This window comes from Bradyrhizobium sp. Ec3.3, from assembly GCF_000472925.1.
In the GTDB taxonomy this organism is placed as follows: domain Bacteria; phylum Pseudomonadota; class Alphaproteobacteria; order Rhizobiales; family Xanthobacteraceae; genus Bradyrhizobium.
Window position 1 is genome coordinate 1 of sequence record NZ_AXAS01000045.1, and the last position, 57,671, is coordinate 57,671.

At 58.7% G+C, this 57,671-nt stretch carries 42 protein-coding genes, 1 tRNA gene and 8 pseudogenes (1 of these 51 running past the window's edge); 25 read left to right on the plus strand and 26 right to left on the minus strand.

From position 1 onward, the window contains the following. The coding region (locus tag YUU_RS59070; protein ID WP_156944617.1) for an excisionase family DNA-binding protein at positions 1 to 249 on the plus strand (249 nt) is incomplete at its 5' end. A 6-nt stretch (positions 250 to 255) separates the two neighbouring features. On the opposite strand, the gene YUU_RS52465 is transcribed toward YUU_RS59070, so the two are convergent. Both YUU_RS52465 and YUU_RS61520 read right to left on the minus strand, forming a co-directional pair. Further along, positions 256 to 687, minus strand: coding sequence for a transposase (locus YUU_RS52465; protein WP_371260529.1), 432 nt, complete (start codon positions 685 to 687; stop codon positions 256 to 258). Positions 688 to 852: 165 nt separating this feature from the next. Beyond that, entirely contained in the window at positions 853 to 996 is a 144-nt protein-coding gene (locus YUU_RS61520; RefSeq protein ID WP_245288159.1) for a hypothetical protein, read from the minus strand. 46 nt (positions 997 to 1,042) lie between these two features. On the opposite strand from YUU_RS61520, the gene YUU_RS61525 reads away from it, so the two are divergent. Continuing rightward, positions 1,043 to 1,591 (plus strand): hypothetical protein, encoded by a 549-nt coding sequence (locus tag YUU_RS61525; RefSeq protein WP_027526074.1) that lies wholly within the window; start codon positions 1,043 to 1,045, stop codon positions 1,589 to 1,591. Between the two features lie 302 nt (positions 1,592 to 1,893). On the opposite strand, the pseudogene YUU_RS52475 reads toward YUU_RS61525, so the two are convergent. From YUU_RS52475 to YUU_RS62825, 6 genes and pseudogenes are all read right to left on the minus strand, one after another. Then, positions 1,894 to 2,675: pseudogene (locus YUU_RS52475) on the minus strand (hypothetical protein). A 1-nt stretch (position 2,676) separates the two neighbouring features. Beyond that, positions 2,677 to 2,958, minus strand: coding sequence for a hypothetical protein (locus tag YUU_RS0132345; protein WP_156944618.1), 282 nt, complete (start codon positions 2,956 to 2,958; stop codon positions 2,677 to 2,679). A gap of 116 nt (positions 2,959 to 3,074) precedes the next feature. Beyond that, positions 3,075 to 4,934 (minus strand): FAD/NAD(P)-binding protein, encoded by a 1,860-nt coding sequence (locus YUU_RS0132355; RefSeq protein ID WP_035663987.1) that lies wholly within the window; start codon positions 4,932 to 4,934, stop codon positions 3,075 to 3,077. 968 nt (positions 4,935 to 5,902) lie between these two features. Beyond that, complete coding sequence (locus YUU_RS52480; RefSeq protein ID WP_245288160.1) at positions 5,903 to 7,546, minus strand: outer membrane beta-barrel protein; 1,644 nt, start codon at positions 7,544 to 7,546, stop codon at positions 5,903 to 5,905. A gap of 671 nt (positions 7,547 to 8,217) precedes the next feature. After that, positions 8,218 to 9,984: an HrpF/NolX family T3SS translocon protein gene (locus tag YUU_RS0132370; protein WP_035663990.1), complete on the minus strand. Its 1,767-nt coding sequence runs from the start codon at positions 9,982 to 9,984 to the stop codon at positions 8,218 to 8,220. Between the two features lie 885 nt (positions 9,985 to 10,869). Beyond that, on the minus strand, positions 10,870 to 11,016 hold the full coding sequence (locus YUU_RS62825) for a TIGR02391 family protein (RefSeq protein ID WP_156944633.1): 147 nt from the start codon (positions 11,014 to 11,016) through the stop codon (positions 10,870 to 10,872). Positions 11,017 to 11,692: 676 nt separating this feature from the next. Here YUU_RS62825 and YUU_RS0132385 point away from each other — a divergent pair. Together YUU_RS0132385 and YUU_RS61535 are read left to right on the plus strand one after the other, a co-directional pair. After that, positions 11,693 to 13,033 carry a hypothetical protein gene (locus tag YUU_RS0132385; RefSeq protein WP_027526083.1) on the plus strand — a complete coding sequence of 447 codons (1,341 nt, stop codon included), beginning with the start codon at positions 11,693 to 11,695 and terminating at the stop codon, positions 13,031 to 13,033. Between the two features lie 308 nt (positions 13,034 to 13,341). Then, positions 13,342 to 13,470: pseudogene (locus tag YUU_RS61535) on the plus strand (hypothetical protein); the annotation flags it as partial. 25 nt (positions 13,471 to 13,495) lie between these two features. Here YUU_RS61535 and YUU_RS61540 read toward each other — a convergent pair. The 6 genes and pseudogenes from YUU_RS61540 to YUU_RS0132415 all read right to left on the minus strand — a co-directional run. Beyond that, a pseudogene (locus YUU_RS61540) lies at positions 13,496 to 13,622 on the minus strand (ferredoxin--NADP reductase); the annotation flags it as partial. A gap of 32 nt (positions 13,623 to 13,654) precedes the next feature. Continuing rightward, on the minus strand, positions 13,655 to 14,821 hold the full coding sequence (locus YUU_RS0132395; protein ID WP_027526084.1) for a Wadjet anti-phage system protein JetD domain-containing protein: 1,167 nt from the start codon (positions 14,819 to 14,821) through the stop codon (positions 13,655 to 13,657). Between the two features lies 1 nt (position 14,822). Continuing rightward, positions 14,823 to 18,260, minus strand: coding sequence for an SbcC/MukB-like Walker B domain-containing protein (locus YUU_RS0132400; RefSeq protein ID WP_245288165.1), 3,438 nt, complete (start codon positions 18,258 to 18,260; stop codon positions 14,823 to 14,825). After that, positions 18,260 to 18,901 carry a DUF4194 domain-containing protein gene (locus tag YUU_RS0132405; protein WP_027526086.1) on the minus strand — a complete coding sequence of 214 codons (642 nt, stop codon included), beginning with the start codon at positions 18,899 to 18,901 and terminating at the stop codon, positions 18,260 to 18,262. Before YUU_RS0132405 ends, YUU_RS0132400 begins: the two co-directional genes overlap by 1 nt. Beyond that, positions 18,891 to 20,333, minus strand: a complete 1,443-nt coding sequence (locus YUU_RS0132410; protein WP_245288162.1) for a Wadjet anti-phage system protein JetA family protein — start codon at positions 20,331 to 20,333, stop codon at positions 18,891 to 18,893. Before YUU_RS0132410 ends, YUU_RS0132405 begins: the two co-directional genes overlap by 11 nt. Before the next feature lie 631 nt (positions 20,334 to 20,964). Continuing rightward, positions 20,965 to 21,159 (minus strand): hypothetical protein, encoded by a 195-nt coding sequence (locus tag YUU_RS0132415; protein WP_027526088.1) that lies wholly within the window; start codon positions 21,157 to 21,159, stop codon positions 20,965 to 20,967. Between the two features lie 706 nt (positions 21,160 to 21,865). Here YUU_RS0132415 and YUU_RS61545 point away from each other — a divergent pair. After that, positions 21,866 to 22,143, plus strand: a pseudogene (locus YUU_RS61545) (coproporphyrinogen III oxidase); the annotation flags it as partial. Positions 22,144 to 22,496: 353 nt separating this feature from the next. After that, positions 22,497 to 23,840 (plus strand): IS1380 family transposase, encoded by a 1,344-nt coding sequence (locus tag YUU_RS0132430; protein WP_027526090.1) that lies wholly within the window; start codon positions 22,497 to 22,499, stop codon positions 23,838 to 23,840. Between the two features lie 102 nt (positions 23,841 to 23,942). Here YUU_RS0132430 and YUU_RS60445 read toward each other — a convergent pair whose 3' ends face one another. Next, a complete protein-coding gene (locus YUU_RS60445; RefSeq protein WP_198031865.1) occupies positions 23,943 to 24,332 on the minus strand; it encodes a hypothetical protein in 390 nt (129 codons plus the stop codon). Between the two features lie 535 nt (positions 24,333 to 24,867). Between YUU_RS60445 and YUU_RS52485 the strand changes: the two genes are divergently transcribed. Continuing rightward, positions 24,868 to 25,590, plus strand: a complete 723-nt coding sequence (locus YUU_RS52485; RefSeq protein WP_084801655.1) for a response regulator transcription factor — start codon at positions 24,868 to 24,870, stop codon at positions 25,588 to 25,590. Between the two features lie 101 nt (positions 25,591 to 25,691). On the opposite strand, the pseudogene YUU_RS61550 reads toward YUU_RS52485, so the two are convergent. Both YUU_RS61550 and YUU_RS52490 read right to left on the minus strand, forming a co-directional pair. Then, positions 25,692 to 25,872: pseudogene (locus tag YUU_RS61550) on the minus strand (NYN domain-containing protein); the annotation flags it as partial. A gap of 232 nt (positions 25,873 to 26,104) precedes the next feature. After that, entirely contained in the window at positions 26,105 to 26,368 is a 264-nt protein-coding gene (locus YUU_RS52490) for a DUF3551 domain-containing protein (RefSeq protein ID WP_035663993.1), read from the minus strand. A 499-nt stretch (positions 26,369 to 26,867) separates the two neighbouring features. On the opposite strand from YUU_RS52490, the gene YUU_RS56935 reads away from it, so the two are divergent. Further along, positions 26,868 to 27,074 carry a cold-shock protein gene (locus tag YUU_RS56935; RefSeq protein WP_084801647.1) on the plus strand — a complete coding sequence of 69 codons (207 nt, stop codon included), beginning with the start codon at positions 26,868 to 26,870 and terminating at the stop codon, positions 27,072 to 27,074. 224 nt (positions 27,075 to 27,298) lie between these two features. Here YUU_RS56935 and YUU_RS62830 read toward each other — a convergent pair whose 3' ends face one another. Further along, positions 27,299 to 27,682 (minus strand): NlpC/P60 family protein, encoded by a 384-nt coding sequence (locus YUU_RS62830; protein ID WP_371260530.1) that lies wholly within the window; start codon positions 27,680 to 27,682, stop codon positions 27,299 to 27,301. Here YUU_RS62830 and YUU_RS61555 point away from each other — a divergent pair. Together YUU_RS61555 and YUU_RS0132460 are read left to right on the plus strand one after the other, a co-directional pair. Further along, entirely contained in the window at positions 27,572 to 27,955 is a 384-nt protein-coding gene (locus tag YUU_RS61555) for a hypothetical protein (RefSeq protein ID WP_245288163.1), read from the plus strand. The two genes, YUU_RS62830 and YUU_RS61555, sit on opposite strands and share 111 nt — an antisense overlap. Before the next feature lie 51 nt (positions 27,956 to 28,006). After that, positions 28,007 to 28,273 (plus strand): hypothetical protein, encoded by a 267-nt coding sequence (locus tag YUU_RS0132460; protein WP_156944621.1) that lies wholly within the window; start codon positions 28,007 to 28,009, stop codon positions 28,271 to 28,273. A gap of 537 nt (positions 28,274 to 28,810) precedes the next feature. Here the strand turns inward: YUU_RS0132460 and YUU_RS0132465 are convergent. Next, positions 28,811 to 29,131, minus strand: a pseudogene (locus YUU_RS0132465) (Ku protein); the annotation flags it as partial. A 175-nt stretch (positions 29,132 to 29,306) separates the two neighbouring features. Between YUU_RS0132465 and YUU_RS0132470 the strand changes: the two are divergent. Continuing rightward, positions 29,307 to 29,396 (plus strand) — tRNA-Ser (locus YUU_RS0132470). Positions 29,397 to 29,802: 406 nt separating this feature from the next. Here YUU_RS0132470 and YUU_RS0132475 read toward each other — a convergent pair. After that, the gene (locus YUU_RS0132475; protein ID WP_156944622.1) at positions 29,803 to 30,762 is read right to left on the minus strand and encodes a hypothetical protein; all 960 of its coding nucleotides are present in this window, start codon (positions 30,760 to 30,762) and stop codon (positions 29,803 to 29,805) included. A 278-nt stretch (positions 30,763 to 31,040) separates the two neighbouring features. Between YUU_RS0132475 and YUU_RS56945 the strand changes: the two genes are divergently transcribed. The 12 genes and pseudogenes from YUU_RS56945 (at position 31,041) to YUU_RS56955 (ending at position 51,534) form a co-directional block, all read left to right on the plus strand. Next, complete coding sequence (locus YUU_RS56945) at positions 31,041 to 31,298, plus strand: DUF2786 domain-containing protein (RefSeq protein ID WP_084801649.1); 258 nt, start codon at positions 31,041 to 31,043, stop codon at positions 31,296 to 31,298. Positions 31,299 to 31,565: 267 nt separating this feature from the next. Continuing rightward, positions 31,566 to 31,745 (plus strand): annotated as a pseudogene (locus YUU_RS62440) (SPOR domain-containing protein); the annotation flags it as partial. Between the two features lie 81 nt (positions 31,746 to 31,826). Continuing rightward, a pseudogene (locus YUU_RS52495) lies at positions 31,827 to 32,376 on the plus strand (hypothetical protein); the annotation flags it as partial. Positions 32,377 to 33,901: 1,525 nt separating this feature from the next. Then, complete coding sequence (locus YUU_RS52500) at positions 33,902 to 34,951, plus strand: DNA cytosine methyltransferase (RefSeq protein WP_035664017.1); 1,050 nt, start codon at positions 33,902 to 33,904, stop codon at positions 34,949 to 34,951. Then, the gene (drmD, locus tag YUU_RS0132495) at positions 34,951 to 38,112 is read left to right on the plus strand and encodes a DISARM system SNF2-like helicase DrmD (protein ID WP_027526098.1); all 3,162 of its coding nucleotides are present in this window, start codon (positions 34,951 to 34,953) and stop codon (positions 38,110 to 38,112) included. Before YUU_RS52500 ends, drmD begins: the two co-directional genes overlap by 1 nt. Then, positions 38,109 to 42,227, plus strand: coding sequence for an Eco57I restriction-modification methylase domain-containing protein (locus YUU_RS52505; RefSeq protein WP_198031866.1), 4,119 nt, complete (start codon positions 38,109 to 38,111; stop codon positions 42,225 to 42,227). The genes drmD and YUU_RS52505 overlap by 4 nt, the downstream gene beginning before the upstream one ends. After that, on the plus strand, positions 42,220 to 42,903 hold the full coding sequence (locus YUU_RS59090; RefSeq protein WP_156944623.1) for a hypothetical protein: 684 nt from the start codon (positions 42,220 to 42,222) through the stop codon (positions 42,901 to 42,903). Before YUU_RS52505 ends, YUU_RS59090 begins: the two co-directional genes overlap by 8 nt. Further along, complete coding sequence (gene drmA / locus YUU_RS0132510; protein ID WP_027526100.1) at positions 42,870 to 46,934, plus strand: DISARM system helicase DrmA; 4,065 nt, start codon at positions 42,870 to 42,872, stop codon at positions 46,932 to 46,934. The genes YUU_RS59090 and drmA overlap by 34 nt, the downstream gene beginning before the upstream one ends. Next, positions 46,931 to 48,781: a DUF1998 domain-containing protein gene (gene drmB, locus YUU_RS0132515; RefSeq protein WP_027526101.1), complete on the plus strand. Its 1,851-nt coding sequence runs from the start codon at positions 46,931 to 46,933 to the stop codon at positions 48,779 to 48,781. Before drmA ends, drmB begins: the two co-directional genes overlap by 4 nt. Positions 48,782 to 48,788: 7 nt before the next feature. Beyond that, positions 48,789 to 49,550: a DISARM system phospholipase D-like protein DrmC gene (gene drmC / locus YUU_RS0132520; RefSeq protein ID WP_027526102.1), complete on the plus strand. Its 762-nt coding sequence runs from the start codon at positions 48,789 to 48,791 to the stop codon at positions 49,548 to 49,550. Further along, positions 49,550 to 50,038, plus strand: coding sequence for a very short patch repair endonuclease (locus YUU_RS52510; protein WP_084801650.1), 489 nt, complete (start codon positions 49,550 to 49,552; stop codon positions 50,036 to 50,038). The genes drmC and YUU_RS52510 overlap by 1 nt, the downstream gene beginning before the upstream one ends. Positions 50,039 to 50,406: 368 nt before the next feature. Further along, a complete protein-coding gene (locus tag YUU_RS56955; RefSeq protein WP_027526103.1) occupies positions 50,407 to 51,534 on the plus strand; it encodes a DNA cytosine methyltransferase in 1,128 nt (375 codons plus the stop codon). On the opposite strand, the gene YUU_RS0132535 is transcribed toward YUU_RS56955, so the two are convergent. Then, a complete protein-coding gene (locus YUU_RS0132535; protein WP_027526104.1) occupies positions 51,527 to 52,192 on the minus strand; it encodes a hypothetical protein in 666 nt (221 codons plus the stop codon). The genes YUU_RS56955 and YUU_RS0132535 overlap by 8 nt on opposite strands. Beyond that, the gene (locus YUU_RS0132540) at positions 52,185 to 53,270 is read right to left on the minus strand and encodes a DUF262 domain-containing protein (protein ID WP_035663994.1); all 1,086 of its coding nucleotides are present in this window, start codon (positions 53,268 to 53,270) and stop codon (positions 52,185 to 52,187) included. The genes YUU_RS0132535 and YUU_RS0132540 overlap by 8 nt, the downstream gene beginning before the upstream one ends. Positions 53,271 to 53,717: 447 nt before the next feature. On the opposite strand from YUU_RS0132540, the gene YUU_RS0132545 reads away from it, so the two are divergent. Next, entirely contained in the window at positions 53,718 to 54,218 is a 501-nt protein-coding gene (locus YUU_RS0132545; RefSeq protein WP_027526106.1) for a hypothetical protein, read from the plus strand. A 262-nt stretch (positions 54,219 to 54,480) separates the two neighbouring features. Further along, a complete protein-coding gene (locus tag YUU_RS52515; RefSeq protein ID WP_198031868.1) occupies positions 54,481 to 55,686 on the plus strand; it encodes a restriction endonuclease in 1,206 nt (401 codons plus the stop codon). Here the strand turns inward: YUU_RS52515 and YUU_RS0132555 are convergent. The 4 genes from YUU_RS0132555 to YUU_RS0132565 form a co-directional block, all read right to left on the minus strand. Beyond that, entirely contained in the window at positions 55,673 to 56,434 is a 762-nt protein-coding gene (locus tag YUU_RS0132555) for a hypothetical protein (RefSeq protein WP_156944624.1), read from the minus strand. The genes YUU_RS52515 and YUU_RS0132555 overlap by 14 nt on opposite strands. 67 nt (positions 56,435 to 56,501) lie before the next feature. Next, entirely contained in the window at positions 56,502 to 57,167 is a 666-nt protein-coding gene (locus tag YUU_RS62835) for a VRR-NUC domain-containing protein (protein WP_084801651.1), read from the minus strand. Between the two features lie 8 nt (positions 57,168 to 57,175). Beyond that, entirely contained in the window at positions 57,176 to 57,481 is a 306-nt protein-coding gene (locus YUU_RS0132560) for a hypothetical protein (RefSeq protein ID WP_027526108.1), read from the minus strand. Positions 57,482 to 57,596: 115 nt separating this feature from the next. Then, positions 57,597 to 57,671 carry the end of a hypothetical protein gene (locus tag YUU_RS0132565; RefSeq protein WP_027526109.1) on the minus strand. Its footprint extends 312 nt past the window's final position, so the window shows 75 of its 387 coding nt (coding positions 313-387); the start codon falls outside the window, past its right edge; the stop codon is at positions 57,597 to 57,599.

Sequence of the window (57,671 nt, forward strand, 5' to 3'; positions counted from 1 at the left end):
CAACCCGATGAATGGACGACCCGCGAATTAGCCGAGCAGATCGGCGTGCCTGAGCCCACCTTGTACACCTGGATCCAGAAAGGCCGACTACGTAGTCGTTTTGTCCGAGCTGGATCCGGCCGTGCTAAACTGGTGTATGCTGACGCCGAAACCATCGCTGCCTTGAAGGCGATCCGAGCCAGGCCGGCTCCGTGGCGTCGCCTGCCACCACCATTCACCGAACCCATCAACCCAACCACTGAATCTTGAGAGTCATCATGACTGGTCGATCTCGATAAGATTGCGTAGCTTGTAAATCGTCTCGTCATGCGGAATGGGGACCTTGCGAGAGCGGGTTGAGGGGATCACCGCTTCGGCGTTCATATCTGCGATGGTCTTGCGCAGGTCGTTGTTGTCATAGGCCCTGTCGGCCAGCACGGCCTCGGCCTTGAAGCCTTCGAGCAGGGCTTTTGCAGTCAGGTTGTCATGTCGCTGGCCGGCGATGAGCTTGAAGCGTAGCGGTCGGCCGAGACCATCGCAGAGCATGTGGATCTTGGTGGTCAACCCACCTCGGGAGCGCCCCAATTCCTGAGTTTTGGCCCCCCTTTTCCGCTCGCGGCCTGCTGGTGGACACGAACCAGAGTGGTATCGAGCATCAGATATTTGTTGTCGCGATCTTTGATCAGTTCGGCGAACACTTTCTCCCACACACCGGCCTTGGCTGGTGCACCGCGACCTCGCCGGCCACCTAGAGACCGCGTCGAAGCATCTGAGCTACGGCGAAAAAAACGCCTTCGCACTGGTTCTTTTCATGTACCAGGTGCTGAGTGAAAACCAAACCCGGATTTGGTTGTGCTGGACGACCCTATATCGTCATTCGACAAGAACAAGAAGTTCGCCATCCTGCACGAACGATTCCAGGGCAAGGCCAGCCTGAGGGGGCGGACCACCCTCATGCTGACTCATGACATCGAGCCCGCCATCGATGTGATAAAAAGTACCAAGGACGTTTTCCAAGGGGCTCAACCATTGGCATCGTTCCTCTCTTCGCGTGGGGGGCGTAGTGAAGGAAGTGCCCATCGCAAGGGAAGATATACAGACCTTCGCGAAGGTCTGTAGGGCGAACATCGCCACGCTGCAGGACCAAATCCTGAAGGCCATCTACTTGCGGTGCGACTACGAGCTGCGTGATGAAGTCGGTCTGGAATCCAATCTACTGGCCAGCCTGTTCAAAGGCCGCGCCGTGCCCACGCTGCAGACGGCGACCGAAAACCGGAACATGCCCCCTGAGGAGAAGCAGGCGGCAGAGGCCAGCATCCAGGCCGAACACATGCCAGGATTCAACTACGACGCGCTTGTCTCGGAAGTGAACGACGTCAACGCGATCCGTGCAAAATTCCTGGCCACGGACGTCGGGTATGAGAAAATCCAGCTGTTCCGGATTTTTAACATCGACCACGACGATGTCGTCATCCGCAAGTTTATCAACGAATCCTATCACATCGAAAATGAGTACGTGATGCAGCTGAACCTCCATAAGTTCGAGAGCATCCCCGAGTACGTCATTGAAGAATGCCCGCGCATGCTGCCTCCAGCCGAAACAGCGGCATAGGAGGCAGAAGAGATGTCAGGTGTCGACATCCCGGAGCAGGTCGGCCAAGCGCGAAGACAAGTATCGGTGTCCTTGTTTGGAGAGACGGAGGCAGTAGCCGGGATGTAATCCGCTTGCATCTCCTCGATTGCGGAGGAAATTCTTGCCTCGGCTTATGCAATGAGCGCCCGAGCCGCTTCAGCTGCTAGCTACTTTCCGGCGCAAAATTGATGTTTTGGACAGAGTGGCCGAGGGCGTCCGGCAACGCAAAAGTCGCCGGATGTGACCCGGCGGGGAGTTGCAGAGTCAGATGGCGAGGCTGTCTATGGGGCGGTCCGCTTTTCCATTGCACGGCCGATACTGACGATGTTGTCGGCGATGACACCGAGGCCGACCCAACGCTTCATGCCGGCCTCGCCTTTGTAGCGGCAACAGTTAAGCCCACGTCGCCGCTTGGCCACGCTGATGCGGCCTTCGCATCCGGTCCACCATTTTTGGCCGTTACGGAACCAGCGCATTTTCTGCTCGCACCTGCGTTCAATGCTCTTGGTCGAGCGGTTGGGGATGCAGACGCGTTTGACGCCTTTCGCTTTCGCGGCGACCTCACTCTTTGCGGAGTAAAAGGCGGCGTCTGTCGCCACGAGGCGCGGCGCACGCCCGAGCATCGATTGATGCGTTTCGATGGCTGCAATCAACAGCTCCGAATCGTGCGGTCGCTGAGCATAAACTTCATAGTCGATCACGATCTGGTTTTCGGCCTCCTGTAGTTTCACCATCTTGCCGAACTCGTTGGGCTTGCCCGCTTTGCCCTTGCAAATGATTTCTGTCGATGGCTCGAACAGGCTGAGGATCTTGCCTTCAGAGCGCGTATCACCACGGAAGATGCGCGCTCTGGTCTGCTTCATCACATGAACCACTTCGGCTGGGGCGCCCGGCCGGCCGCGGCCGCGACTCTTGGGAGCCGCTTCGCCAACGCTTCGTACACGGCAGATACGATTTGTTCGTCCGCCAGCACTTGGTCGGCCTGTATCATCCAGTCTTCACGAAGATCGCTCACTTCCTCAGTGATCAATCCGTCGCCGAAGCTCAGCTGCGCCCGCCGCATCTTAATCACAGCTCTTGCCCCCGCGTGCTCGGCGCTTTGTCGCGGCTCTCTCCGGACGCAGCAAATCGTGATTGAGCTCGAAGATCGTCTCGATCGCCTCCTTCAGCTTCTGATAATGGTCGAGCCAGCGGCGAACCTCGGGAACCCGTTCGCGGCGCGCACTGATTTGCCGGGTTCGTCCACCGGCGTAGCTCACCGTCAGCACGACGACCTGGCGCCCTTCGCCGCGCGCATTTCGGGCAATCTTTGGTATGTCGGACAGTACGCTCCAGCAGCGAGCCACGCAGAATCTCGCCGGTGACCGGCAATTTGCTGGCCAGCTTCTGGCGGGCCCGGAGAGCTTGCTCGCGATTCATCCGCAAGAACGAATCAGCGGCAGCAACCAAGCCCTCATATAATCTAGTCGATCTCGCCGACGGCACGCCAAGCTTGATAGATGGCCGCTTGGGTAAGGGGTTCCCAGCCGGAATCGGAATTGGCAATCGCAACATTGCCGAAGGGGCGCCGCGCCACCTTCATCGTGTGCGCCATCTCATTCGGGTCGTCGAATAGGCTGTTCGGAGAATAGGCATAGCCATGGGGCCAGCGATTGACGGTAATGCCCTCGATATCCCGTCCTTCATCGAAGCTGCTGCCAGCGAGCTGGCGACTGAGCTGGTCGCGGATATCGTGCTCCAACTTCTCGAAGGGCGTCTCCAGCAATCTCTGGCGCCCAAGCCTCGACTGGTCGCGTGCATCTAGGCCCTGATTCGGCGTGGTTGGAGCACAGTACATGTGAACGCACATTGTCTCTGACGGATCCTTCGGATGTTGGTATCCACCGAGCTTGACTGGAAAATCCATCTTGACGCGGGCCCATGTTCCGGTCGGCGCATAGAGGTCGTGAATGCCGAGCTCAAGGAACGCCTTCCAACTCCGCACCACCACGTTTGTAGAGATCAGTGGCATCTTGACGTTCTTTCGGAGCGCTAGCTTCTGTTCCTCCGGCAGTTCAGGACAAAGGAATGGGATCATCATGTTGTATCCGGCGAGGATGCATTTGCGTCCGCGAACCTTGCGTAGCGTACCTCCTTTCACGTAGCTGACATCTGCATGATCATCGAAGTTCCTAACATTCACCGCGATGCTATTGAGGCGTATCCGCACCGGCGAAGTGGCTTCATCGAGCCTGCTATAGTCGAACCGTGCAAGGACAATGTCATCCATTGTCGTGCCCGGCGCCGCACCAGGAATGAGGCTGCGGACCAGCAGGCGGGCGATGGAGGCATTGCCGTCCGGGAAATGGCAGATATAGGGATCATCCGCATCCTTGTCGGTGGCCCGTTCGGTATTCATGCCTAGGCCATCGAAGCCCGGAAAGCCGGTGTTCATTGCAGCCAGCGCCGACACTGCGTCGGAACTTGACGCGAAGAGGTCGTTAAAACGTCCTTGGAAGTACTGCGCAGCCCTCTCGCTCAGCCCGGCATGCTTGATGAGATAGTCCCGGTAGCTGGTTCTGGCGAGAATCTTCTCCTTGGCATCCAAAGCCATTCCCTTGAGATAATCGATAGGCGCTTCATGGAAGGCAACAAGGGCCGCCTTGTCAGCTTCCGCGAGTGGAAAATCAGCGATGAAGTCTTTTAGCGGGCGGGCGTTGAGCCGATTGGGAAGTTGGTCGTCATCTGCCATCCAGAACGAATCGCCGGTTACGAGCTTGTCCTCGCCCCAGTTTTCCTTGTTGAAGAAGACACCGCGGCTCAGATTCCTGGATGCGTAGAAAGTACGGTCGAATGCCGCGGTGAATCGATCGAGATCGATGCCCAGCGATTTCAGCAGGCCGGCTGCGACTTCGCCATAGCCGGTGCGCGGGGAATCGATGGTTTCCGTGCCACCATAGCCGATGATTAACCGGCCACTGAGTGTGAATTCGTTGCGCTTGGCGTGTCCGCCGAAATCATCATGGTTCTCAAGGATGAGAATTGACTTGTCCGCACCGTGTTTCCGTCGATAGAACCATGCGGCAGACAAGCCGCTGATGCCGCCGCCGACAACGACCAGATCGTAAGTTTCCTCCACAGGCGTTTGTGCAGCTTGGAAACCCTTACCCTCGCGTCCAAGTGCGTGTGCCGCCTCGAATGAACCAGGATGGCTGCCGCGCAGACCTGTCAGAGATGGTGGATAGTAGGATGAGAACTGTTGAGCCCGAAGGAAGTCGATAGGGGCCATACCGGCGACGATGGCAAGGCCAGTACCTGCCAGAAAATCGCGGCGCGTAATCATTTGAATACTGCCGAAGCGCGAACAGACTGTTTCATGCTGCCCTCGTCCGGTTTGGAAGGAGCAATTCATGGGTGTGGTCAGCGCGAGTTTGAACTGGATTATTCATTCAGTGGCCATGGCACCCAGCAAGCGCCGTGCCGGCAAGAAGCCGCCTTTCCGCAAGGATGCGTTTAGTGACATAACGCGGCCGTGTCGGTAATAGTTCAATGTCGATACTCGTGTGGTATCGGACTTCCAAATCGCTAGCTCCTATGACGTGCACGCAATACCGTAGCCATTCAACTCTGTGTTTGAGCCCACCACTTGTCAGCGGATTGTTTGTGTTCTGCAAGTTGTCTCTGCTGCGGCCGCGGGTGTTCACCCCTAGGAACTCGTTCCGATGACGGGTTGCGAGCGCTCCTTGATCGACTGTCTGCCTGGCGTCGGCCGATGGCACCGCCGCGATGATCATGCCGGACTGGTTGCGGCTCGGAGCAAGCGCACGCCGCTATCTGTCGTGGGAGGTCTTGCTATCTCTCATCGCGCTCGGGCCACCTTGGCCGCTACCCCGGCCGGCCCTGGCGGATCTAGACCATGGTCACGCGCGCGCCATGCTGGTCGAGCGGCGAAATCGGCCTCAGTCTTGGTGTCCTTGCCCTCGGTGACGAACACTACCTTCCGTTCATCACTGTCGGCGGCGACAATGATCGTCAAAACCTTCGTGGCAGCGTCAAAGTCGACGCCCCGAACGTACCACGGCCCCCCTTGCACCGGGCAAGGCAGGTCGGGACGGAGGCATGGTCTCTCATCCGGTCGAACATAGGAACGCGGCGCTCGCCGCGTCCAGCGACCAACGCCGTCACTGCACCCACTCGGGTTTTCAAGAAAGGCCTGCTTCATTCCCGGCCTTCCACCTGCGCCTAGCCGCCTGGACCCGACCTTTCACCCACGCGTAGTTGCTGTATTCCGGAGGAGCCTGGCCGGCCTTCTCAGTCAAATTTGTACGAGGCCTGGAAGAACGTTCCCCATCGCTCCATGTTGTACTTCGCAAGAGCATGGTCCTGATCGAGGGTACCCGGGCCATCGCAGCCGCTGCAGTTGAAGGTGACATCGCTGTCGTTTTTGGTCCACATTGCCCAATAGCGCGCACCAACGCCAACGCTGAAATTGTTGGTGAGGAAGTAGGATACAATGGCTTCGATCTGTATGCCCGCGCCTCCGTTTCCGCGCTGGTCGTAGAAAGTAGTATTGGGGCGGAGGAGATGGTTGTCGCGACCGCTGAAATCAGTCCACGGCAGGTAAGCAACGTCGGCGCTCACGCGCCAGCGCTCAAACAGCATGGCCTCGGCGCTAAAGCCGATTCGCGGTGCATTCCAATTGGTGTCTTGACTGCTAGTGAGACGTCGATCGCTCGGAGCGAGGCACCTGTGGTAGGGAGAGGCGATCTGCAGGCATCCTATCGAGTCGGACTTCTGATCGTAGTAGGTCCATCCCACAAACGCACCCAGCCTATAGGTGCTGTCGCGGAGAAAATCGTAACCGACATCGGCCGTGTAATACATGAATCTCCCATTTGCTTGGCTTAATAAAGTGTTGCTATAGGCCAAGTTGGTGAGGCTCGAATCTTCGTCGTTCTCCTTTCCTTTGTTGAAACGGCCGATGCCAATGTCTCCCTTCAGGAATATCCCCCAGGAGCTATCAAGACGGGCAAAAAGTTCGCCGGAAACGCCGTCGAGTCCCTGATAGGTGAGCCTTGAACCAGGAATGCTGCTATCTCCGGGTATCAGGGGCGGAATCGTGTAGTCCCACTGGAATGTTCCCCGGCTGAGCCAGACTCGCGAGCCGCCTTCGAGCGACCAATTGTCCATATAGGCGATAGGCTTCGCTTTGGCAGTCGCTCTATCCGAGTGCAACGGCGCATCTGACCGCTCCGGCCCGCTCGGATCGCTCCAGAAATGGTAATTCAGGCCGACCTTTCCGATGTGATAACTGCTGGACAAATTACTTGTGCTGGCAGGGATGAATGCAAGTGGCGGAAACTGCACGGTCGGAGGCGTCGCCACACGCGTCCCGCTAAAGCCCATATAGTCGTACTCAAATTTGACGGACCAGGTAGGCGTGAGCGCTTGCTCAACGCCGGCTCCGACGGTCCACCCGAAACGGCCGTCGTCGAACTGCGTTACTTGCCGCGGGTAGCCGGCAAAGTCTCCATCCCGGAATTCGTTATTGTTGGCGATATCGCCGCGATTATTTTGCCAGGCCACCCCTGCCTTGATGTAGGCCAGCGTTTGGCCCTGGGGGCCAAACGCGTAGCCGACAAGAGCGGTCCCTGTGACAAAAACGTTTGGACCTGCATTGCAGGTAGCGATCACAACAATGCCTGAGAAGGCAAGGCAGCTGTTTGTGCCATCGGAGACAGCACGGCTCGCGTCTAGTTCGGCACCGAAAACCCACCCATTCGTTTGCCAATTGTAGCCGATCTGCCCCCCGGCCAGGAACGCAGGCGTATTGACGATGTCGCCATAGATTGACGGGCCATAGGGGTCACTGAAGGATGTGCGGCCATAGCCACCGCCGCCGTGCACGCCGATATAGCCTCCGGTCCAGCTCCATAGGGCTGGCGGGACTTTCATCGCCGGCTCCAGATCCGCCGAATGAGCGACACCGCATCCCACGAGTGCAACTGTTGCGGCACCCCAGAAAAGGAATCGAGATCCCATATCACCTCTCAAACACACGACGCTCGCGCCATCTACAACGCAGCTCGAACGGCCGTCGTTGTGGCGTCGCTTCCACGCTGTTTGTGGTGTGCACGATCTAGGCCAGCGGCTGCGATGCGCATCCCGGCTTTTTTCGATGGCGATGTTGTCTGCCAGACAAGGCCTGTGGTGATAGGAACAAGCCGCACGTCTGTGGTCGAACACAAACGCATGCTGTAGGCCGGCACCGCTGGCCGCTCGCGGCGGCGCGCAACAGCGCATGTGCGCCCCCAGACCGTTGAGCACCTGGTCCTCTTGAGCGCGCAATGAAACGTGGCGGGCCCGCAAGCCAGGACGAGCCCATATGGTACGCCGGTCTTCCGATGTCACTCTCGTCGGAGAGGCTGGGTGCGCCGACGGACAATTTGAACGCGAAAGCCAATTCAGATTCGACGCAAAGAAAGCTAACGCTCTCGCGCTTTCTCCCTCACAGCGAGTTAACCTGAAACATCAGCAGTGCGCAGCCCTCCACGTGTCGAGGAGTGCAAGTGCGCCCGTCAGGCCACCTTCTGCGACGATGCCGTCGTGCCAACCTGGCTCGGAGCCTATACGGCTTGCATGGGACTGGCCTCAAGGCGCTCCTTCAGGTTGTTCAAATAGTCCTGCGCATAGGATTGCGCCTGCGAGACTGCCAAGTCGACCCCGGCATTCGCTGCCCTTTCCATTAGTTCTTTCGCTAGCCCCTCGCGCATCGCGATTTTGACTTCGGGCCCGGAGATACAGCCAATCGCCTGCGCCGCGACACCGAGGCCGGCTTCTTCCAGCGCCTGCTTCATATTGCCCCCACTAATAGCGGTGTGCAAAAGGTTCGCTGCTTGCGACTCGCACTCGATGACCATTGATGCTGCATCGGCCAGTTCGCCCAGTCCCGGAATGAAGCCGAGCGCACCGACCGCCGTGGCGGTCCAATCAAGAACCTTCGAGCCCACTTTGGTCACGTCGTCGAGCGCATGCATGAGGGCGCCGCCATTTTTTTTCACAGACTTGATATCGGGCTGGTCGGCCACGCCCATCATCATGTCCGCGACCGCGGACTGCTCGGCCGCGGTTTTGGGAATATGGGTCTTGGTCTGCTGAACGGTGCGGTTCGCAGCCGACATGTTGCTGTAGAAGTTCGTGAAGTCGTTGTTGCTGATGTTACCGGAATCGACCCTATGTCCGCCGCCGAAGTCGAAGAACTTGTGATGGGTCTTGTAGCCCGTAATCGAATTGTTCAGCAGTGCGAACAATAGCGGATCTGAGAGCAGCTGCGAGGCCGCTTGCCGTACCTTCGGATCAAGACTCTTGTCCTCGGCCATGCTCGCCAACTTGTCCCGGGTCAGCACGCCGCCCCCAAAGAAGGCGCCCTGATTCTTGTTGATCGTGTCGAGCGTGTTCAGCTCGGTTCGCGTGAGGCCCATCGACGATGAAGCGACTTGAAGGAAATCCTCTTTGTGGACCTGATCAATCGCACCACCGTACAGCTGCTTCCAGGCATCCGGGTGGTCGAGGAAGTATTGAGCCGCCGCGATCACCTGCGGCGGGCTCTTGCCAGTTTGGGCGTTGCCGTCGACGATCTGCTTGAAATCCGCCAGGCTCAGATTCTTGGGCAGGCAGTCGGAATACCGGTAAAGCTCGCGCATTGCGTCGTTCACGGTCATGACTGACGGTTGGCCATTTCCGGTACCATCGGAGGGAATGTAGTTCTGCTCGTAGCCGTGCGCCTGCTGCTCCTGGAATGCAGCAACCTGCGGGTGCTGGTCGGAGAACCTCGACAAATCGCATGCACCGATCCTGTAGTAGTGAGCCGGATTCCAGCAGATGGCATCGATCTCCTGGGGGCCTCTGATCGCATCGAAGAGCTTGCGGTCCTGGAGCAATCCCTCGATTGCGGCTTTCAGATCCGGCGGCGTCGACGGATCGTTGGCCTTGTTTGCCAGCGAGACCCAGTTGAGCGGGCATTGGTCCTTGTGCCGGTTCAGCACTGCCACGATCTGCAACTCGGCATTGGTCAGCGTGCCACCGTTCCACGTGACGTTCGACATTTCCGGTGCGGGAACGCCCTCCTCCGCTGCCTTAACCGCCGCCTTCACATTCGCCGGCAGCAGATCCAAGGGATCCTCCGTCACAGGCAGCTTTGGGTCCAGCAGCTCCGGTGGCGGGGACGGCAGCTCGGATTTGGCTTCCCGCGCGCAACTGGACAACATGGCCTCGAAGGGGTCGCCTTGCTGGCCGGGCGGCTGCACGGAAGGACCCACAGCCGTGGTTCCCGGAGCAAGCACGAACAGAGCTGGAACCGCACTGGCGGATGACGAAGAGATGTTGAGCTGCATTGCACTATACTCGGATGTGAGGGTGGAGGTCGTTTGAGGAGCCCGAGTCCAACCTATCGGTCAGAAGGATGCCGAACTTTTGGGTTACGTCGACCTTTGAGCGACTGTCCATTTCGTAAGACGCTCACTCAACTGCCTCGCAATACAAAGTTCGAAAATGCACTTTGCTGGGTCAGGCCCGGCGTCTGCGCAGACGGTCCCGGAGCCAACGTGGCTCCGGGGTAAACGCCGGCTGAGGCTGATTTCCGCTACTGGCTGGCGAAAGGTTACTGAACGACATGGTGCATCCCCGGATGTGACATTGATGACCGTCACAAGTGCGTCTTGTGGCGCCGCCGTGTTCACGACGAACAACACGCAAGACCTGATGGAAATGTTAACCGGGACCTGGCCCATTGCCTGGCGGCTCACCAAAAATGTCGCCACGATGTCCTGCGCGCCAGGCCCGACGTTCATTTCCGTTGCGGTCAATAGGCGACAGCGCCGTCTAGAGACCCAGGCTCTCATGTTAGGGAGGTTAGCTTTCGAGAAGCTGACGCGTCTGAAAGCGATCCACCAATGACGATGGCAAATCTATTAGTTCTGCCGGAAGCTGCCGCGTGCTCTCGACGCGTCTGGTCAGCTCAGGCGCGGGCACGATGCTGTGTTGAAGGGTATGGCGAGTGCGACATCAAGCGAATTTCGCAAGCTTTGCCGGCACGATCCTTCCGCGGCTTCCACGATAGTGGAGGTTTGAGCGGCTTGCGGCTGGTCGCAAAGGTGGGCATGCAGCGCCGCCACGCATTCATCCACCTGCGTCCCATGCGACATGTCACGCGATACGCGCTTCCACCCAAATTGCCGCGCGGCACCGGTCCGCGTAGCGGACGCGCCGAGCGGCGTCGCTCAGCGGCCACGGGATCGACCAACTACGATGGCGCGCGCTTCGATAATACGGAGCAAACGATTTGCGAGCATGATGATTTCGGCGGCTTCTTCCGGATCGTCCAGTACAACATTGCGATGCGAATGCGGGTTCTTATAAGAACCAATGGCGCCGCTAAACTAAAGAGGTGTGCACGCGCGTCCCGCTCGGCTTGGTCGGCGTTTATTTCGGCGAACGGCCCGTTGTTGGGATCGAAGGCCTTGCGCGTCAGCGTGGTACCGACGTCCCTTGGCGGGAGTTTTCGCGGCATACCGCACGGCGACCTCAACCGGCTACATCGCTTCGAACACGGCCGTATCTATTTGCCCCGTGATAATGTGCCCAAACGTCTTCTCTGATCGCAGGATGCAAGGACTCCTTGGGCAGCCTCCTTGCGCCGAAGGAACGAACGGGGTCGGGCTCTTCTCCCAGCTTCAGCGCGCGACGACTGAGCACACGAAGCGTATTGGGCTCAAGGTATCCGGGATGTGGGATCGGAAGGGCCGCACCTTCCAGCCAGTACCAGGCCTCCCGAATAGTGCGCTTAAGCTCGTCACGCCTGTTGGCGGGATACACACCGTTTGGTGACTTCGGGTGACCAAGAACGGAATTGATGAAGATGCCAAGCTCAAGCTGGTGTAGATGCGAAGGCCACCTCGAAACAACCTGAAGGACCCTGATTGCCGAGCGGCCGCCGCTCCGGTTCAGCGCTCCCTACGTAGGCTGCTCGTCAGCTCCCCGACAGCCGGCCCGAGTAGCATCTAGGCCGCATGCTTACGTGATGGACGAACGTAGGAGACTAAGATGGACCGAGACAACTTCAATCTATTTGGTTTCGATCGAAGCGCTTACGACGCCATGGTGGCACAGCAGCAGGCGGAACAACCTGACGAGGCTGCGCCAGGCGTCTTTGAGCAGCACCTCGAAGAGGCTGCCCAGCCGGACGCTCCGGATTATGGAAGGCGGTATACGGCAGCTCCTGGAGACGAGGACCTCATCGAGAGGGCGGATCATGCGGCACGGACGACACCGAACAGAACCATAAGCGACTCAACTTTAGTTAACAACAGATCGGGTCTCCGTATGCTATCTGAAAGGCTTCACGACCTTCACGGGTTGTCTCTCTCTCGGCTCGACGACGAGTCGCTGAAGATTTATGCCCAGCAACTGTTCCCGGGTGAAGCCAAGGTCAGGAAGGGGTTGAGCATGCTTCGGCTGTACCGTGGGACTCGTGATACTCGGATGCGGTATGGAGTCACTCCCGGAGACGCCGACCTCATCGAGCGGGCAGGTAATGCGGCTCGCGATGCGCGCTCGAGCAGCATCATGCAGCAGATCCGCGGGGGGCTTTCGACGAACAGTATACAACACGGTAATACGGGTCTCCGTAAGCTATCTGAAGCGCTTCACACCCGTCACGGGCTGTCTCTCTCCGCGCTCAGCGATGAGACGTTGAAGGATTATGCTAACGACCTGTATCCGGGTGACCGCTACGTCAAGGGGGGACTGCGCATGCTTAAGAAGTACCGTGAGACTCTTGGAGAGGGGACGTCGGGTGCTGCGGGGGGTAGCGCGAACCAGCCAGTGCATCAGCCTGCCCTGTCGCCAGTGCATGAATCCCTGTCGCCAGCGCATGAATCATCCCCGTCGCGGGTCTCAAGTTTCAACCAGGACGAGCTTTGGGAAGCGGCTGATACGGTGCCGCTGCTCGGCGCTTCTCCGGCGGCCAGTTACAATTCGGCGGAGTTTTGGGCGGGGGTGGATCAACGGGGCCAGGTGCCGGCCGAGAGTTGGGGCAACACGTCGAGTTTTTGGCGCGGAATGGAGGCACCTTCGCCAGCACCAAGCGTCAATCAGCCAAGCCCATCGTGGGAGCAAGGGGTCGGCGCATCGATTTTTGGGGCTCCATACATGCCTCCCGCGCCGCCGACCGCGCCGGATCTAACAATGTACGTCCCGGGCTGGGTGCACGGCGACCGACGTGCGCCTGTGGAGCTCATGCGGGGCATGCACTACATGGGCGTGTTGCCGGACGAGGACCGGCAGCAGACGAATTTCACCATTGGTGGCGTGCCATACACGGCAACATTGGGCCCGTCACGTAAGCAAAACGATATTCGGGTCTTCCTAACGCGTCGCACGTAATGGCTGTGGACGCGACCCGTCCGACAGCCGCAACAAGGAGTGAGCGAGACCCCTGACTTCGGCCGAGCCACGAGCGCCACCTTGTCGGCTGGGGAAGGATCTAGGTGTTTAGTCTCGTACTTTGGCCGCCGATAGGCTCAAGAGAGGCGGTCGGATGAGATGCCGACCGCCCCGCACATCAAAGGCATTGTTCGCACGGCTACTACAAGGACACCACACTTCGAGGAGGCGCGCGACGAGACTTCGAATTCGCGCCGTTGCAGCATGCGCGCTAGGGGTCCTGATGACCTCTTACTTGGAAAGCTAGGATGGCAATCGGAAACTTACCAGCTTGTCTGGCCGCGCCCCTCCAATACGAAGGTGGATACTCGAGTAATCGAAATGATCGGGGCAATTGGACCGGCAACCATATCGGGGGCGGGATATTGAAAGGAACGAAATACGGGATCACGGCTCATGCCTACCGGTGCCGATCAGATAGAGATTGCCCATCCTCGAGATCGTCGATGACCAGCGTCCCGCTCGCCTTGCGGCTCACGGTGATCTCGTCCCCCTCCTTCAAATGCTGCAGACGCAAGGTCGAGGGATCGTTCGGCTCCCTGGTCGAGCTCGTCAAGAAGATCACGATTGGGGCCGCACGGGATCGAGTTCCTCTTGCTCCAACCACTTGGCGTCATCACGTCGAAGATAGGCGATGAGGCCCGAAATAGCTGACGTGACAGGTCCGGCGGGCAATCTCAGTCTTTCTGTCGGCGCCTTCCCTAGCCTATTGGCCAAATCCGCAGACATGAGATGGGGCTTGAGCGCCCTACCGATTGAGGTCTCGATGGTGCGGAAGATCCAAGTGCCATCCGGGTCGATATCCGACCAATGGTAAAACGGAACGTCGATAGGCAGGGTCGTCGCTAGGGTTCTTAGGGCGTCCTGCGTCGCCATTGAAGGGTATCCGCCGACGTAGATGGTGACGCCGGCGCGCTCCGGGTCGGTCTCCCTGACATGACGATTGAAGCTGGCGAAGTTCTCAATCGTCAAAACATATTGGGGCTTTTCTCGAACCCTCAGACGTCGGACCTCGTCCGGTGAAATGCCGAAATACTTCGGCCCTGCGGCCGATAACTCGGCCACGTCAAAATCGAGCCGACCGGAGATCAGCATTGGGGGGGCGAACTTCTCGAGTCCTAGTGTCCGAAGCGCATCTCTGGGGCGAGCGCCCGGCGGAAGCTCCAATGCTCCGCTCAGAAGCCTGACCACGGGTCCTTCCAGCCTTTCGAGCCGCTTACTTTCCCCGCCGAAGCGACGGGAAAACGTCCGATAGTCTAGGCCTGCATGCTTGCCCTCCAATATAGCCTTCGCCATCACGAAGGCAGGCCTTAGGCGATCCACGTCGTCGAGCGAGAAGCCCTGCCATTCGCGCCCGCGTGACCAGGCCAACCGAAGCCCATCCACCGAGCCCTGAAATTCAACAGGCAGTTCCAGTCCGTCGAGCAGGCGGTTAGCGGCCACCTCCATCAGCTCTCCGACCGGTCTCCGTTCGAGAAGTTCGTAGACCGACGGGGCGTTCTCCAGCCTGACGTGCTTGATCTGCTCGCTTTTGAGTCCACGCCCCCTGGCGATCCGGATCCCTCCGCGTCCTTCCGCGTCGCGGAGCTCCTTGATGAACTTGTCCATCTGGGCAACATCGAGAAACCCGTCATAGTCCGGATAAGCGATCGGGCTTTCGGCCCCGCCTTCAAAACGGTCTAGAAGATCCGACATCAGCAGGCGCGCGTCGGTGAACTGCCTCGGCATCCTATTCTGCGGCCATCTTTTTGAGCTCGTCATCGGACATGCGATCGGGGTCCATCGCCTGGAGTTCTCTGCGAGCCCGCTCTTTGAGCTCGGCCACCGTGACCCGAGCGTTTTCACCAATTCGATCGACTTCGATCACAGTATCGATATGTTCTAGAACGGCGATCCTCTTTTCGTTTGGCGCGGCAATGATGATCTGGAGACCGAGCTTCTTATAAAAGCTCATCATCTGCCGTTGATTCTTTCCATCCATCTTCGAGAACGCCTCGTCGAAAATCGCCACCGACATGCCCGATGGACGTCCTGCTCCGGACTTCCCGCTACCGTAGACCGACGCGAGCGACGCTCCGATGGCCACATAGATCGGGACTTGTTGCTCGGCGCCCGACCCGGTTCCCCGGCGCGTCTCCCATCGCGTCGGTCGACCAGTGACGATGTCCGTCATGTGGATCTCGAAAGTGAAGAAGTTGCGGTAGTCCTCGAAGAGACCGAAATCCTTCTCCGGATCCTCGAGCAACGCCTCGATCTCCCGCAGCGTGTCGCGATGAGGAAAGTCGTCCGGGACCTCGTCCCCTTTGAACAGCATGTCGAGCGCCTCTGGCGAGGTCTTGCTGATCTCGACGACCTTCAATATCGGCTGAAATTCGACCAGGCGCGTATGGTGAAACGAATACCGTTCGTTGTGGAACGGATGATCGGCCAGGCCGATATTCATGGCCGAGAGCTCGCGCTCCATCTTGCTGATGCGCGACGTGAGAGCGTTGATGAACTCGCCTCGCAACAGCGTCTTCGCCTTGTCGGCCGCCTCCGCCGCCTGTCTTTCGTACCGCCGTAGCTCGTTCTCCTCCATTTCCTGAATCAGCGTCTCCATCCACGGTCGCACTTCCTGCAGAGGCTCGCTCTCGGTCCCCACCTGCGACACGACGCCGAATTGGTCGAAATAATCTCCGAGCGCCTTTCGCACGCGACGTTCGATCTTGATCCGGTCATCATCCGCCCCGGTCGCCGCTTTCGACGCTTCGGAGGCGATCGTCCTGTGCCTATCCAGGACGGCTCGCGTCGATAGGTTTTCGAAACGAGACCGATAGGCCGCCCGCCCCGACTGCCGATCGTATAGCTTTCGGTACTGCCCGTACGAAGCCCAGGCTACCCTTGCCCCCAGCTTCGAGCCCGAAGTCCCGTCTCCCGACTCGATGGTGTGCATCGCGATGTCGGCCGCCCTTGTGTGCTTACGATGCGCGTCTTCTTGCGGAGTCCTCTGTCCTGCACGATGCCGCTTCAGTTGCAACTGGGCTTGTCGTTTTTGCTTCAGACCGCCGTCACCGGCGCCGTCCAGCGCAGCGATACGTTGCTCGAATTCTTTCCGCTCCAGTTCCGACTTTTCGTAGTCTGCGACGATGGTTTTGAACGACGGCAGCTTGTCGTCGAAGATCCTTCCAAGCTGGACGTACGCCGCATCGGCGAGCTTGGCCGCACCATCCGACCTTGCGTGCGCATCGGAAAGCTGTTCGGCCAGCTCCTTCAAATCACGAAACGCCTGGGTCTGCGCCGCCTTGCCGATCTTGAAGTCTGAAGGCTCGGCCGCGCGGTGCGTTCGCACCAAACCATCGTCGTAAAGACCGTCCTTCATGATCGCCCGCCCGGGTTCGTTGAATTGAGCGATCGTATCCGCCAGCCGCACCGTCCCGTGCCTTCGGATGATGAACGCAATGGCATCCCGATCGTCGGACTTGAAAAGCGCAGGAAATGTTCCAGCACGCGGACCGGGACCGTTCGGATCGAGCTTGTTCAAGCTCACCAACGAAGCACGCCGGAATTCACGGCGTCCCTCTTTGAAGATGGCCGTGGCGCGAGCGATATCGGACCGATCGACGAAGACGGCCTCCCGGTCTCGGCCCAAGAGGCCCTCTGCCGCTGCCGTCCAGGCGACGTCCGATAGCTCGATGAGGTTACACAGCACGCGGGGCGACATCCCGGCTTGCCGCAACTTGAGACATAAGCGCTCCGTGTCTTCGTGCAGATAAATCGAACTTCCGCCGCTCGCATGCTGTCGAAGCCGCTCCTCGAGCAACAGTGCCCGGCCCTTTTCGTCCTCGGCCTTCCGGATCAGATCGCGGCGCGCTTGGTCGACCTTCATTAACAACGCTCGGTCGGAGGCAATCAGTCGAATTTCCGCATCCAGCAAACCACCGGTCGGCCGCTCGATCGACGCGCCGACCGCGGCCCGCGTCAGCCCGGAGATCAGCGGGATGAACTCGTCGAAGCCAAAATCCCTCATGGCGACCAGCGCCTGCAGAGAACGGACGGAATCCAACCTTCGCTCGAATTCGATGCTTGCACGGTGCCCCGCCTGCAAGGCGGAAGTCAGCGATTGAGAGAGCGCGCTGCGTCCGCTCTTTGCGTCGTGCTCGGAGATCGCAATGTCCAATCTTCTGATTTCGGCCTCGATCGCTCTCAAGTCGTCATCGATGAAATCCATCTCGGCCTTGGCCGCATCGCGCTTCGCCGCCTCCTCCGTGAACTTCGCGACTTCCGCGAGGTAGGCCGTACGTGCGCCAAACCAATTGGCACGTTTCGATATCCACTGTTCCAGAGCCTTGCGCTCATGGGAGTCGGCAAGTTCCGCAAGAATGGCTTTCAGCGCCACCAGCGCCTCCAGCTTCTCTCGCATCGTCCGGATCGTATCGTTGATATTCCGGTAGGTTCGGATCGACTCCCGGAGCTCTCCCACCTTCATATTGTTCTTTTCGAGAATGTAATTGCGCACGAATTCGGTGGCGGTCTGATCGTGATCCAGCGTCATTGCGTTCACGACGGCCTTTTGAAGCGAGTTTGCGTTCTGCTCTCCGACGACGGAAGCATGCGGAACCAGCTTGCGCATATACTCTCGGACGTAATCGATCGCCTTGTCCCGGTGATTGACGAAATTGTCTTGTCCGACGGCCGAGACGATCCGGTTGCGAACGTCGTCCCATTCTGCCGCAAATCGCTTGCCTTCCCTCATCTCGATGAAGTCCGCGGCCCTCAATATCTTGCCGGTGACGACGAAGCGGCCGAGGACGGTTTCGTTGGTCTCCGACCGGCGGGCCTCTATCGCCATTCCGATTGTGACCGGAGACCGCTTGCCTTCGGTGTCTACGAACCCGAGACAAATGTAGGTGCGAGCCTGCTCCCTCTTGCGCTCATCCTCGCCCAAGGCGCCAAGGCAATAGTCCACGATTGTTCGCTTGGACGCGCTACGGCTTTTTCCCTTGTCGCCGGCGACCGCATTGAGCCGCTGAACGTTCTTGTTACCGCCGGTCAACACGACCTGGGCCATGTCGAGTATGGTCGACTTGCCCGACCTGTTCTCACCGAAAACACCCACATGGCCGGTCAGATCGAAATCTTCGACGTCGAAGAGGTGCCAATTGACCATGGACACATGACGCAACTCCATCACGATTCGTCTCCATCGACCATCTGGGGCAGGCCCACCTCCTGAGATCGGACGTAGCGTTCGATCCGCTGCAGGGCGTCCGAACCGCTGATCAGCTTGATCATCGGACGGATCGCAACTTCGAAGTCCTGCGCCTCGCTGTCGAAATCTCCGACATCGACGAGGCTCCTTTGAGACGCTTCCTTCAAGATCTCCCGAAAACGACCGAGGGAGATCGCGCCCGATCCGTTCGGTTGGACCATGTCCTTGTAGCGGTCGAACAGGGCGTTCACCGTCGTGACGACTATGGCGCGGTCTTCGACAGCGCCGACGTTGACTTCGTCCTGCCAGTGCGCGGCCAGCACCAGGACGACGATGGTCTCGTCGAGTTTCATGCGTGGCAATGGCACGTCTTCGCCGACAGCGACGATCCCGGCCCACTGGGCCTCGGTGTCCCGATGCACCCGGTAACCGCAACTGTCGAAGAATTCATCGATGACCGACCGAAAGCGGCCGTCCATGATCACATTGTAGATCGTACCGGTTCGCGGATCGCCGGCGAAGAGAAACTGCCGCCTCAACAGGAAATGCACTGCCTTCCTGAGGTCGGCAGCTTTTTCCGCACCCAAGCTGCGCTCGATCGCCTCGAATTCACTGAGCATGGAGGCGCCTCGCAGGGGCATGGCGCCGGACAATGAAATTGGAGCACCGCAGCCATTCGCTATCATGAGGGGGCGAGTCCGGCGCAAACTCCAATTCGAAATGAAGGCCAACCTCCGGCGGAATTTCGTTGGTCAAGGCAAACCTACGAGCGGCATCGAAGGCGAGGAAATCGTCGACCGTCTCGAGTGCCATAAATCGTGCTTCTCTCGTCCCCGCGACGGGCACCTGGGCTTCGAGGAAGCGTTGAACCTCCTTGGGGCCGGGTGCAATTCTCTCGATGTATCGCCTGCGCAATTTCTTCCGGAGTTCGTAGAGGGGATCGTCGGGCCAATCGCCCAAGGGCTTTAGTTCGATAGGTTTGCGCGGCTCGCGGCTCGGTGCATGGTGGAATTCCGACCACGGCGAACGAAGCGGCTCGAGACTCCATTCGACGGTGGCGTTCGCGTGCCGCCCTCGCGCGATGAGCCCGTCGAGCCGGCGCACGAGATCCCCTGCCCGTCCTACCAGGCCGTGGGTGCCGCGCTCGGCGTATTTGATTGTGTTGCGGACGCGTGCCTCAAGTTGGCGCCGGAAGGCCTCGATCCGTTCGAACATTTCGCCGATATGACCGAAGGTGCTTTCGATCGCGAGTAGATCGCCCTCGACGTCTAGGTTCGCCTCCGACATCGATGGCGAAACGCCTGCGGTGACGTACTCCTCCGAAAGCACCTGCATAGTCGCGGGCGTATAAGCAATCCGCCTCGCGAGATCGACGATGGTGTCCCTGAACCGGTAAGGATGATTGAACGTCAATATCGACTCAAAATCCCTCAGCAGAAGCTGCTCTACGAATTCCTCGAAGAAGGCCTCGAGCCGATCGCCGACCGTCTTGGATTCCATGACGGTACGGCGGATGCGTTTCAGGTCCGACAGGATGGCGCGTAGGCTCTTGGTGAATTGGTCGACCTGGTTGCGTGCCTCCCGCAGCGCCAGCGCGACCTGCCGTTGCTTCCTGTCGACGACCGTTGGATTGAGCTTCTCCACGGCCTCGAGGTTCACGCGGACGGTAACGATGAGGCCGCCGAACCTCTGAGAGACGTCTTTATTCAGGCTGGCCAGACGTTGGATCACCAAAAGTGGTCCCATCGACATGTCGACGGTAACGCGTAGGCCGTACTCCTCCTCTTCGAGCCAGCCCCAAGCGATCAGCCGCTGATAGAGTTGGCGAGCGATGATCAGAGCCCGGTTCGCCGTCTCGGTCTTGCTCGCCGCGGCGCGCTTGATCCGTCTGCGCCCTGCGGACACGACCTCGGGCAGTGGCTCGCCGAAGTCGTCGCTCTCGTTCCAAAGCGACGGATTGGCCCGCATCACGTCGTAAATTGCGTGCGTGACCTCTTGGGGAGTGGGAAAGGCCGGCGCGCCAGTGAAGAAGCGGTCGTGTAAGTCCAACAAGACGAGAGAGTAAAGATGCTTGTGATCTCGCGAAAATGCTAGAAATACATCGTCATTGAGGTGTCGAAACAGCAAAATGGCCCCCTGCCGGCAATCGCCCCGAACTACCGGGACGCACCGATATCGTTCCCTTTCCGTTCATGTTACCGGGACAAGCTGCGGTTGTCCATCCGCCGAAGGACCTTGGGTCCCTAACCGCGCTTTCAGTCGCCCTGTCCCGATGGTTGGGAACACCCGAGTTCGTGTTGTAGCCTCGTGCCAGGACGAAACGCGAATGGCTGCAACGCGCACGCTCTGTTTTCCGCTCGGAGGAGCTACGCGAGGCAATAACTCGGCAATCAGAAGCCTTGTGCGCTACGTAGTGCGCAGGCGCAGTCAGCCTCTCACACGGTACACTCATGCCATAGTGAACTGTTAGGCAGCTATCAAGTCACGCCAAAATCGAACAAGGAAGTAAGAAGTCTGCCACGCAGCCGTCTTTTGGCGCGGCGGATCGTCGGATTTACGACGAGGCATCTCTGAGCTGCAGAGACGAGATCCACTCCAAACCTCCCATTTACGAGTCCAGCTAGCTGGCACGGTTGTTGCCAACCGTTGAATGTCAAACTAACAGGACAAAACAATGTTGCGATTATCCGCGGTCATGCTGCTCGCGCTCCTGCTTCTCCAACCAGCGTTTGGCGAGCAGACCAACACTCTTATGCCACGCAACCTCGGTGGCACGCCAATGACTAAGTTTGCTGGAAACTGGTCTAATGAGGATCGGAGCACCGGCATCATTACACGCATATTTGTCGACCAGCAGTTCGACAAAGCGCTTGTTCATGCGTGGAGCAGATGTCGTCCTACCGACTGCGATTTGGGTATTGCGCGGACGCCGAGTTTCGAGGCCTACTATGGAAGCCTAGAAGTTAAATGGCACTCTAGGTCCTCAGTGATACGCGCAAACTTGGCGCTCGTAAGAGGTGATCGATTGCAAGTAAGAACGAAAGTTCACTTCACCGACGACTCCGGCAGATCGGATTATACTTTCGTTGACTATTTTATCCGAGTACCCGAGGAGGCCTACCGCAAGAGTGCATACTCGCCAGCCACCATCCTCAATACCGCAGGTTCATTGTTTGGATCAAAAAGAGCGGCGGATGTGTCCTTGCTTCCGAATAACTTATGTCCCTCTGTTTGAAGAGGCTTGCTCGCTTTCGTGTAAATTCGGCTCCAGCCCAACAGCGATAGCATCGAGGCCAGAGCTCTATAATCCATCAGCTTGTTTTGTTGCTCACTCATAGTAGGCGGAGCTTAAGACCGGCGATGGATTGTGGGCATCGGATTTAGGCGAGGACGCTGGCGCTAAGGCTGCTCAGGATTGTTCACAAAGAGACTTCGTCGGTTCGACGCTGGCGAGCACTCTTGCAGCCGGGCAGCCAGAAGAGAGCTCTTGGCAGCACTTGGAAGACGATTTTTTACGTCACCGCTGGTGTTGATTCTACAGCGATCGCGAACAAGGCCCTGCTCCAGGCAAGGGACAGCAACCATTGCAGTCATCAACTCTAAAGAAGTATTGTGATGCCCAGTCGCCTTGGTATACGATCTATCCAACGGTATCACAGTTCGCCGCTGAGGTCGGTGTCGAGGCCTGTGAGAAATGGCTAAGGCGCCTACCGTCCCACGAGCCTGTATCGCTCTATTTACATATTCCGTTCTGCCGATCGATTTGCCGGTATTTGGTTTGCCAACCGCCATGACCCTGCAGGATGGGCCGATCCTCGATTATTTGGCGGTGCTGCGCGAAGAGATCCGTTTGGTCGCCGAGCACCAAAAGAGCTACCGATGATCGCAGTGTTGATCTCGATGGATGATCCCGACGGGAATATTACCCTGGCCAAGGGCCAAGCGCGGCCCAAGGCACCCGATGGGAGGGTGCGTTTACGTTCCCTTCAGAAGGCGTTCGCAGTCCCTTGCTCGCGCGCTTAATGAATTCGCCAAACGCTCTGTGACGGCGTTGCCCAATCCCTCTTGTGCGCGCGCGGATCTCGGTCACTAGCCCGTCATATTCATCAGCGGATTATTGAGGGGCTGGCGAGCGTGGCGTAAGCCGCTGAGGTGGCGTAGGATTCGGTTGCTGACACCCACCCTCCGCGCATCCGGGCCGCCGCCACACTCGCCATGACCGACAATACGAGTCTGCCGTTCTCATTTCCAGCCGTTTCCCGCAAGAAGATCACAGCCGCGTTTGACGGCGGCAGGCTGACGTCGGATGGCGGCGTCATGCTTCTGGCCATGGCGGACCAGCGCCTCGGCTTGGCCGCGAAGTTGTCCTGCGTATTCCCCGAGCGGCGCGATCCGGGACGCATCGTGCACAGCCTTGGGGATATGATCCGCGCCCGCATCTTCGCCATCGCGTGCGGCTACGAGGATGGCAATGATCTCGATCGGTTACGCGGCGATCCGGCGTTCAAGCTGGCCTGCGGCCGGCTGCCGGACACTGGCCGTGATCTGTGTTCGCAGCCGACGCTATCGCACCTAGAGAATGCACCACACCTGCGTGAGGTGATCCGGCTGAGCTATGCGCTGGTTGACCTATGGATGGACAGCTACGCGCGAGCGCCGAGCGCAATCACGCTCGACATCGACGACACGGTCGACGTGGTGCATGGCCGTCAGCAACTCTCGCTGTTCAATGCCCATTATGACGAACACTGCTTCCTGCCGATCCACGTCTACGACACTGAGCACAGCCGGCCTGTTGCGGTCATGCTGCGCCCCGGCAAGACGCCGAGCGGCATCGAGGTGCGAGCACATCTGCGCCGCCTGGTTCGGCGCATTCGGCGGCGCTGGCCCGATACGCGTATCACCTTCCGCGGCGACAGCCATTACGCCTGCCCCGAGGCGATGACTTTTTGCGAGCAAAACGGCATCGATTACGTCTTCGCGCTGGCCGGCACCAAGCCGCTCGCCAGAAAGGTCGACGAGGTCTGCGATGCTGTTCGAACCAAACGTGCGGTCGAGAACAAGATCGTGGTTCGCGGCTACACCGAGACCCGCCACGCGGCAGGTTCCTGGCATCGTGAGCGCCGCGTCATCGCCCGCATCGAGGCAACCCAACAAGGGCTCGACATCCGCTACGTCGTCACCAGCCTGAATATCGGCTCGGCCGAGTGGATCTATGATAGCCTCTACTGCGCACGCGGACAGGCCGAGAACCTGATCAAGCTGCACAAGACCCAGCTCGCCTCCGATCGCACCAGCTGCCGCTCGGCGCTCGCCAACCAGGTCCGCCTCGTCTTCCACACCGCCGCCTATTGGCTCATCCTCGCCGTGCGCGACGCCATCCCGAAGCCGCGTGATCTGGCAACCGCCGAATTCAACACCATCAGGCTCAGACTTCTCAAGATCGCAGCCCGTGTCATCGAGACCGCCAGCCGCGTCCGTCTGGCCTTCGCTGCAGCTTGCCCCGACGCCGACCTGTTCCGCGGCTTGGCGAACGCTCTGGTCCCGCAAGCGCCCTGACGCGCGGGGCATGAGCCCCGGTCATCCCCGCCGCCGTCCTCCAACGCGTTCACGAAGTCCGGTCGAAAAGCGGCGAAAAAGCCGTAGCGTTCGCGCGCGCCTTCACCCACGACCGGAAATGTTCCAGCAGCCCGCCCGGCAGTCATGAATAAGACGGGCTAGATCCGGAATCTGCTCGGCCATGGCGATTAGGTTAGCAATTAGTTTGTCCGAATCAGCGCGCGTTTCGTGCGCGAACTTTTGCCATCGGCGCAAGCCGATCTGGCTAAGCTTGTATTCACCGCCAACTTTCATCGCGAGCTTGATCTTCAGCAAGTCAACATCGTCGTAGGGAAGATCAACGAACGACGAGAACGTAGCCAAATTCGGCTGGCGTATTGCGAAAGACGATCTAGCGAACATCTCCGACCATATGCCAATCGCGCGAAGAAGCGCGGCTATCGTGACGAGCCCGATATTCACGAAACGTGATCGCACGGGGATACGTTTCAAGTTGCTCGAGGCTTCTCGGCTTAGAAGCATTCGGTACTGCCGATCCGTAGTGGTGACTTGCTATCGATGATGCTCACGTTGAGCCTGCGCGGCTTCCACAGACCGCAAGCTGATCGGCGAAGTGATAATCAACGTTCAGCGCTTGGCCACTGCGCACGCTGATCTCCCTCATCATGGGGACTACCGCGAGCCTGGCGCAACCGAGGCCGACTGTCTACTACTGGCTGCGGTCGTCCATTCTGTTCGAGCCGAGGACGTCCGGTAGAGCAGTCAAGCGCTCGCGATTGTCCAGGCGTTTGGCACGTATTCTCAAATTGGACTGGTTCTTCCTTGCTTTCTGATAAATCATTCTTGCAGACATGCCTCACGATCATCTCAATGCGCATGTCCAGCAGGAGACTCAAAATTCAAGAAGCGTGAATTACATCGCAGCATTGTCACGCCGCTACATTAGGATTGCATTAATTAATTGCAAAGATGGAACCGATGCATCGGTTCCCGCCACGAAATGAATTGGACGAGGAGACTATCGATCATGATTACGAGTCCGGCAACGATTTATGTGGTTGATGATGATGAGCAGATCAGGAGCTCTCTTGAAACTTTATGCCAGAATGCTGGGATTCGAGTGAGGTTGTTTGCTTCGATTGACGAATTGGCGATAGAGGACTTCTTTCACGGCCCGTCTTGTCTGGTGCTGGACGTTCGCTTTCCCGGCACATCTCCGACGGGCTTAGACCTGCAGCGCACTCTCCACGAGTCAGGGGTCTCGATTCCTATCGTCTTTATCAGCGCCGTTTCGGATGTTCGGATCTCGGTGGAAGCGATGAAACGTGGTGCGGTGGATTTCCTGCCCAAGCCGTTCCGCGAGCAGGAATTTCTCGATGCGGTGCGGGTTGGCATCGAATTCGACCGAAAGCGACTTGAGCGCGAACACGCTGTGCGCGAAGCGCGACGACGCGTCGAGGGGCTCACGGCACGGGAGCGCGACATCTTACCATTGGTTGCGGACGGATTGCTCGCCAAGCAGATCGCGGTCAGGCTGAATGTCAGCGAGGTGACGGTGAAGGTTAATCGTGCGCGGATGATGAGAAAACTGGAGCTTCGTTCACCTGTCGAGGTGGTTAGGCTCGTCGACAGCATGAGGACAGACGTTACAACGGCACGTCCAAGCATCCTCAAATCAAACGTAATTCACCTCCATACGCGATCGAAAGCGGCAAATCTCGACAGCAGCTCCGCATTCACTCTACGATGATCGACCACGCTCTTTCGGACGACGCATGCATGCCTAAAGTACCGGCTCTGCGCCGCCACTATGCACGAAAGGAGCTCGAGAGATGCACCTGGTGAGACGCGCGGCCGCCTGGCGGCCACGCGGCCGATTTTTGGCTGCTCAAGTAAGACGACAAACTCATTAGCCTGTCGGCGAAGTTCGTGGGCCACCATCGCAGGGCTGCGTGGCTGCCGTCGAGACCACGGTTACGTGCACGCCGCGCCGCTGCACGCCTTCCAGGAACCGGCGGAAGTTGCCGTCCCCTGGGGCACTCCTGGGCCAAGCGAACGCAGATTTGGGGGGAGTGTGAGAGCACGCCTTAGGCCAAAGATCGCGTCCGACAGGGACCGCAGCCAACGATTGGCCTCAAGATCAAGGCGGCAAAGTTGGCGCGGCATGCGCCCAACTATGGTTCGTTGCTGCGTCTCGAATAGGCATGTCTAATTTTGCGGGACTTACGCCAAGCACACTCACCTCGCCTCGGCGGCGATTTCAATCAGCGCTGCAGCCGTCCATGTCGCTCGAACGCGTAGATCGGATTGATGCCGCAATAGGCGTTTGTGCCGGATGCGCTGGTCATACACTGGCCATAGGTCGAGAACTGGCAATTGCCCGGATAGCCCCAACTACGTCCCTGAAGGCAATAGAGGTCCTGCGGAGCGGGGGGCATGCGGCTCCCATCCCGTGGAGCGGCGGTGGAACGCGGTCCAGGACCGACGATGAAGGAAAGCGCTAGCGCAAGAATGCAAAGGTAACGCATGAGAGTCTAGCCTCCGTTGAGTCTTGCCGAGGATAGCGGATCCGCACGGCATGGTTTGATCTTAGTCAACGGCAAACAGCCCGCCGCGGTCGCTGCCAGGACACTGTCCGAGAAGAGGTCACAATCGCACACGAAAGCTCTCGTTGGCGTTCGCTGGCTGCGGGATCTGCTTTTCGATGAGACGCGCGCAATATTCCTGCCGTTTCGGCGACGAAATCGCATTTTTGCTGCGTCATGCGAGCGTTCGCGCTGCGGACCGGCGAAGCTCGGGTATGGACAGGACAGCCAGCAATGCCGAATTGGTTTCGGTGGTCGAACCGTCGGTCAACAAGGCTCGATCCCACGACTTGTCTGATCGGTCACGCCCACGTGCTCAAACAGGGCGGATGTCCCTCTCTATCGGAGCTGCGGGAGGATCGGAATGTCTTGGCACTCGTCACACTTGATGTCGGCCTCGGCCCTCGTCTAAATTGAGTGACTTCAATATGGAGATACAGCAGTGGCAATCGGTACTGTGAAGTGGTTCAACCCGACCAAGGGATATGGGTTTATCGAACCGGAAGATGGGGGGCCTGACATCTTCGTGCACGTTAGTGCCGTTGAAAAGGCTGGCCACACTGGCCTGGCGGAGGGCTCCCGAATTAGCTACGAGCCTAAGACCGGTCGTTCTGGGAAACTTTCCGCTGAAAATCTCCGCGTTGGATAGGATCTTCAAAAGGACTTCGTAGACCGAATTGATCCGCGGTGTGTGGCTCTCGATCATCGCAAGGAAATAGCTCACGCGCGGTGCCCTGAGGCCGAGCCCTGTCCAGGAACGTAATTGTGACATCGATTTAAACCTTCCGGCGGTTCTGTCTTTGCAGTCAAGTTTGCGCCGCAAGTCTCAGCCGGAAGACGAGCGGGGCTTCAACTTGCTTTCGCCACGCAAGTTTAGCGATCGGACGTGGAGCGTAACGCTCGTTTCGCTCCAACGAGCACCCGGTACTCCGGATGTTGCGCGAACTGCGCAAGGCGCCATACAGCGGCCACGCCAACACTGCGGCTTAGATGGATCGCCCGGTCATTGCCAACGTAGACGGCGACATGAGCTCCCCAGGCGCTTTGGCTCTTGTTGAAGAGTAGGAGGTCTAGCGGGCGGTATTCGTCGACGGAGATCGTATATGCCGTATCCTCCCAAAGATTACTTGATCGCAGCTTGGGAACGTGTCGCCCGAAGTGCCGCAGCAGTTCGTAGGCGAAGTTCTGGCAATTTGCCCCGCTTCCAATGTCTGGCAGAGTCGGCGAATTCGGATCATGGGCGGTGTCGTAGCGTATCCGCCAAAATCGTTCGGGAATCTCAGGGTCAATATCGATGGTGCACATGCTCGTAGGCGCCTCAATGAAAAAAAGGAGATTCCGCTGCGTGACATTCAATCGACGATTGGCCCTGACTATTCGCTGACCCGCCGCTGCGCGATCCGAGAGCTGACCTTCAGGGTGGAGAAACGTTCCTCACTCGATAACGATAATTTGGAATCCATTGCTATGGAACAACGACGCCTGCGAATTTGCACGTCCAAATTTGGCATTTGTGATGCGAAAGATTGAATGCTCGGGAATGTAGATGCTACAAATTACCTCACGCAAGGATAGCTTAGAATGGCAGACCCGGTACGGCCCGTGCCGTCACGAGCGACAGGCGATCCTCTGGACCGCGCAAAGCTGCTGGCCGAGAAGCTGGCGGCGGTGCTTATGGATGAAGATGTTTCCGACGCAACCTTGGCAATTGCATTTCTGACGGGCGGCGTCGTCAATCACCACGCCCGCGATGCCGCCGCGGCTCATGAGCTGTTGGACAAGATCCGCCAGCTTGAAGACCGGCTGCTGGCAAGGACGATGGAGGCTGGTCCGCGTACGCTGCAGTGATGTTTGTTCGATGCGCGCGGCAATTTAGCGGGGCAATTCACGAGCATGGGTGAGGCGCGTCCTCACCCATGCGCAAGCCGCCGCGGCGTTATTGATTCACGCTAGCTCAATGAAATCGGAATGCGCTTAACTATCGCAGAAAGAAACAGACCGCTAGCGAATCAAGCGGTATATATCACCAGCAGACCCGCATGTGTTTGGTGTTTTATGAACGAGGATTTCTATCGGGCTCGGGCCTCCTTGGTCCGCGACATCGCTGAGCAAGCTGATCCGTTTACCAAGCAACGTCTCTTGAAGCTTGCCGATCAATATGAGGTCAGGGCAGGCAACCCGTCACGCGCTTCACGCTCCATAGCGCGACCCATTCCGCTTCCGCCTACGCAGCCACGTGGTAAGGCGTGACCGGCTATTCGCGACTAACGAGCGGCGCATCAGGACGCGCATCGAACCCGAAACTATCTCAGTCACGGGAAAGCCGACGCTCGCTGGGTGGGAATTCAAAAGCAAAAACTGAATGAAGCCCAGACTTCCGACGCCCTAGGCAGATTTGCGCTGGCTTGCCGACGGTTTTTTGGACACTGCTGCCTTCTTCGGCTTCTTGCCTTCAATCGGCAGCAGCATCTCCTTCTGGTCGCTCGCTGCCTTGCACGGCTTCTTCGCTGATTTCGCCGGAGCCGCTTCCTGCCCAACACTGCGGCGCAGCGCTTCCATCAGATCGACGACGTTCTCGCCGCGCGTCGGTGTGATGGGCTTGCCTGCACACTTGCTGTTGATGAGGTCGATGAGGGCCGTCTCATAGTGATCCTCGAACTTGTTCGGCTCGAAACGAGCCTGCTTCTGGTTCACGATGTGCTTCGCGGCCGCAGACCAGCCGGGGAAGCGCTGAGCCCGAAAAACGCCGGGTCACAGGGCGCGAGGAAGTCGGCATCCGAACTGTCAAGGGATAGGCGAGACGCCTCGGCCTTGTCCAGCCCGCCATCCTCGCCTAGAACACGCCCCAACCGCACGGGGCATCCCCGATTTGGCGCCTTCAGGAGAGGTGGCAGAGTGGTTGAATGCACCGCACTCGAAATGCGGCATAGGTGCAAGCCTATCGGGGGTTCGAATCCCTCCCTCTCCGCCAGCAATGACGTGTTTTCAATGACTTACACGACGGTCTGGTACCTGTCCCCTAATCAATCCCCTTTTCGTGCGGCCCGCCGGAACCCCTCTTCGGCCTCGTCGGCTTCGCATCGGAGATACATTGCGTGGTCACCGTAACCGCTATGACCAACCCGGCAAATATCGACGTGGCGTCAATCGCGCGAGGTGCCGGCTGCGAGTCGTTGCGTTCTTCGGGCCCGCCGTCCGATTGGCGGCGCAGGTCCTCGACCACCCTTCAGCGCGAACGTCTCTTTGGACCGGGCGGCGTGAATCGCGCCCGTCCCGATGTCAGATTTTACAAAAAAGAAAATTTGAAAATTGTGGCCGTGCGTTTTGCGCGCGCTACGGCTTCAGCATCGCCTGCATCAATCCAGTAATGCTTCTGCCTATGGAGTCGCCTTATCATTCGAAGTCGGCTGATCGTTGTTGTTGACGTGTCGTCTAACTAATAAATTGGCGTGTTTTTTTTCGAGAGCACTCACAACAGCATTCAGCAAAACATCTCCTCTGTTAGTGATCGTATAATCACACAATGATCTAGCGACCCTGGCGGTAGCAGCAGCAAACAAAATTACGTTCGGGCGGATCCTATCAGTGCTCGGAGCTGCAAAAATAGATTCTGCCAAAACAAAACCCGCTGCAGCGTGGGCGTTGGCCTCTTTATTAAACTCCGTCAGGGCGATCTCTCGCGCACGCTCGTACCCGCTCAATACGACATCTACCGGTTTGATAAACTTGTTCGCTTCCTCACTGTTTGGAAAATCAAAATAATGGACTTTGCACATCGACAGCGGTCGCTTCAAGTTTTCGGTGTCAGCTGGACGCCATACATTGGAAATGATAATATCGAAGGGGGTTATCTGCATTGCGTCCGTTGCCTCCTTAGTCGAAGACGCTGTGACCACGGAAATCTTCAGCTTCTCCAAGATGCCGACGATTGTGTTGTTGAATGGATTGTTTGGCTTACTTTTTGACCATCCATCATCGACCCAAAGTATACGCGATTCAACAATCGCTGGAGCAACTCTCGAGGCGCGAACAATAGCGACTTGTGCCAGCTTTTCATCAAAGGAGTCTTCGGACGATTTTGCCAGCCGTTGCAAATCGTTCGTTGCTTGGTCAATTGTCTCCCGCTGGAACTTGAAGCCAAAGAGCTCGCCGCCAGACAACGAGAACAACCAGTCTTCAACGAAATCTCTGTCGTGCAAAGCCCAGCCTATAAGGACCACCAAAGCTAAGGCTTTCAGCAATTGCGAGAAGCCTGTTAGGAAATTTGACGAGCCGTCTGCTTTACGTGGTGCTGAAGCAGCATGCGCTTCGTGCTTTCGATTAGCGTCCGCTTTCATGAAAGTGGCCCCCAGCCCAAAGACGTGAGCAACACGAGCAAATGCCCTTTTAGGGTGACTATACCAAAGCGCGTGTTCGCAGGTAAGGATTGTGGATTGAAATTGAACCTGGAGCGCGACTTGACCTGAACTACTGCTCTTGCCCCTCAATGATGCCCGAGGCAAAGTAAAGTAATTTTGTTGACACAGAGGCGGCCTCTTTGCGGTCATTGCCCGCAGGAGGCGTCACTCGGCGCCGCGAGCTGATTTGGGATCGAGATGATCCTGCATGACCGACCGTGACCTGGGCACTGAGTAAGATCAGGGCGCTCCTGCAAAAGACGGTCGCCAATGGCTGTCCCGTGGAAGAGGCGTTGGCAGCGCATGCGAAGGCGCAAGCCCTCATCGACAAGTATCAGGTAGGCCACGAGGAGCTTTACGGCACCGGGCCGGGACCACGATCGCGGAAACCCCAACCCGAGCCCGCCGAGCCGAAACAAGAGCAACAGCCAGAGCCCAAAAAAATCCGCTGGCATCGGCGTGCGGTTTCCATTTAAGGCCGCGAGATCGCCGTCGGCATCCTGTTGATCGTGGCGGTGCTGTGGGGCAAGTCGGTGGTTACCGGCGTGAGCGGGCTGTTCAAGCCTTCGCAGGTCGGAGAAGCGTCGAAGGACAATGTGGCGCCGCCGTGGACAGCGTCAGGGCGGCAGCCACCGCCGCAACAGCAACAGATACCGCCCGCTATCAGCGTACCAGCGGCGGATCAGATATTCCCGCAGGCAAGCCAGGAAGCTGCCTCTAGCGAAGGACGCTTCCTAGTCTCCGTGTCTTCGCAGCTGACCGAGACTGAGGCACAGGCCTCGTTCCAGGCGATGCAGAAAAAGTATCCAGACCAGCTCGGCTCGCGCTCGCCCGTCATCAAGCGGTACGACGCAAAGAATGGTGTGTACTATCGTGCGATGGTCGGCCCCTTCGCATCGCGTGAAGGGGCCACGCGCTTTTGCGACAATTACGAGGCCGTCGGTGGCCAGTGCCTCGGCGTGCTGCCGGCCTCCAGCGTGGCTACTGGCGCCCCTGCCCCGGAGCCGATCGCCCCCGTGGCGCAGCGCGTCGTGCTCTATGACGAGGATCCGTCCGATCCCAAGGGCAAGCATTATGTCGGCTCGGTGGTCTGGCGCGCCGAGCCGATCAAGGCGTCTGGCAACCAGCGGCCCGACATTGCCGTACGCGCCGACATCGACATCCCCGACCGCAAGTTCAAGATGACGATGTCGTTCCGCCGCAACACCGATTCATCGCTGCCGGCGAGCCACACCGCGGAGCTGACCTTCATCCTGCCGCAGGACTTTTCCGGCGGCGGCGTCGCCAACGTCCCCGGCATCCTGATGAGGTCGAACCTCCAGGCGCGCGGCACGCTGCTTGCGGGCCTTGCGGTGAAGGTCGCCGACGGCTTCTTCCTGGTCGGCCTCTCCAACGTCGGTGCCAACCGCGCGCAACATCGAGCTTTTGGAGGAGCGCTCCTGGTTCGACATACCGCTGGTCTACGCCAACCAGCGTCGTGCCATCATCGCGATCGAAAAGGGCGCACCGGGTGAACGCGCGTTCAAGGATGCCTTCGCCGCATGGGGAGAATAGCCGTTTGGCACAGGACATAGCCGAGGGTCCAACTGCTAAGACGCTTTACCGGTTTCCGGAACTAGTACCTTCAGGGTGCCCCGCTGGCGACGCAAAATGCTCGACCGACCAAGAAGGGTGATCCATTGGATAAGGCCCTTCAACCATGGCGATCATAAAACCTCGTTTGAACTCCGATAGAATTTCTGGCTGTAGCGTGTTACTGGAATATCCGCCCGAGTGCGAACAATGCGACGAATGAGGTTTTCAATTATGTGCGTTGCTCTGGCACTCTGGGTGCTGGTCTTTGGCCTGTTGATGCAGCGTGTGTTCGCGCAAGAGAAGCCACAAACGATGCGACAGTTTTGCGGCTTGGAAATGAAGCCATACCCTTGTCCGCCGTCCTGGCCGTATTGTGGTTATGAAATTACATCCCCTTGCCCCAGCTGGTGGCTAAGAGACGACAAGAACAAGCCCCGCGAGGAAAAGCGCGATCTCCCTGATCTCCTCCGCCGTCACCGATGATGAGCTCTTGCATCCTGTTGCGGAGATGAATGATTGCACTCAAATCCTTGGCGGCGTGATGGATCTGTCTGCCGCTCGATCTTATGGACCGGATCTGCAACGATCCGTGTAAGTCTACGCTTAAGTCCAATAGCGGACGGATTTCGGACGGCGCGAAGGTTCTTGAGACCATCGACCATTCCCGCAACGTCTCTTTGGACCCGGCGACGCGAATCGCGCCCGCCCCAATGGCGGATTTTTTTAAAATAAAAAATCAACCGGGGGCTGGAGCGTCTCGGTCCGTGTCACCGGCGCCGGCTTTAAGGGAATCCAGTATCGGCCGCGGACGTTGAGGTTGAAGTACGCGCCTTTCAACCGCGCGGCGAGCCCGCGCGAGTTCGAGCACGGGGAAGTTAGGGATCTCATAACTCGCGCTGGGACCCGAACCAAGCGCCTAACTAAATGGCTGCAACCAAAGGACCCCGTGGCGACAACCGTCAATTGACCCCACCATTGGCTCCGCTGCGGCAGGTTTGGCCGACCGTTGATGCAACCCTTCGATCTCGCAATCCCTGGGGGTTGTTTTTTCGGGCGTGAAGAGTTTCGCAGCGGGCCGTAGGGATCAGTCTTCCAAGCTGAATACGAGGATTCGATTCCCTTCACCTGCGCCGACGGCATGCGTGCGCGGCAACCAACGCAAAGCGACCTGTGGACAATGGAATCCACTCGAAAATTGTTGCTACCTTGTCCATTATAACCACTCTTAAGGGCTCCGGATCTCAGCACGAAGACCATGTCCGCCAAGGCCGCTTAGAACGGCTTCGGCTTGCTACTGGACGCGGCGCGCGCCGAGCCGTTGACCATAGAAAGGGTACGGGCGGTCGATCGTCGTGGTCGTAGCCGTCGAGGAGTTCGAGTGACTTTCGGCGAAGCGAAGTGAGACGGAGCCGGACGTGTCGCGGGGCAACAAGCTAAAGTGATAAGGGAATCGATGGGACGGCGCGGGGGCAAGACTACATGCAAGCCAAGGGGCGGCAAGCCCGTGGTCCGAGGTGTCGATTTATTTTGTGGTGTAGGAGGCCTGACGAGAGGTCTTGAGAAGGCTGGAATCGATGTCTGTCTTGGCGTCGATATTGATCCCGCATGCGAATTCCCGTTTACGGCTAACAACGATGCGAAGTTCTGCCTCAAGTCGGTGGCTGACCTGTCGGCGTCCGATCTGAGAGGGTCGATCGAGGGGGCCCCTTTCACGCTCCTAGCCGGTTGCGCGCCGTGCCAGCCTTTTTCGACGTACCAGCAAAAACTCGGCCCGTCTGACGGGCGCTGGAACTTGCTCGAGCACTTCGCGCGTCTGGCTCGTGAGTTGGAACCGGATCTCATCACCATGGAAAACGTGCCTAATCTGAGTCGTCAGGACATCTTCCATGATTTCGTGTCCACACTCGAGGAACTCGATTTTCATGTGACGTTTGAGGTCGTCAATTGCGTCGATTACGGCGTCCCGCAGCTAAGGCAGCGGCTAGTGCTGCTGGCGTCCAGACTCGGGCCGTGCGAACTGACTAGGCCAAGCGCGCGCGCAAAGCTGAAGACGGTTCGGGATGCCATCAAAGGCCTCCCCAAACTCGAAGCCGGTGGCGCGTGTAAACACGATCCTCTGCATCAGTCCAGCGAGCTTTCCGAACTGAACTTGAAGCGTATCCGCGCATCCAAGCCGGGCGGATCGTGGCGTGACTGGAAGAAGGATTTGATCGCTGACTGCCACAAGCGCAGCTCCGGCAAGTCCTATCCGAGCGTTTACGGCAGGATGGCATGGGACGAGCCTGCCCCCACGGTGACGACTCAATTTTTTGGCTTCGGGAGCGGCCGCTTCGGTCATCCCGAACAAGACAGGGCGATTTCGCTGCGCGAGGGAGCGATCCTTCAAAGCTTTCCGAAGGGGTACAAGTTCGTTCCGAAGGACGAACCAATCCACCGCAAGACCATAGGCCGTTTGATCGGCAATGCCGTGCCGGTCAAACTTGCAGAAGCGATCGGCAAATCAATTCTCCAGCACGTCAACGAGCATAGATCGACCGATAGAAAGGCCGCCTAATGAGCGTCGGAGCTCAGAAGCGCCAGGCCACGGAGAGCGCTATCATCCGGTCAGCTCCCGAGCCGGGCCAACTCGTCGAAGTCCGAAGGCGTCAGTGGATCGTCGCTGAGACCGATGCATCCAACGGAAGCGGGGAGATCGCGGCTCCGCAGCATCGTCTCACGCTCACGTCGATCGACGAAGACAGCTTGGGTGAGCAGCTCGAAGTTATCTGGGAGATCGAGCCGGGCGCTCATATCATTGAGCGCGCGGGCTTGCCCTCGATGACGGGCCGAGACAATTCAGAAAGGCTGGAGGCGTTTCTCGACGCGGTCAGGTGGGGTGCGGCAACCAACGCAGACCGAGGTTTCCTCCAAGCCCCGTTTCGTAGTGGCGTCAGCATCGAAGAGTTTCAGCTCGATCCGCTCGTTCGGGCGATCGATATGGCTCGCGCCAATCTCCTGATCGCGGACGACGTCGGTCTCGGCAAGACAATAGAGGCAGGCCTTGTCGTACAAGAATTGCTTCTACGGCACCGTGCACGGACGGTTTTCGTCGTATGCCCGGCTTCGCTGCAGGAGAAATGGCGTGTCGAGATGCTGGAGAAGTTCGGTCTAGAGTTCAAGATCGTCGACACCGCGTACGTCAAAGAACTTCGACGCGGTCGTGGCATCCACGCCAATCCCTGGACGTCGTTCCCGCGCCTGATCACTTCGATCGACTGGATCAAATCGGGCGAAGCACTGCGCATGCTACGCGACGTCCTGCCCGTCAGATCCAGCTATCCGCGCAAGTTCGATATCTTGGTTGTCGACGAGGCGCACAACGTCGCGCCTGCCGGATCAGCTCATTACGTGCTCGAAAGCCAGCGCACGCAGCTCATCCGTAAGATCGCGCCTCACTTCCAGCATCGCCTGTTCCTGACCGCGACACCACACAATGGCTACACGGAGTCGTTCACGTCGTTGCTCGAACTCCTCGACGATCAACGCTTCTCAAGGAACATCCTTCCCGACGACAAGCAGCTCTCGCAAGTCATGGTCCGGCGGTTGAAGACCGACTTGCTCGACAAGGATGGAAAGCCCCTCTACCCGAAGCGAAACTTGCAAGCGCTCGCCGTTCCGTTCACTGCCGAGGAACGCCGCATCCAGAAGCTGCTTGAGGCCTATTGCGTCAGCCGTGAAAAGACCTGCGCACAAGCAGGGGCTGCCGCCACCAGCTTCATCAACAACCTGCTCAAGAAACGTCTCTTTTCATCTCCCGCCGCGTTTGCATCGACCTTGGAGAGGCACTACGCGACCCTCACGAGCGGCAAAGCCGCTCAGAAACCTGACGAGATGTCAGATCGCATCCTGCGCAAAGCCATCCTCAAGGCGGAGGAGGATTATGCCGACGATGCGGAGGTGGAGGCTGCTCAAACCGAAGCGGTCGACGAAGCCACCAAGCGGAGCCCGGCGCTGACGGCCGACGAAGAGCGGATAATCGGCGAAATGCGCGATTGGGCGCAGAAAGCGAGCCGTCGCATCGACTCCAAAGGGAAGGCGATCATCGATTGGCTGGAGGCCAACCTCAAGACTGCCGGTGCCTGGAACGACCGCAGGGTCATCCTGTTCACCGAGTACCGAACTACCCATCAGTGGCTGCAGCAAATCCTCGCGTCCCATGGTTTCGGTGGGGACTATCTCTCCATAATCCACGGCGGGATGGATCACGAGGACCGCGAGATCGTTAAAGCCGCGTTCCAAACCAATCCGAAAGACGCCCCGGTCCGCATCTTACTCGCGACGGACGCCGCCTCGGAGGGCATCGACCTCCAAAACTACTGCAACTGCCTCATTCACGTGGAGATTCCGTACAATCCCAACGTGATGGAGCAGCGCAACGGCCGCATCGACCGGCACGGTCAAAAGGAAACGGAGGTGCTGATCTGGCATCCCGTGGACGGCGGCGCAGCGGCCGACGGCTCTTTCGGCGGGCACAGCGAGGACATCATTCGCGCCTTGAAGAAGCTCGAGGCGATGCGCGAGGACATGGGCAGTGTCAACCCGGTGATCGCGCCACAGATGGCAGGGCTAATCGAAGGCAGCCGCCGCGAACTCGACACGCGCGAAGCCGAAGCACGCGCCGCGAAGGTAAGGCGCTTCGTGAGAGCCGAGCAGCAGCTCAAGGATCGCATAGCCAAGCTGCATGAACGTCTCCAGGAAACGTCGAAGGATTTTCACCTGTCCCCGGACCGCAGCTATGCGGCGGTGAAGACCGCCCTCGCTCTCGAAAAGCGACCGTCGCTCAAGCCGGTCGATCTCCCGGGCGCGCCGGCGGGCTCGGTGTTCGAGATGCCGCCTCTCACCGGTTCGTGGTCGCGCTGTGGCGAGGGTCTCCATCACCCGCACACCGGCAAGTTACGTCCGATCACCTTCGATCATGCGGTTGCCAAGGGCCGGGACGACGTCGTCCTCGTTCACCTCAATCACCGCCTCGTACAAATGTGCCTTCGCCTGCTTCGCGCTGAAGTGTGGGCCCAGAACGACGTCAAGAAACTGCACCGCGTCGATGTGCGAGCGCTGCCGTCATCGATGATCAATGATGTCGCGGTGGCGGTGATATCGCGCCTTGTCGTGACCGGGGGCAACCACCATCGTTTGCATGAGGAACTCACCGTTGCTGGCGGCTATCTGAAGGACGATGCATTCAGCCGCGAAACGCGCGTCACACAGGTCAACGACTGGCTGGATAAGGCGGCTTCGATCGATGCCCCCAACCGCTTGTTCGAAGGATTGAAGCGGCGCTTCGAGAAGTCACAGGAAGGCGTTCAGCAGGCCGTGGAGGCGCGTTCCCGGGAGCGGCTTCGAAATCTCGAGAACACGCTCGAAGCCCGGCAGCAGCAGGAGATCGGCAATATAACCGCGGTGCTGGACGAACTCGAGCGCGCCATTACCGCCGAGCTTCGCAAAGAGGAGGAGCCCGAGCAGCTCGACTGGATCAAGACGCTTCATGAAGACGAGCGCTTGCAGGTCCGGCGCGACATCGACGCCTTGAAACATCGACTTGCCCGTATTCCCGCCGAGAAGCAGGAGGAGATCGAGTCGATCCGCAAGCGCTTTGCCGGATATCAGGTCAAGACCTTCCCGGTCGCCGTCATACTGTTGGTTCCCGAGAACCACCCGTGGAGACGCGCGGCATGAGCGATCGCACGCGCCACTCGGAGTGGCTGTCTCTTATCGACGTTTCGGGGCCGTTTCTCGCCGAGCCGGTCTTGAAGGATACCTTTCCTCAAGGGCTCGGCGGCTTGGATGCGGCGAAGAAGACGCTGCTGCGCCAGGCGTATGACGAGTGGCGCGAAGCGCGCGATCTCGACGATCCGCTGCTGCTGAAGATCCACAGCGCTTGGATCGATCTCGTTCTGAAGCAGGGGCTGGAGCTCGACGAACAAGGAAAAGCTGATGTCCTAAAGCCCCGTGCCTCGCTATCCGAGACGCTGGCATACGAATTGCCGGAGCACGGTGTAACTCTCCGTCCCGACTACGCGGTCGTAGATGCGGAAGGCCTGCCACGTATGCTGATAGCCACCTATGCTCCGGACATCCCGCTGACCGATGCAAGGAAGGGCGATGCCTGGGCGGCGCCGCCCGCCGAACGCATGGTCGAACTGTGCAGAGCGACGCAGGTGCGCCTCGGGCTCGTTACAAACGGTGAGCACTGGATGTTGGTCGACGCTCCTGTCGGAGCTGCGACGACAATGGCGAACTGGTACGCGCGCCTTTGGGGGCAGGAGCCGCTAACGCTTCAAGCCTTCGTCAATCTCCTCGGCATCAGACGCTTCTTCGTCGATCGAAGCGAGCAGCTACCTGCTTTGCTCGACAGGTCACTCGAACATCAGGACGAAGTGACCGACGCTCTCGGCGAACAGGTCAGGCGCGCGGTCGAAGTATTGATTCAGGCCCTTGAGCGGGCGGACGTGGACCGTAAGCGCGAGCTGCTCGAAGGGATAGAACCGACGGAGCTTTATGAAGCCGGCCTTACCGTCATGATGCGTATCGTCTTCCTGCTGTCAGCGGAAGAGCGTGGCCTATTGTTGATGGGTGACCCTCGTTACGAAGGCAACTACGCCGTCTCTACTGTGCGACTGCAGCTGCGCGCGGAATCCGAAGAAATATTGGAACGTCGCTGGGATGCCTGGTCACGGTTGCTCTCGGTGTTTCGCGCAGTCTATGGAGGTATCGATCATGACTCCATGCGGCTGCCCGCCTTGGGGGGCTCGCTTTTCGATCCCGACCGATATCCGTTTCTAGAAGGCCGTGCCAAAGGTTCAAGCTGGAGAAGCGATCCCGCGACGCCACTGCCGATCGACAATCGAACCGTCTTACTGCTGCTCGAAGCAGTCCAACTTTTCCAAGGCCGGACGCTCTCGTATCTCGCGCTCGACGTGGAACAAATCGGTTACGTCTACGAAGGTTTGCTTGAGCGTACCGCTGTCCGCGCTGGCGAAGTCACGCTCGATCTCGACGCGACGAAAAATGCTGACACCCCGTGGGTCACGCTCCCGGAACTCGATGACGCTGCAGCTAAAGGGCGCAAGAACGTAGAAGAGCTTCTCCAAGATCGCACCGGCAGTTCCCCGAGCCGCGTTCGCAATGACTGGGGAAAAGACGTCAACGATGCGTCCGCCGAAAAACTACTGACGGTGTGCCAGGGGGACGGTGCGCTGCGTGATAGGGTGAAGCCGTACTTTCATCTTCTCCGAACTGACCCGTGGGGCCACCCCCTCGTTTATCCCAAAGGCACCGTCATGGTCAGGATGGGCGCCGGCAGGCGCGAAACTGGGACCCACTACACGCCCAAATCGCTGACAGAAGCGATTGTTAAAGAAGCACTTGAACCACTTGCTTATTTCGGGCCGGACGAGGGCAAGCCTAGGGATGCTTGGCAGCTCAAAGCGCCAAAGGAGCTACTCGGTCTAAAGATCTGCGATCCCGCAATGGGGTCCGGCGCTTTCCTCGTGCAGGTTTGCCGATGGCTGTCGGAGCGGGTCGTCGAAGCGTGGGCCCAAGCCGAGCAACAAGGAAGTGCAATCTCATCTGAGGGTGAGGTGTTTGAGGCGATCGGTTCGCTAGAGCCGCTACGCTCGGATCCAGAGGAACGGCTATTAACAGCACGACGATTGATCGCCGAACGTTGCCTGTACGGCGTCGACATCAACCCCTTGGCCGTCGAGCTTGCCAAGCTTTCGATCTGGCTCGTGACCCTTTCTAGGGGGCGACCCTTTGGCTTCCTCGACCACAATCTACGTGCTGGCGACAGTCTGCTTGGAATCACAAGCCAAGATCAACTCTATTACTTGGACATGGAGCCCCGCAAGGGAAGCTCTAAGCAGCTGTTTGCTGCGAACCTCGAGAAAGGGGTGGCGGAGTCTATAAAAGTTCGATCGGAGCTGCGGCAGCGTCCCGTTCGAGACATTCGAGACGTCAATGCGATGGCAGACCTTGATCAGCAGGCACGCCATTTACTCCGATTGGCGAGCCTCTCAGCCGATGCATTTGTCGGCACAGTACTCGCGCCTTACGGCCAAACCACGGGTGTGGCCATGGTTGCTGGCTTGATCGGGGAAGCGGTGGCCGGACACACAGACAAGGTGGAAGAACTGCAGCGCGCAGCGCATACGACCTTGAAGTTGGATCTCCCCACTGGAAAAACTCCCCGGCGGCCTTTTCATTGGCCACTTGAATTTTCGGAGGTTTTCAAAGGCTCTAATTCCGGTTTCGATAGCATCGTCGGCAATCCACCATTTCTGGGCGGCAAAAAGATTTCCGGTGTTTTTGGAGACCGCTACCGAGAATATCTAGTCGAGCACGTAGCAGGGGGCACACGGGGCCACGCCGACCTCATCGCATATTTCTTCCTTCGTGTAGGCGCGCTCGTTCGAAGGGGGGGTACCTTTGGGTTGATCGCGTCTAATTCTATTGTGGAAGGCGACACGCGCGATGTTGGACTCACGCAACTGCTGGCGCGAGGCGGAGCGATCTACAGAGCGACGCGCAGCGAGATTTGGCCTGGGACGGCGAACGTCGCAACCAGCAGGATCCATTTTTGTCGCGGAGAATGGGGCGGCTTACGAATATTGGATAACGCCGCAGTTTCACGCATATCAGCTAGTTTGACCGATAGAGAGAACTGGAGCCCAGTGAAGCTGTCGTCGAATCTTGGAGCGTGCTTCCAGGGGTCTATCATCCTTGGGTTGGGGTTTACACTCACTCCCTTAGGAGCGAAAGCCATACTTCAAAAGCATCCGGAATATGCGGGGACAGTCTTGTTTCCGTACCTCATCGGCAAAGAGGTAAACTCACATCCAATACCGACGCCCGGACGATGGGTAATAAACTTTTGGGACTGGCCGGAAAGTAAAGCTAAGACCTATCCGGACCTCTACGAGCAAGTTCTCCGAAACGTAAAGCCGGAGCGAGATGCCCTTAAGAACAACGTTACCGCACAAGGATACAAGGACAGGTGGTGGCGCTTTGGGCGTGATGGAAAGAATCTATACCATGCGGTGGGGAGGGGCGGCCTTTTTGTTGCTCATCCCACTGGAGCGTATCCACGCACTCCGTTGGACTTGGTGATTGTCTTCGCAACACAAGCGACGAAATACCCCTGCTTCACAATAGTTAAAAACGAGTCGATATATGCCAACTCTCTTGGCGTCGTAGCAAGCCAGAGCTTTGGCCTGCTTGCGGCACTTTCTTCCGATTTACATGCTATTTGGGCATTTGAGCACGGATCACGCTTAGAGGAGAGGCTACGATATACTCACGGTGATATTTTCGAGACGTTTCCTTTCCCTCCTGGTGTGTTGGAGAACCGCAACCAATCTCTTGAGCGTGTAGGAAAAAAATTCTTCGATAAACGCCAAGCTTATCTTGTTGGCAAAAACATGGGAATGACGAAATTCTATAATGATTTTCATGACGCCGAGAAGCGAGATGCTCAAATAAAAGAACTTCGTGAGTTGCAGGTTGAGATGAACCATGAGGTTCTAAAGGCTTATGGTTTTGAGAGCATCGACCTTGCCCATGATTTCCGCGAGGTTGGCTATCAACCTAGCGGCAAGAATATTCGTTTCACGATTAGTGAACCTGCGAGAATTGAGCTGCTGTACCGGTTGGCCGTATTGAACAAATTACGGCACGAACGAGAGAGTAGGACCCCGGCATTGTCAGCCCGCCGCTTGTCGGATTGCGTTGACGAAATTCCTTCGGACGGCCTCTTCGCGACACGAGCGGGGGCTGGTGGTGCAAGTGGCTAGGATCTATTCACATGAGGAGTGTCCTGGCGCCGATCTCACGGTTGATGCGGTGTACGAGGGCGGCCAAACTAAGGACGCCGGGAGCGATGCGATTTCGAAGGTTCTGCATGGCAGCGGCAATCAAGGGGGATTCCGTGCAGCAGGGACAGGCGAGGACAAGAAGTTCGTCGCTCTCTACACGAGCGGGAAGAATCGCGATTGGCCAGGCCATCTGGAGCTGAGCACGGGACAGTTCGTGTACTTTGGCGACAACAAGACGCCGGGACACGAGCTTCACGAAACGCCGCGCAGCGGCAACCGCATTCTGCGCCGCGTCTTCGATCTATTGCACGCCAATCCGAGCCAGCGCGCGCTTATTCCTCCTTTCTTCGTCTTCAAGAAATACCCGACGTCGGCGAGCGCGCGATCGGTGCAGTTCAAAGGCTTGGCTGCTCCGGGCTTTCCAGGGCTTGCGGCAACGAGCGATCTGGTCGCTGTCTGGAAGACGACCGGCGGCCAGCGCTTTCAAAACTACCGCGCTGTCTTCACGGTGCTCGATGTGCCTGTCGTGCCTCACGCTTGGCTTCATACTGACCGCGAACGGTTTCAACACACGGGAGCTTTTGAGCGCGCTCCTGCAACGCGAATTTCCAGGGGGCAAACATGGCGGAAGCAACGGCGGCTAACGGCACTGTAGCGACGAACGCCTGGCTGGTCGTCGACAAGGGTGGCGCGCTTCTGCCGGGGTTCACGGTCGCGCTTTCCGGTGAACGCAAGCTGCACGCCGCCATCGCGCATGGCGATTGGCTGTTGGTAGCCGATCCGTCGGGGAGCGCGTCGCGCGTCGGGCGCGTCATGCGCGTGCGCTCGGATCTCGAGAGTACGGTTCTTTACCTCGATCGCCTCCTCGAGATCGGTGGAAATGCGACAATCACTTCTGCCGGACTATCGCCGCCTATGGGGCAGACGACGCGATTGCAGTGGAACGACTTCCTGGACGCGGTGAAAAAAATCACCGGAGGAGCGCTCGACGATGTTCCGCCGGTTGGCTCGCGTAGAGGCAAGGAGAACGAGGACATCTCCTATATCCGGGAGCTGCTACAGTTCGCCGTGATCGACGATCTTCTCGGGCCCGCGAACGGTCCCCACGAGCGTATCATCGATATGAGCGTGCGGGACCGCTACCTCGTCGGCAAGCTCGCGCCGCGCGAGGTCGAACACGACGGCGTCGAAGGCGGGTTACCCGCCGCGGACGATGCCGACGAAGAGCCCGGCGACCTCGATGTCCACAAAGGCCGGCACGAGCCGGGAGCGGAGTTCGACAGTACCACGGGACGCGTCGACGCCGAAGCCGAGTCTGCCGACGAGATCGACGCCACAAGCAACCAGTCTCTCGTGCCTTCCAGCCTCGGATTGACCTTCTGCGTCAACGGCGACGTGAAGCAAATCGAGGTCGAAGCGCGCTGGGGCCAGTACGAGCGCATCTACGAGCACGAACATACGAAGAAGATCAACAAGAAGATCAAGGACGCCCAGGGCAACGTCATCCGCAAGGAACAGGCCGAAGTCAAAGCAAAGGTCTGGCAGCGCGTGCCGTGCGGCGGCCAGCTGACGCTCGAGCTTATCGATGGCGTGATCTCCCATCGGCCGCCCGACAAGGACCGGCCGGATGTGAGGGTGCAAGGAACTGTGAGGCCGAAGAACGCCGACGGCGACCGGCTCATCACACTGTTCCTCGTCAACGCGCAAACCGAACCGGACGAAAACAAGGACTCCGCCTGGGTCTTCCAGCCGGAGCTGATTGTCCGTTCGCCGAATGGCAACGCGGTATTCAGACGCCGCGCGGCGCTCGCGACCAAGGACGACGACGAAGAGCGCAAGGCGCTCGAGATGATCTACCGCAAGCAGGTCGAATTCGCCGTAGGCCACGGAGTTTCCGTCCACGCGAATACAGTGGCCGAGGACCCCGAGAAGGCCGACGATGTGCGCACCGTCGTGATGCCCCAGTTCGAGGTGCCGGTCACCGAGACGCCCGGACTGCGGCCGCAAGACCGGCCCGCCATGCGCGACATGGTCGACAAAGGTCATCTCGATATGGAGGTCCTGTCCGCGCTGGATCCCAAGGACCTGGTCGCCGCGCTGTCCGTGCTTCCCCGCGATTATGGAGACTGGATCGCGGAACAGCGCGCCCGCATCGGCAAGGATGTGACCGGGCACGCCCCACAGGCCAAGGCCGCACTGGACCGCTGCGATGAAATCCGCAAGCGGCTCGAAGAAGGAATTGCCGTCCTCGCCGATGCGAAGAACGAAAAGGCGCTCACGGCTTTCCGCTTCGCGAACAGGGCCATGGCGCAGCAGCGCATTCACAGCCTTTATGCGCTCTCGCACCGCCGCGGCGAAGGAAAGACGCTTGCGGATTTCGAGGAGCGCCGCAACAGGTCATGGCGGCCGTTCCAGCTCGCGTTCATCCTTCTTTCGATCCCGTCGCTAGCCGATCCCGAACACAAGGACCGCACCGCTCCGCTCGACGCCTATGCCGATCTTCTCTGGTTTCCCACTGGCGGCGGCAAGACCGAGGCGTACCTGGGCGTCGCGGCCTTCGCGATGGCGATACGGCGTTTGCAAGGCGTGCTCGGCGGCTATGACGGCACGCGCGGCCTGACCGTCATCATGCGCTATACGCTGCGCCTCCTGACGCTCCAGCAATTTCAGCGCGCCTCGACGTTGATCTGCGCCATGGAGCTGCTCCGGCAGGAGGCCGCTGCGAAGGGCGACAAGTCGTGGGGCGAAGAGCCGTTCACGATCGGACTTTGGGTCGGCAACAAGGTGACTCCCGGCACCACCGCCGAAAGCAGCCAGGTCGTTCGCAATATCCGCGACCCCGAGAAGTTCGATGCGGGCGGGACGTCGCCCGCGCAGCTGACGAGCTGTCCCTGGTGCGGATGCGAGATCGATCCTAAGCAGGATATCGAGGTCGATACCGCGCGCAAGCGGACGACGATTTACTGCGGCGACAAAAAAGGCGGGTGCGAATTCTCGAAGGGCAAGTCGAGTAAAAAGACGCAGCCCGGCATCCCCGTCCTCGTGGTCGACGAGGAAATCTATCACCGCCCGCCGTCGATGATGATCGCGACGGTCGACAAGTTCGCCCTCATGGCATGGAAGGGGGAGGTGCGGACTCTCTTCGGCATGGCCACGACGGAATGCCCGAGGCATGGCCTTCTTTGGCCTGACGCCGATTGCACCGGCAATCACAAGACATACAAAGTGCTGCCGAGTACGGCCGTTCGCAACATCACCCGCCTCAGGCCGCCCGATCTCATCATTCAGGACGAATTCCATCTTATCAGCGGGCCTCTCGGCACGATGGTCGGCCTTTATGAAACCGCGATCGACGAGCTTTGCGGCTGGCAACTGAACGGCAAAACCGTTCAGCCCAAGATCGTTGCTTCCACGGCGACGGTCCGAAAGGCGGCGGAGCAGGTCAACAACGTGTTCATGCGGCGCGTCGCGGTGTTCCCGCCGCACGGTCTCGATGTCGAGGACAACTTCTTTTCGATCCAGAGGCCCGTGGCCTCGATGCCAGGGCGCCGCTATCTCGGGGTTTGCTCGCCGGGCAGCTCGCGTCCGGCCATGCTGATCCGCGTCTATACCGCCTTCCTGACCGCCTCGCAGGCGCTGTTCAACCGTTTCGGCCAGGCTGCCGATCCGTACCTCACCACGGTCGGCTACTTCAATTCACTGCGCGAACTGGGCGGCATGCGCCGCCTCGCCGAAGACGACGTGCAGACGCGCTCCTACCGCGTGCAGATGAGCGACGTCGACCGGCCCGGCCTCGAGCAGCGCGCCGTGAGCACCATCCGCGAGCTTACCTCGCGCGTTTCGAGCCGTGATATCCCGAAGAACCTCGATCAGCTCGAGATCAAGTTCAAGGCGTCCTACGACGCCGCGCTCGGGCGCTACGTGACGGAATGGGACGAGGGTGAAGCTCGATCGATCGACGTCGTGCTGGCGACAAACATGCTTTCCGTCGGAGTCGACGTGAATCGCCTCGGGCTCATGGTCGTGAACGGACAGCCCAAGGGGACAGCCGAATACATTCAGGCAACGAGCCGCGTCGGGCGCTCTTTCCCGGGGCTCGTCTGCACCGTGCTGACATGGGCTCGGCCCCGCGACCTATCGCACTACGAGACCTTCGAGCACTACCACGCGACCTTCTACAAGCACGTGGAGGCGCAATCCGTCACGCCGTTCTCGCCGCGCGCGATGGATCGTGGACTTACCGGAACGATGCTGAGCGTCATGCGGCTCGAGAACCCTCTCTTCAATCCCAATCCCGGCGCGGGAGCTCTCGACAAGCCCGATCGAACGGAAGCGGCCGAGGCGCACGATCTGCTTGTCAATAGGGCGTGGCAGATCTCCCATCAGGCCGCCATCAAAGATCTCGCCTCCGCGGAGCTCAAGGAGCGTCTCGACGAATGGGCGGGAGAAGCGGGCAAGGGCGGCAGAACCCTCGCTTACGAGAAGAAAGGTCCGAACGTTTCCACGACCGTCGCGCTTCTCAAGCGGCCAGGGATTCAGGCGTGGGACAATTTCACCGTTCCCATGTCCATGCGTGAGGTCGAACCCGGCGTGAGCCTCATCATGAGCACCGTCAGGATCGGCGGTTCCGATCCGGGCTGGAATCCGCGGCCCGTCGGGCGGGACGATGCTGGAGGCGACGCATGAACGGTGACAGGACTCCCGTCGGCCAGGTCAGGCCGAGTCAGCTCCTTTGGACCTACGGGCCCGGCGCTCTCGTCGACCTTCCGAGCCTTTCCGTCGTTACGCTCGGCATCGACAAGTGGGAGCTGAGCCGTTGCCCACCGCTGGAGGAGGCGCGCCTGCTCGCCGCGGTGCGCCGCGAGCTGGGGCCGCAGGTTCAGAGCCTTCGGATGCCGCCGTTTCAGCGCAGCGAGAATGTCGATCCGTTCTCCGCCGAGGCCTTCATCGGTGTTCCGGTCCGGCCCTTCCCGCGCTGGTTGCGCTGCGTGAAATGCGGACTCCTTTCCGCCTATGATACGGGGCTCTTCGAGTGCAAGGAGCACCGATTTCGGCCCGAGCGGACGCGCTTCGTCCACAAAGATTGCAAGGGCTCGAAGGACGACCAGCCGGCAAGAGACGCCGATGCCGTGCCCGCTCGCTTCTTGCTCGCCTGCCGCAACGGTCATCTCGACGATTTCCCGTGGGACTATTTCGTTCACAACGGCCCGTCCCCCTGCAAAGGTACGCTGCGCTTCTATGAAAGCGACGCCTCGCTCCAAACCGAAAATCTTTGGGTCAAATGCGACGGGTGCGGTGCAGCGCGCAGCATGGCGCAGGCCTTCGGGAAAGTCGGCCGCGAGAACTTGCCCGGCTGCCGGGGCCGCCACCCTCATGTCGATCACTTCGACTCAGGCTGCACGGAGGAGGCTCGGGCCGTGCTTCTAGGTGCGACCAACAGCTGGTTCCCGATCACGCTTTCGGCGCTGGCGATTCCGCTGACATCCGATCCGATCGTTCAGCTCGTTCAGGACGGCTGGGACTACTTCGGCGATCTCGAGTCCGAGGAGCAGGTCGCCGTCACGGTGAAGACCCTCAAGAAGACGGGCGCGCTTTCCGGCATCGACAAGCATTCGCCGAAGGCGATCTGGCAGGTCATTCAGCAGATCAAGATCGGTAACGCGGGAGGAGGCGTAACAGAAGCCGACATCAAAGGGCCGGAGTGGAGCGTTCTCACCGATCCCAATCCGCCGACCGACTGGCCTCATTTTCTGAGCAAGACCGTTGCGGCTCCAAAGGCCTTCGAAAAAAAGATCGCAAGCGTCCTGCTTCTCGAGCGCCTGCGCGAAGTGAACGCCCTGATCGGCTTCACCCGCGTCGAAGCGCCAGAGGAGGCGACCGACGTCAACCAGCGGCCACCGCGCGCAGCCCTTTGTAGGGTCGCGCCGCAATGGGTGCCTGCAACGGAAGTTCACGGCGAGGGGATTTTCGTCCGGTTCGATGAAGCCGCCGTCAAGGCATGGGAGAGCAAGCTTGCGGTCGTATCCCGCCTTGCTAAGATCGAAGCCGGGCATCGCGGCTGGCGAAATGCGCGCAAGCTCGATCCTGCGGAAGGCTTCCCCGGGATCCGCTATGCGATGCTCCATACGCTATCGCATCTCCTGATCCGCGAGCTCGCCCTCGAATGCGGCTACAATGCCGCCAGCATCAGGGAGCGAATCTACGCGGATACCGAGGGCGATAGCCCTCAAGCGGGCATCCTGATCTATACCGCCGCCGCAGATTCGGACGGCACGCTCGGTGGCCTCGTCGAACTCGGAAGACCCGACAATCTGGGCAGGCTTCTCAAACAGGCCTTGGGTCGCGCAGGCATTTGCTCTTCCGATCCACTCTGCTCCGAGCACAATCCCGAGACGGACCGTTCGCTCCACGCCGCGGCCTGTCACGCCTGCTCCTTCGTCTCGGAAACTTCCTGCGAGAAGGGCAATCGCTACATCGACCGCGCGCTCGTCGTTCCGACTTTGGAAGTGACCGACGCGGCATTCTTCGATTGAGGGCCGCATGGATCGGCTGATCGAAGCGGTCATCGACCTCGTTTCCAACACGCCGCCCGCCAAGGCGAAGCAGCTCGCGGCAGCGATCGGCAAGCTAGCTTCACAAGATGAGGCCGCCTCGCTGTCGGGATGGGCATCGAACCAAAACGCGCAGGCAAGGCTCGCGAAGCTTCTTGCGGCCTGGACCAACGCCCCAGTACCACCGGCTGAACTATCCGGCATACTCGCCGGAGCGAGCGCTGCCTATCACCAGGCCAAAGCCGAGCAAGAATTCGAACTCGTCTGGACAGGGCCATCGAGCAAGCTCGTCGCGACCCGAAAGACGGAGCAGGCGCTGCTTCAGGTCATCGACGCGGCCGGGTCGAAGCTCTTCATGACGAGCTTCGTAGCTTACGACGTCGCCACGATCATGAAGGCGTTAGGGCGCGCGGCGGCGCGGGGCGTTGCCGTCTCGATGCTGCTTGAGGCGAGCGCCTTGCACGGCGGAAACATAAGCTTCGACGCTATCGGGAAAATGAAAGCTGCCTTGCCGACCGCACTTATTTATTCCTGGGCGCGGAAGGCCGATGAGTTCGCCGGCGGAAGCGTTCATGCTAAAATCGCCGTCGCCGACGAAAGCTTCTGCTTCATCTCAAGCGCCAATCTCACGGGCCATGCCATGGAAAAGAACATGGAGGCGGGCGTCCTCATCAAGGGGGGCGCCATACCGAGCAGCCTTCACAGGCACCTCGAAGCGCTCGTGACAACCAAAGTGATTGCAGGCGTCTGATGGACACGGTCGACAAGGCGACACGTTCCAGGATCATGGCCAGCGTCGGTCAGCGCAATACCGGCGTCGAGCTGATGCTGCGCTCGGCTCTTCACCACATGGGAGTTCGCTACCGGCTGCACGTTCGTTCCCTTCCGGGCAGCCCCGACCTCGTCTTTCCGCGTTATCGCGCCGCCGTGTTCGTCCATGGCTGCTATTGGCATGCGCACGGCTGCCACCGCTCGACCGTTCCTCGAAGCAACCACGGCTTTTGGTCCGACAAGTTTGTCGCGAACAAATTGCGCGATGCGAAGAAAGAAGCCGCGCTGCTCGATGCCGGATGGCGCGTCATGACGGTTTGGGAGTGCGCGCTTCGCGGGAAGACTGCCCGGCAGCCCGAAGAAGTAGCGGCCGCCGTCCGCAAGTGGCTGCGTTCGCCCGCGAGTCGCAGCCGGCCCGCCAACGCGCCCGCTCCTTCGATCGCAGGCCTCGAGTGGGCAGCGTCATGACGATCGCATGTCTTGGCTGGGGATCTTTGAGCTGGAGTCGCGGCGACCTGCCGATCCGAGGAAGCTGGCACGAAGACGGTTTCGTCAATGGGTGCTTCTGGCACCGACATGAAGGCTGCGCGAAGTCGACCACTCCAGCAACACGTACGGACTTTTGGCTTCAGAAATTTAAGAAAAATGTTGCGAGAGACCGACGAGCCAAGTCTCGCTAGAGGCAGCGGGCTGGAAGGTGATTGTGATCTGGGAATGTGAGGTGCCGACGCTTCAAGCCGCTGCGGCTCTGACTAAACCTATCTGTTCATCTGTCAAAAAGAGAGCTCGAGTTCGCGCGACGAACGTGTTATACGACCTACGACATGGGGCGGTAAATGCGGGTCGTTAGTCTATTTAGCGGCATTGGTGGTTTTGAACTGGGCTTGTCTCGGGCCGGCCATGAAACCGTTCTCATGTGCGAGAACGATGACCTTGCAAGATCAGTTCTGCATCATCGCTTCCCCGGCATCACTGTTCGCAAAGACGTGCGCTCGCTAAAGCAGTTACCAACCTGCGATATCTTGACTGCTGGCTGGCCCTGTCAGGATTTAAGTCAGGCTGGAAGGACTGCGGGGCTCAACGGTAGTAGCTCCGGGTTAATCTCGGAAGTTTTTCGAGTTATAGAAGCAAGCAAGCACAAACCGGATTACGTATTGCTTGAGAACGTCGCGTTTTCCTTGCACCTGCATGGCGGAGCTGCATTGAAGTACGTGACAGCAAACCTTGAACGACTAGGATATCGGTGGGCCTATAGAATTTTAGACAGCAGACAATTCGGGGTCCCGCAACGCCGGCGCAGGGTTTTCATTTTGGGATCGCGCAAAGCATTGCCACAAACGATACTTTTTCGAGGAGCGAGCGCGGTCGGAAAAATCAACGAGCCTTCCGTCGAGATGTTTGGCTTCTACTGGACAGAAGGAAACACGGGACTTGGTTGGTCACCCGGGGCTGTTCCGCCTCTAAAGGGGGGATCTTCGCTTTCCATTCCCTCCCCGCCAGCGATTTGGGACAAACGCTCGCGGTCCTTTCTGACGCCCGGAATATCTGATGCTGAGCGAATGCAAGGCTTTCCTTCCGGTTGGACGGCCGTTGGCGTTTTGAAAAACAAGAGAAAGCGGGGAAGGTGGAAACTTATCGGCAATGCCGTTAGTGTGCCTGTAGTCGAGTGGATTGGCAGGGGCTTTTTGGGAAACGAAGAAATAAAATATGAAGCGCCGGTAAGTACGACCTTCACAAAGTCCGCAAACGCTGCTTACGGCGAGAAAGGCAAACCGCACCTATATTTCTGCTTCGGCCATGAAGGATCAGACGCGCCCGATATTGGAAGCTTGGAGAATTTTCAGTTGAATGATGCAACAGAGCTTTCAGGGCGAGCTGCGTCGGGGTTTTTATCACGGATTGAAAAAAGTACGTTGAAAACACATCCCAGCTTCATCCCTGATCTGAGAAATTATGTCAGCTAACGTATGACCGGCCAGTCTCGTACCGCTGCATCATCCTTATATAGGAACACATGAACGATCTTATGCGGTCGAGCTTGTCTGCTATATCGGCGACCGAATAATTTCCGCCTATGGCTTCGAAGGTTTCCTCGCCATGGGCCAATTCGTTCCTAGCGTTTTTTACGATAGCCAAATCAGACCCGCCCAAAGTCTTGTTGGGAGGCCGCCATCCGCGATCGCCAATGTCTCGCGCGAATTTTATCAGCTTCGTATGATCAATATTGCCGGCGAAGGGTACGGCCTCCTCCTTCTGCAACCAACTCACTCTCCCTGGTACAAATTCGACAAATTCCTGCAGTAATGCTCCATGATTGACGCCGTCTTGCAGCTTCTTCTTGAAATGCGCGTGCACGATATCTTGCTGCCAATAGGCGATCAGCTCAGCAAAGGAGCTGCTGTCATTTTGCATGCTCTTTCTCACGCTGATGACAGTCTCTCTGGTCGCGAACTCCACACAATTGTAAATCATGATGAAGGACGCTGCGCGAGATGCCGCGAGCGTCGCGGTCGCTCGATAAAAGCCCTTGCCTGGCGTCCGATGCCGCGTTTCCAGCTCGCGGAGAGACCGCAAATAATATGACACCCCAGCAATTCGGGCGCGAAAAGCCGCTTCAATCATTGCTCTGCGCCAGTAATCTGTCTCGCACAAATTCGATACGAACCCGCAGGCGTGGCCCGCTATTGCTAGCGTCCGTCCTAACTAGCGCATTCAACTGATCGCCAAAGATCCAATCGGGGTCGGAAGTCAACTTAAGGTTTGGCTTTTGCCGTAGTGCCAAGCAGGTTCCTACAGCGACAGCCTCAAATCGAACGCGGGGCAGCGTGCCACCCTTACCGCCTCGATAAAAAGCTTTGGGATAGTTGTCCGTCACGAATGTCATGGTGCGCAAGAATTCGTCTCGCATATGATGGACCTGAGCGTCAGTAATGGTCTTGTTCAGTTCAATTACATTCAGGTCCAAAAATCGCCGGACGTCGTGCTTAAATTCCGTGTAGTGATCCGAGTATATGAAGAAGCGGGTGACCAGCTCCTGCCGCTCGCTTTCTGGATCGGCAGCTTTGGTGATCTTGGGCGAAAGCTGTTTGAAGATGTCCGTCGCGGCGCACTCCAAGATTAGGTCCAAGAACCTGCCACGGAAAGCACCCTTCCTGATCTCCGCATCGTGCAGTGTCTTCCCGGTGGTGTTCAACCGTCTGAACAGCTCGATACGAGTACTCTCGTCCGTGCCCTCGTCTAGAACGAACGACCGAATTGGAGTGTTGAAAAGACGCTTACGAACTGTGAGTGGAAAATCCGCGTATCTGAACCCCGACAGAATATCTAGCTTATCAAGGTCACCGAGAGCGAATTCGTTGTTGACGAAGCGTGCCAAGGTACGGACGCGTTGGGACCCATCCACAATTTCCAAGCGACCCTTGACGTCATAGAAAAAGATTGGAGGGACCGGAATTCGCAATATCACGCTCTCGATAAAGTAGGACTGAGCTTGCTCAGACCATCGGAGCTTCCTTTGGTATTCAGGAATGTAAATGTCGCCCTCTTGTTCGGGCTCTTCCTTAAATTTCTGAACCAGCAGTTCTACGGGGTAGTCGGTCACGAGATAGCGAACATCTCTGCGGGCTGCCTCGATAACCGCAGTAATTTCCTCTTCAGAAGGCGCAAGATTAAGGCCCTTCTGTATTTCGTAATCGCTCATCCCAGTTCCCCCATGCTGCCGCATCCAACCTCAACCGGAGCGCGAGGGCAAGAGCGTCGCTGTCTATCGACTTCACGGATCGGTGCCTCGCCCTGCTTACGAAGCTCCGCGCTCGACGAAAATATGGGTCATCGCACGCGCCTTGCGGACTTCCTTCGTCAGTGCCTTAACGATCTATTCATGCTGACAATCGGAGGCGCTCCAAGGCCCATCGCTCGGCCTGCGGGCTCGCCTGACTGCAAGAAGCCGGGCCGACTGGCCCTTGTGACAAGCGCGATCCGGGAATGTGGTTAACTTCAGCGTCCCGAGCAATGTGTTGTAATTCACGGGCCGCGCGCCCGCGGCGGCTTAGACCCGCCGGTACCGCTCTTGAAATTGCAATGGAATTCGACAGCAGAGGCTAGATACGCCCCTCTAGACGAACGCTATGTCGCTGCTGGAGAGCCGATGCTGGCGGCGCTCACCGAGTGGGGTGTCGCGTATCCCGGGTTGAACGTGATGGTCGAGCGCGACGAAATTCTGGAGCGAGGCCTCAAGCCGATCGCGGCGGAGCCGGAGCAAGTGACCGGCGCGACCCTTCACGAAGCATCATTGTCGCAAATCGCGCTTCTAGAGCCGGAGCTGATTAACTACTGCCGACAAACACCCGAAAGGGCACAAGCCTTGTTCGGGCTTGTGGTCTGCTACGTCGCATCGGCGGATGATTCGTGGCGCACAACCGCCGAGATGGCCGTGAAGACGAAGGAGGGTGAGAAGACCGTTGCGCTGAGCTTTGCAGATTGCTACCGGGTGCTCACATTCCAATCGGAGAAACGTTGTCATTCGTTCAAGACGCGGAGGGGAGCGACGTCGCCATCCGGAACGTGGCGGCTCTGCGGTACGCCGTTCGGCCTGATATATGGGAAGCCGGAATGGACTTTGACGAATGGGTCGAGAGTGCGTTTGTAGCTGCTGGGCCGGAAGAGCCCTGATGCTCTTCGATGACAACGAACGAAAATGTGATCACTGAGCGTGGGTGCGCGTGGTGCGTCTCCGCTCACCGCCCCTCGTCATAGCTCTCGTATCCAATCGATTCTTGCAAGATACACGCCCCAAAGGACCCGTCCACTTGACTGCCTTGGACATCGCGGCCAAGTTCGGCAGGCTGCGCTTCTGATGGACCAAAATTCCTGTGCGGATCATTCCTTCCAGCCTCCTATCGTCATCGGATTTGATCATCGACGCCGTCTATGAGGGCGGCAGGCAGGGAAATGCAGCCGATGACCCGATCTCCAAGATACTTGAGGGAGTAGGAAACCAGGGTGGATTTCGCGCCGCCGGACGCGGGCCGGACAAGAAGTACGTTGTCCTCTACACCAGTGGAGAAGAAAAAGACTGGCCCGACACTTTAAACCTGAGCACCGGTCAGTTCACCTACTTTGGTGACAACAGACGGCCAGGACACCAACTGCACGAGACCCCGCGCAGGGGAAATGAAATCTTGCGGCGCGCGTTCGAGTGCCTGCACGCCTCACCGCCGATGCGAGCTGTCGTACCCCCGTTCTTCATTTTCAAGTGGTATCCAACGCCCGAAAGCAGCCGATCCGTACAGTTCAAAGGATTGGCGGTTCCTGGATTCCCTGGCTTGCCGTCAACGGCCGACCTGGTCGCTGTTTGGAAAACCACAGAAGGACAACGCTTTCAGAACTACCGCGCGATTTTCACAGTGTTGGACGCTCCTGTGATCGCGCGTTCGTGGCTGCAAAAGCTAGCTGCCGGACCTAGCGCAGGTGCTGTTGGTTCGGCACCCGCTGCTTGGCTGGATTGGGTGCAGTCTGGTCACGCACATGCCCTAGCTTCGGAAAATACCACGATCATCAGAAGCATCGAAGAGCAGCGGCCCGATACTCCGACTAAAATTGCCATTTTGCGCGAGGTCTTCGAGTATTTCGAGCAAGCACCGATTGCTTTCGAGGCGTTCGCCGCAAGGGTCTTTCAGATGCACGATCCGCGAGTGATCATCGACACAATCACGCGAGGCAGCGTCGATGGAGGTCGCGACGCAATCGGTCGCTATCTCCTCGGTCTTTCGGACGATCCGGTCTACGCGGAATTTTCGCTCGAAGCGAAATGCTATCAACCGGGGTTCGACGAAACTTCGCCGAATACTGTTGGAGTTAGAGAAGTTTCACGGCTTATCTCCCGAATTCGCCATCGGCAATTCGGGGTTCTGGTGACCACCTCGGTGATCGCGCGCCAAGCTTACGAAGAGGTTCGCGAGGACCGCCATCCGATCATCTTTCTTAGCGGAGGAGACATCGCTGATATTCTTGTCAACAATGGCTTCAACACGCCAGAATTGGTGACATCTCTTTTGCACACGGAATTTTCGCTGACGGAAACTGCTTTAGGGATACCGCGCGCTAGTGGAGCTTGAACCACGGACGCCCCGTCTCCATAACGTTCACTCCGCCGACCCCCTCAATCAACACTTGTGCTGTATCTTGGAAAACGGCCTTTAGTTTATCCTCGTATTTCAACAAATTCGGCACAAATACAGCAGCAAATGCGACCGGCAATGCAATCTCATTCAATGCCAAAAACAAGCCGCCTTCTTGGTACGCCGGAGCTGTTGTCGCTCTCCCGACAGAATTGTGAGCTTGTGGCATGCTGTTTGGATCGGCGTGAATAGAGTAGCCTGAGAGCATAGCGTATCTCTTCTCGTCAACAGGGACAGGTGCGTTCAGCCGCTCAAGTGCTAATCGGACTTTTACTGCGGAGAACTCGCGGCGACGTTGCTTCTCGTCGATCGTTTTCCAAGTCTCTAGTTGCGTTGGGTCAGCTACAAACAACGACAACAAATTCGCTATTTCTCCCAAAGTACGAGCTCCGGACAACGCCTGATCATAGTAACCTCGTCTCGCCGCGGAGATAGCCGCGTACGCTGAGTTCGCGGTGCGGCCTAAGAGGTATTCGAGCCGATGATCGCCTTTCGCGCAACCCCACCAACATGCGGCCGAGCAGTCCAGCAACGCTAACGTCATGCTTAATGCTTCGTAGCATTGTGGCAAGCGTTTTCCGAGTTGAGGCAAACGCTCAGTTGTTATCTTCGAACAGGCATCTTCCCTTTCGGTGATGCTGTCTAGAAATGTTATACCAGTAAGGTCGTTAGGAAGCTGCGACACTTTCACTCCTATCGAACTGCCTCAATCTTTCGGGCACCATATGGCCTTGCGGGGGAGCAGGTCATCATCACGTAAGCGGCCGCCCGCCGCTACTACGTCCAGCATTCATTTTGCGCAGGGCGCGCATAGTCTCAGTGCGCGTGTGCCTCAGTCCGCTGTCCCTAGCGCCGCGGTTTGTACCGGTTCGTGACGAGGTTCGAGAGCACGCGGCGGGGTCTTGTGGCACGGCTAACCGCTCCCGCCGCCGCTGTCGTGAGGCGCGTCGCTGCGCCACCACATCCGGCGCGTCGGGTCGCGGCTCAGCAGGATCACGGCGCGGCACCTCCCAGGGCGCTAGCCGGGGCTGTCGCCAGCGCTCCGTCGTGCCGTCGTCGTGGACGATCACGCGGAACCTCACGCCCGACTTGCGGAGCGCCCACATCGCCGCGTGCGCGGAGCGACATTCCCACCATTCGGCGCCCGCCCGCATCAGCGCCTCGCGCGTCGCCCGCTGCGATGCGCTGCATCGCCCTCCCGGCGATTTCATCTCGATACCGATTGGCTTCGTGTAATGACACCAGACCAGTGTGTCCGGAACGCCGGGTTTGACGCCACGCTTCTTGCGCATCGCGCCGGCCAGCGCACTAGGCGCGACAGGATCGGTCGCCGTGGCAAATGTGCAGGCAGGGTCGAGCCACTTGTCGAGCAAGGAGGCCAGCTTCACCTGCTGCTGCCACTCCGCGCGGCGCGCCATGGCCGGGGTTAGCTCGTAGCGCGCCCGTCGGCGTCGGCTTCCTCGGCGTCGCGGAACAATCCGGTTGACTTGGTTTCGCTAGAGAGAAACTCGCCGACTTCCAGCAACGTCGAAGCGGCGCGTACGCGCTGGGTGACGCTTGCGAAGCCATCGCTTCTCACAACAAAGCTCAGAAAGGCGACGGCATCAGGCCCACACTGCCGCGCCCGCTTTCGGGTCTCGGTGGCCGCCTCGGCATCGTCGCCGCGCGCCGTCCATTGAACCGCGTTGATGGTCTCGGTCAGCTTTTGTTGGTTCACTTTCAAAACGGCCATGTCTCCTCCTTCTCCACAAAAGATCGGCCACGTTGGGTGTAGCGACGGCGCGTGTTTCGCACGCGCTCGTCGCTACAGCCCAAGCGTGCCCCATCGTCACCTGCCGACGTGCGCATCATGAGTTTGCGGGTTTAGCTGACCTCGGCCGCGCGCTGAGGCCGGCTTCGGCGATCACATCGCCGGCGATGAG

Excerpts from the sequence above, each read along its gene's own strand:
- YUU_RS52485 (WP_084801655.1), top strand. The coding sequence starts at position 24,868 with ATGATTACGAGTCCGGCAACGATTTATGTGGTTGATGATGATGAGCAG.
- YUU_RS52490 (WP_035663993.1), bottom strand. The coding sequence starts at position 26,368 with ATGCGTTACCTTTGCATTCTTGCGCTAGCGCTTTCCTTCATCGTCGGT.
- YUU_RS0132475 (WP_156944622.1), bottom strand. The coding sequence starts at position 30,762 with ATGAAAGCGGACGCTAATCGAAAGCACGAAGCGCATGCTGCTTCAGCA.
- YUU_RS0132460 (WP_156944621.1), top strand. The coding sequence starts at position 28,007 with ATGGCAGACCCGGTACGGCCCGTGCCGTCACGAGCGACAGGCGATCCT.
- drmC (WP_027526102.1), top strand. The coding sequence starts at position 48,789 with ATGGATCGGCTGATCGAAGCGGTCATCGACCTCGTTTCCAACACGCCG.
- YUU_RS52480 (WP_245288160.1), bottom strand. The coding sequence starts at position 7,546 with ATGAAAGTCCCGCCAGCCCTATGGAGCTGGACCGGAGGCTATATCGGC.
- YUU_RS0132400 (WP_245288165.1), bottom strand. The coding sequence starts at position 18,260 with ATGGAGTTGCGTCATGTGTCCATGGTCAATTGGCACCTCTTCGACGTC.
- YUU_RS0132405 (WP_027526086.1), bottom strand. The coding sequence starts at position 18,901 with ATGCTCAGTGAATTCGAGGCGATCGAGCGCAGCTTGGGTGCGGAAAAA.
- drmD (WP_027526098.1), top strand. The coding sequence starts at position 34,951 with ATGAGCGTCGGAGCTCAGAAGCGCCAGGCCACGGAGAGCGCTATCATC.
- YUU_RS0132385 (WP_027526083.1), top strand. The coding sequence starts at position 11,693 with ATGGACCGAGACAACTTCAATCTATTTGGTTTCGATCGAAGCGCTTAC.
- YUU_RS0132560 (WP_027526108.1), bottom strand. The coding sequence starts at position 57,481 with ATGGCCGTTTTGAAAGTGAACCAACAAAAGCTGACCGAGACCATCAAC.
- YUU_RS0132395 (WP_027526084.1), bottom strand. The coding sequence starts at position 14,821 with ATGCCGAGGCAGTTCACCGACGCGCGCCTGCTGATGTCGGATCTTCTA.
- YUU_RS56955 (WP_027526103.1), top strand. The coding sequence starts at position 50,407 with ATGCGGGTCGTTAGTCTATTTAGCGGCATTGGTGGTTTTGAACTGGGC.
- YUU_RS52510 (WP_084801650.1), top strand. The coding sequence starts at position 49,550 with ATGGACACGGTCGACAAGGCGACACGTTCCAGGATCATGGCCAGCGTC.
- YUU_RS0132535 (WP_027526104.1), bottom strand. The coding sequence starts at position 52,192 with ATGATTGAAGCGGCTTTTCGCGCCCGAATTGCTGGGGTGTCATATTAT.
- YUU_RS52505 (WP_198031866.1), top strand. The coding sequence starts at position 38,109 with ATGAGCGATCGCACGCGCCACTCGGAGTGGCTGTCTCTTATCGACGTT.
- drmB (WP_027526101.1), top strand. The coding sequence starts at position 46,931 with ATGAACGGTGACAGGACTCCCGTCGGCCAGGTCAGGCCGAGTCAGCTC.
- YUU_RS0132540 (WP_035663994.1), bottom strand. The coding sequence starts at position 53,270 with ATGAGCGATTACGAAATACAGAAGGGCCTTAATCTTGCGCCTTCTGAA.
- YUU_RS62835 (WP_084801651.1), bottom strand. The coding sequence starts at position 57,167 with ATGGCGCGCCGCGCGGAGTGGCAGCAGCAGGTGAAGCTGGCCTCCTTG.
- YUU_RS0132415 (WP_027526088.1), bottom strand. The coding sequence starts at position 21,159 with ATGAACAAGCGCTTTGTCGAACTGCTGGTCGACAAATATGCGTGTAAT.
- YUU_RS0132430 (WP_027526090.1), top strand. The coding sequence starts at position 22,497 with ATGACCGACAATACGAGTCTGCCGTTCTCATTTCCAGCCGTTTCCCGC.
- YUU_RS0132370 (WP_035663990.1), bottom strand. The coding sequence starts at position 9,984 with ATGCAGCTCAACATCTCTTCGTCATCCGCCAGTGCGGTTCCAGCTCTG.
- drmA (WP_027526100.1), top strand. The coding sequence starts at position 42,870 with ATGGCGGAAGCAACGGCGGCTAACGGCACTGTAGCGACGAACGCCTGG.
- YUU_RS0132355 (WP_035663987.1), bottom strand. The coding sequence starts at position 4,934 with ATGATTACGCGCCGCGATTTTCTGGCAGGTACTGGCCTTGCCATCGTC.
- YUU_RS0132545 (WP_027526106.1), top strand. The coding sequence starts at position 53,718 with ATGCTGGCGGCGCTCACCGAGTGGGGTGTCGCGTATCCCGGGTTGAAC.